Origin of the sequence: Methylobacterium sp. CCH7-A2 (assembly GCF_001557075.1) — a bacterium.
In the GTDB taxonomy this organism is placed as follows: Bacteria; Pseudomonadota; Alphaproteobacteria; order Rhizobiales; family Beijerinckiaceae; genus Allobosea; species Allobosea massiliensis.
Genome location: NZ_LSKN01000226.1, coordinates 1 through 55510 on the forward strand (window position 1 = coordinate 1; position 55510 = coordinate 55510).

The window sequence follows — 55510 nt, forward strand, 5'->3', positions numbered from 1 at the left end:
AGTTCGACCGCGTCTTCGACGTCAACGTCAAGTCGATCTACCTGATGGCGAAGGCGACCGTGCCGCATTTCCGCGAGCATGGCGGCGGCGTGATCCTCAACATCGGCTCGACCGCCGGCGTCCGGCCGCGGCCCGGCCTGACCTGGTACAATGGCTCCAAGGGCGCGGTGAACCTTCTGTCCAAGTCGATGGCGGTGGAACTGGCGCCGGACCGGATCCGCGTCAACGCGATCGCGCCCGTCGCGGGCGAGACGCCGCTGCTGGCGACCTTCATGGGCGAGGATACGCCGGAGAAGCGCGCGCAGTTCCGCGCCTCGATCCCTTGGGGCCGGCTCTCGACACCGCAGGACATGGCCAATGCCGCGCTCTATCTCTGCTCGGACGATGCCGAGATGGTGACGGGGACCGTGCTCGCCGTCGACGGCGGGCGCTGCATCTGAGAGCGCTGCCCATCCGCCATCGCGGCCGTCTGGCGTGGTGTTCGCGCATTCCCGTCATGGTCGGGCCTGTCCCGACCATCCACGTCTCTGGTTGTCGGGACCTGTGTTCAAGACGTGGATGCTCGGCACGAGGCCGAGCATGACGGCGCCTAAACCGGCTTGGTGTGAAGCGCGATCTCCTGGCGGCGCATGACCGTGCCGTCGAGCTCGAAGCCGCGCTGCTCGAAGGCGATGTGCGGGGCGCGGCCATCGCCTTCGATGCGGAACAGATGCCAGCTCGCCATCTCGCCATGGCCGCGCGGGCCGATCGAGGCGGAAGGCACGCCGACGATCGGCACGTCGCGGCCCACGCCCGGGCGCCAGGCCAGCGAGAAGCGATGGTTGTGACCGTGGATGACGAGGTCGGCGCCCTTGCGCGCCAGCATCGCCTCGACCGCTGCGGCATCGACCAGTTCGCGGGAGCGCCGCGCCCCGCCGACATAGGGCGGGTGGTGAATCAGCACGACGCGGATCGCGCCCTCGTCGCGGGCGCGATCGAGCAGGGCCTCGGTCTTCGCGATCTGGTCGCGGCCGACCTTGCCGGTCGCCATCAGGGGCAGGGTGGGCACGCCGGTGTTGAGCCCGATCAGCGCGACGGGGCCGCGGCGGCGATACCAGGGATAGCCGGTGTGGCCGTCGTCGCCCGTGACCCACTCGCCGAGATGGTAGGCCAGGGCCTTGAGCGAGGAGCGGGCATAGGCATCGTGGTTGCCGGGCACGAAGCTGACGGTGTCGCGCGGCCCGAGTTCATCGAGGAAGGCGACGGCCGTCTTGAACTCGTTGGGCAGGCCGATATGGGAGACGTCGCCGGTGCAGGCGACATGGTCCGGCTGCTGCGCGCGGATGTCCGCAACGATCAGCGCCAGGATGTCCATGTCATGGGCGTGCCGGCGCTTGCGGCGCCAGTTGACGTAACCGGTCGCGCGCTTGCCGAAGAGCTGATGCAGCGAAAAGCCCGCGAGCGGGCCGAGATGCGGATCGGACAGGTGCGCGAGCTTGAACACGCTCTGCGCTAGCCTTGCGGTCGAGCCATCGTCAAGCCACCCGTGCCGCACGCTTTCGCGTGCGGGAGTGGCGCGGATGAATCAGTTGGCGGCGCCGGTCAGTTCGGAGACGATGCGCGAATCGGTCAGCGTCAGGGCGGGCTGCCAGACGAAGGCGGGCTTGGCGCGGAAGCGGGCGATGATGAATGAGAGCAGCATGTCGGTATTCCCCAGCCATGAGGCTGCGATATCGGCCCGGTTTGCGGCGCGTTTGTGACGTTGGGGAACGAAGGGCGGGGGTCCGCCATGCGACATTTGCATATACAATTCGGTAACGATTGGAGGCCATGCGTGAGCGGAGCATCGCAGGAGCGTGACGAGCGGCCCGGCGATGGTCGCCTGACGCGGCTGCAGCGCCTGCGGATCCGCCTGCTGCATCTCTACTTCCGCCTCAAACGCGGCATGACGCTCGGCGTCAGGGCGGCGGTGCTGAACGACCGGGGCGAGGTGTTCCTGATCCGGCACACCTATACGCCCGGCTGGCACCTGCCCGGCGGTGGCGTCGAGGTCGGCGAGACGATGGTGGACGCGCTGGTGAAGGAACTGCGCGAGGAGGCCTGCATCAGCCTGACCGGGCCGGCGCCGCTGTTTGGAGTCTATCTCAATCGCAAGACGTCGCCTCGGGATCATGTCGCGCTCTATGTCGTACGGGAGTTCGCCGTCGACGGCATGAAGCTGCCGGACATGGAGATTGCAGAGGCCGGCTGGTTTCCGCTCGATGGGCTGCCGCAGGGGGTGACCCCCGCGACGCGGCGGAGGCTGGCGGAGATCGCGGGCGGCATCGCTCCCACAGCAGAGTGGTAAGAGCATACCGATGGGAGAAGGGATTTTTCTCGTCATTCTCCGGTTGGGCTTGCTCCTGGGGCTATTCAACAAGCCTTGGTGGTCGGTCGGCCTTGCAGTCGGTTTGGCGATCCTCGTGGGGAGTTTCGACCAAACGCTCCATTCACGCGCGTCTGAGCCCGCCTGGCTCGTCATGGGCCTATCGTTCTACTGCTTGCCTGGGCTGGCCGGCTGGCTTCTGGGGCGGCTTCTGATCGGGCTGGGCGGTTAGACCCGGTCGCAACGTCACGGGCGCCGCCCGGAAGAACAGAGGTGCCGATAGACGCCCACCCTCCGCTCTGCTACAGCGCCGCACCATGACGATCGGGCTTGCGACCTCCCTCCTGCGACGACCGGCGCGCTGAACGCGCTTCCGGCAGGGCCGTGCCATGCGCGGACCCCGCCCTCACCAGCTCAGCCTCTGCCGTCCGCAGGTTCGCCGCCGTCATGACTTCGCTTCCGCTGACCCTCCGCCATGAACTGCCCGTCGATGCCGCCGCGATCGAGCGGCTGCATGAACGCGCCTTCGGGCCGGGCCGTTTCGCCCGCACCGCCTTCCGCCTGCGCGAGGGCGTGCCGCCCGATCCGGCGCTGACCTTCGCCGCCCATGTCGGCACCTTCCTGGTCGGCTCCATCCGTGTGACGCCGGTGATGGCCGGCGGCCATGGCGCGCTGATGCTGGGGCCTCTCACCGTCGATCCGGCCTTCGAGGGGCGAGGCATCGGGGCGGCGCTGATGAACCGCTCGATCGAGGCCGCGCGCACCGAGGGGCACGACCTGATCCTGCTGGTGGGAGACGCGCCCTATTACGCCCGCTTCGGCTTCAGGGTCATTCCGCCGGGCCAGCTCGTGCTGCCCGGCCCGGCCGATCCGGCGCGGTTCCTGGCACTCGAACTGGTCGAGGGCGTGCTGGCGCAGCGGCGCGGCGCGGTGACGGCGATCAAGTCAGGCGCTTGAGGCTTGCCACATCGTCATTCTCGGGCTTGACCCGAGAATCTCACGACACGGAAACTCAGGTTTCCGAGATGGTCGGGTCAAGCCCGACCATGACGCGCCAGATTTTCAGGCCGCCGCGTCGGGCTTGCGATTGAAGCGCCGGCCGCTCTCGCCGAGCCAGCCCGCGACGAGGGCCCCGAACAGAAGCGCCAGCCCGATCAGACCGACGAACAGCGGCGAGATCTGCACGCCGCGCACGATGCCGGAATCGCTGATGCGCAGGCCGATCCAGTCCGATCCCGCGAACTGGCTGCCCGAGCGCACGGGCACGATGCGCGGCACCGTGACGTCCGAACTGGTCTCCTGGCCGATCCGGCGCGACGAGCCGCCGGTCGCTTCGGCGAGGGGGCGCAGCTGGCCCGGGTCGCTGACGACCTCCATCAGCTCGCGCGGATTCTCGGGGCCGACGCTGGCGAAGGCGGTGAGGTTGTCGCCGGCGATCCTGTGAAGGCCGAACTCGCCGGTCGGGATCCGGGCCGTGAACAGGCCGGGGCGGCCCGGTTCGAGCGGGACGGAGCGGGACTGTCCATCCGGGCCGGTAACGACGACGGGGGCCGGGTTGTCGCCCAGCGTCTGACGCTCGACCTCGATATAGCCGTTGCGCGAGACGGCGCGCAGCGCCTCCTCCTCGAGATCGGGTTCCTTCATCAGCCAATGGCCGAGCCGGCGCAGCAGGTCGAGATGCGGGCCGCCATCGCGGAAGCCGCGGGCCCAGAGCCAGGCATGATCCGACAGGAAGAGCGCGACGCGGCCCTTCTGCTCGCGCGCCAGCATCAGCAGCGGGCGTTCGCCAGGGCCGGTCATCACCGGAGAGCCGGTGCGGGCCCGGGCGCCGACCATGCGCAGCCACTCGCCCCATTGCGGCGGCTCGACCTCCGAGCCCGGAAGGTCGCGCGTCACGGGATGGCGCTTGCCGGGCTCGCTGACGCGGGCCCGATAGGCCTCGTCGATCACCGAGCCGTCCGGGATCGCGGGCAGGATCTGGCCGAGTGGCGTGCGCGCCAGCGACTGGGCGCCGGCATATTCCGGACCGGCCGCGATCAGCAGCGCGCCGCCCTCGCGGACATAGCGGACGATGTTGTCGAAATAGACCAGCGGCAGGATGGACTGGTTGGCGTAGCGGTCGAAAATGATCAGGTCGAATTCCTTGATCTTGACCTGAAACAGCTCGCGCGTCGGGAAGGCGATCAGCGACAGCTCGTTGATCGGTGTGCCGTCCTGCTTCTCCGGCGGGCGCAGGATGGTGAAATGGACGAGGTCGATATTGGCGTCGGCCTTGAGCAGGTTGCGCCAGGTGCGCTCGCCCGGATGCGGCTCGCCCGAGACCAGCAGCACGCGCAGCTTGTCGCGCACGCCCTCGATGGTGATGACGGCGCGGTTGTTGGCGAGCGTCAGCTCGTTGTCGAGCGGGGCCGCCTCGATTTCGATGACATTGGGGCCGCCGCGGTCGATGCGGACCGGCAGCGAGACCGTCTGGCCGACCGAGACCTCACGGCGGGCGATGATCTCGCCGTCGCGCCGAACGGTGAGGGCGGCGCGGCCGGGCCCCCCCTTCTCGAGCACGCGCAGCCTTACCGTCTGATCCTTGCCGACGATGCCGAAGCGCGGCGAATCCACCAGCACGATGCGGCGATCGATCTCGCGCTCGCGGCCCGTGGTCAGGACATGGAGCGGCGCGCGCAGGCCCAGCGCTTCCGCCGTCGGCGGCGTGTCATGGGCGAGGCCGTCGGTGACGACGATGGCGCCGGCCACACGCTCGGAGGGCACGTCGGCGAGGCTCGCCGCCAGCGCCTCGAACAGCCGCGTGCCGTCGCCCGAGCCCTGGGCGTCGCGGACCTCGACGATGCGGGACTCGACATTGCCGATGCCGCGCAACTGGCGCTCGATCTCGGCCTGGGCGGCCTGGGACTGGGCCGAGCGGTCGCTCAGGCGATTCGAGGCGGAGCGGTCCACGACGACGGAGACGACGTCCTTCACCGGCTCGCGGTCCTCGAAGACGAGCGACGGGTCGGCCAGTGTCACCGTCAGCACGACGAGCGCGAGCGCGCGCAGGATCGCGCTTCTGCCGGCGAGCACGATCGCCGCGCCCGCCGCCAGCGCGGCCAGCATGCTGAGGCCGATCAGCAGCGGCAGCGGGATGAGCGGCGCGAAGGAGAGGCTCCACATCAGATCAAGGTCCTGTCGCTACGCCCCCGCAGCTGTTGAACGGTTGGCGCACCCCTCACTGGCCCAACCTTTCGAGCAGGGCCGGGACATGGACCTGGTCGGCCTTGTAGTTGCCGGTGAGGGCGTACATCACGAGGTTGACGCCGGCCCGCAGCGCCATTTCGCGCTGGCGCGGATCCGAGCCCGAGAGCGGCACCAGCGGTTCGCCGCGGCGGTTAACGGCCCAGGCCGAGGCGAGGTCGTTGGAGGTGATGACGATGGGCGAGACGTTGTCGCCGGCCCGCGCCGGGCGGCGGCCGTCCGCGCCAGCGGGCGGCAGGATCTCGACCCAGGTCGTGCCGCTGTCATAGCGCCCGACAAAGCCGTCGAGGATGTAGAAGGTCTTGGTCAGGACGTGGTCACGCGGGATCGGCTCGAGCTCGGGAATGTCGAGCGTCTGCAGCATGCGCCGGAGCTGGTCGCCCTCGGGCGTCGTGCCGCCGCCCGGCCGCGCGCTCATGGCGTCGCGGGTGTCGAAGATCACCAGACCGCCGCCCTTCATGTAGGCTTCGAGCTTGCGCAGCGTCTCCGAGGACGGGATCGGCCGCCCAGCGACGATCGGCCAGTACAGGACGGGGAAGAAGGCGAGTTCGTCGCGGTCGGCATTGACGCCGACGGCCTCGCCCGGCTCGAGCGCGGTCCGCGCACCCAGCACGACATTGAGTCCGGCGAGCCCGGCTTTCGACATCTCGTCGACCGCGCGGTCGCCGGTGACGACATAGGCCAGGCGGGTCACCGCCCCGGCCGCGAAGAGCTCGCGCGGGATCGGCGGGCGCTGGTCCGGCGCAGGCGTCGCCGCAGGCGCCTGGGCCTGCGCCACTCCCGGGAGGAGCATGCCGGCGCTCAGCGCCAGGGCCAGGAGGATGGCGGCGGGGGCGGCGCGGCGGGCCTTGCGGGCGAAGTTCAGGCGGCCGCCGAGCCAGAGCGTCGCCAGCGTGTCGGCGATCAGCAGCAGCAGTGCCAGCACGAGCAGCTGCGGGCGGATGTCGAGCGCGACCGGCTTGTCGACCGGCAGGATCGGCGCACCGAGCGCGGCGAGGTCGATCGCGCGCAGCGTATCCGTCGGGTTCAGCGTGTTGACTGCGAGCGAGCCGTCGGCGGGGCCGTAGATGCCGGGCGGATGGGCGAGGGTGGCGCGGCCGGTGAAGCTGCGCGCCACCGGCTGCGCCGTGGCGGGCGGGCTGCGGAAGCCGCCGGTGCCGTCGAGCACGCGGGTCGGTGACAGCGTCTCCACGCGGGCATCCTCTCCCTGGGGCTCAGCCGGGCCGGTGCCAGACAGGCCGACGATCTTCCGGAGCATCTCGACGAAGAGCCCCGACAGCGGCAGGTTCGACCAGGTCGTGTCCGCCGTGACGTGCATCATCGCGATCATGCCGTCGCCGCGGCGCTCGCCGGTGACGACGGGCGTACCGTCCTCCAGCGCCGCCCAGGTCTTGCGCGAGAGATCGGCCTCGGGCTCGGCCAGGATCTGGCGGGTGACCCGGACATCGTCGCTGATCGGCACGCCGAAGAAGGGGCTCTCGCGGGTGAAGGCGGCGAGCTTGCGCGGCGTTTCCCAGGAGAGGCCGCCGCCGAGCGTGCGGCCGCCCCGCCGCAGGCGCACGGGCGTCAGCTCGTCCGAGGCCGCGGCGAGGCGCGCGCCGGCGAAGCGCAGCAGCACGCCGCCGCGCTGGATGAAGGCGTTGATCTTGCCGGCCGTATCGGGATCGAGCGCGCCGATATCGGCCAGCACCAGCACCGAGAGGTTCTGCGCCAGCAATTCGCCGACGGGGTCGGTCGAGCCCGGCCGCGGCTCGCGGATCTCGGCGAAGGGCTGGAGCGCACGCGAGACATAGTAGGTCGGCGAGAGCAGCGGCTGCGCCGTATCGGTGGTCGCGCCCGAGACGATGCCGACGCGGCGGCGCTTGGAGCGGTCGTCGAGCAGCGCGACCGCGCCGGCGCTGCGCTCGCCGACGATCTCGAGCCGGGAGACCGCGTTGCGGACCTCGATCGGCAAGGTCAGGCGGGCCGTGGTCTGCAGTGCGGACCCCTCGAAGACGAAAGGCGCATCGCCGAGCGGCAGGCCCTTGAGATCGAGCGCACGGACGAGGCCGCTGGCGGCGGCGCCGGTGGTCGGCCGCAGCACCTTCACGGCCAGCGCCCCGGCGAGATTCTCGGGCGCAGTCAGGGCGAGCTGGTCGATGGGTCCGGCATGGATCGAGAGCCGGCCATTGCCGGCCTCCTGCCTCAGCCGGGCCAGGAAGGCGCCGTCATCGGTGATGGAGAGGCCATCCGCCACCCAGACGATCTCGGCCTCCGGGGCGGTGCGCAGGAAGGCCTCGATCCGTGGCAGATGCGCGCCACGGTCCGGAGCATGCGGCTGCAAAGCAAAGGCGCGCAGCCGGTCCAGCGCCGCGCGCGGCTCGGACAGCGTGATCTCGGCGGGGTTTTCGGCGAGGCCGAGCAGGGCGACCGGTCGGCCCTCGCGGGCTGCGGCAGCGACGCGGGACTCCGCCACGAGCAGGCGTTCAGGCCAGTCGACGGCGGCACCGAAGCCGTTGTCGATCATGAGCAGCATCGGGCCGCGCAGGGGGGCCGAATCGCGCGGCGGGTTCCAGACGGGGCCGGCCACGGCGAGGATCGCGAGTGCCGCGACCAGCATGCGCAAAGCGAGCAGCCACCATGGCGTATGTGCCGGCATTTCGCGCTTGGCGACCAGGTCGGCCATGATCTTGAGCGGCGGAAAGTCGATCCGGCGCGGCCGCGGCGGCGTGACCCGCAGGATCAGCCAGAGCGCGGGCAGCAGCGCGAGCGCGGCCAGCGCGAGCGGGGCGGAGAAGGCGAGGGGGAGCGAGCTCAGCACCGGCTATCTCCCGCTTCCGCGTGAGGCCGCGACGAGGCTCGCGACCCGCAGCACGCCCTCGCTCGCCGGCCGGTCGGTGCGGTGGAGCGTCAGCGTCCAGCCCGCCTTGCGGCAGGCCTCGCGGATCGCATCGCGATGGGCCTCCAGCCGCTGGCGGTACTCGGCGCCCCAGGAGCCGGCATCGCCGACGCGCAGCGAGAGCCCGTCCTCGAGATCGAAGAGTTCGGCCTGCCCGGTGAAGGGGAAGGTTTCCTCGATCGGGTCGGCGATCAGCAGGACATGGCCGCGGGCGCCGGAAGAGGCGAGGGTGGCGATGCGGCGGGCGAGCGAATCGGCGGGCGAGAGCCCGTCCGTGATGATGATCGCATCGGCCAGACGCGGCAGCGGCGCGTCCGGGGGCAGATCGAGATCGGCGCCCTTCGCGTCGGCCAGGATTGCTTGGGCCAGCGTCTCGACGATGCGGCGCGAGGCCAGCGCCCGGGTTAGCCCGAGATGGCCGACGCGCTCGCCGCCATCGACCAGCGTCTCGGCCAGCGCAAATCCCGCGATCAGCGCGCGATCGACCTTCGAAGCCAGCGCCAGAGAGGAGGCGAAACCCATCGAGGCGGAACGATCGATCCAGAGCCAGATCGCGTGCGAAGCCTCCCATTCGCGTTCGCGGACGAAGAGGTGGCCATCACGGGCCGAGCGGCGCCAGTCGATGCGCGAGGAGGATTCGCCGGTGACGAGCGGGCGGTACTGCCAGAAGGTCTCGCCTGGACCCGCCCGGCGGCGTCCATGGATGCCGTGCAGGCTGGCGGAGACGCGCCGCGCCTCGAGGATCAGCCGGGGCAGGCGCGCCGCCAGATCGAGCGAGGCGGTGACGACCGGCCTCGCAGGCTGTCGTTCGGCCGATCCGAGAACGCGCGTGCGCAGCATCCCTCTCCGCCCTTATCCCAATCGCTCGACGAGCTTGCCGATGATGCCCTCGACCGTCTCGCCATCGGCGCGGGCGGCGAAGGTCAGCGCGACGCGGTGCTTGAGCACGGGGATGGCCAGGGCGGCGACGTCGTCGACGGAGGGCGCGAGCCGGCCTTCGACGAGCGCGCGGGCACGGCAGGCCAGCGTCAGCGATTGGCTGGCGCGGGGCCCGGGACCCCAGGCGAGCTTCTCGGTGATCGCATTGTCGCTGCCCTCACCGGGGCGGGCGGAGCGGACGAGATCGAGAATCGCATCGACGACCGCGTCGCCGACGGGCAGCCGGCGCACCAGCCGCTGCGTCGACATCAGCGTCTCCGCCGTCATCGCCTGCGCCGGCTTATGCTCGGAGGCGCCGGTGGTCTCGAGCAGGATGCGGCGCTCGGCCTCGCGATCGGGATAGGCGACGTCGATCTCGAGCAGGAAACGGTCGAGCTGCGCCTCGGGCAGGGGATAGGTGCCCTCCTGCTCGATCGGGTTCTGCGTCGCCAGCACATGGAAGGGGGCGGGGAGATCGTAGCGCTCGCCGCCGACGGTGACGTGATGCTCCTGCATCGCCTGCAGCAGCGCCGACTGGGTGCGGGGCGAGGCGCGGTTGATCTCGTCGGCCATCAGGAGCTGGGCGAAGACCGGGCCCTTGATGAAGCGGAAGTGGCGCTTGCCGTCGGCGCTCTCGTCGAGAACCTCGGAGCCGAGGATGTCGGATGGCATCAGGTCGGGCGTGAACTGGACGCGGCGTGCGCTCATGCCGAGCACGTTGCCCATCGCCTCGACGAGCTTGGTCTTGGCGAGGCCAGGCACGCCGACCAGCAGGCCGTGGCCACCGGCCAGAAGCGTGATCAGCGAAAGATCGACGACCTTCTGCTGGCCGAAGATGACCCGGCCGATCTCGGTGCGGGCGGCCCCGATGGCGCCCAGCGCGGCTTCCGCCGCCTCGACAATGCCGGTATCCAGGCTGATGGGGGGATTGGCTTCCAGGGCCTGGGCTTGCGCCACCATGTCGATCTCCTTCACCCTCGGCTCCGCACCATCCGCTGTCCCGCAACCTTGCAACGGCCGGAGCCGTTGAGTGTGGACGGGGCGTCATGCCGGCTCAAGGGCGGAATGACGCGGTGCACAGAACTCGGCTTCACGATTATGTGGAGTTCAAGGCAGGGATGACGATGCAACCACTATGCCGCAGGCGGCACGGCAAGAGCGCCCGATGAGCGACACGGGCGGCGCGATGGAGCGGTTGATGGCCGCGCTCCAGGCCGGAAACACGCGCGGAATTCCGCCCGTGGAGCGGTGGAATCCCGATTTCTGCGGCCATATCGACATGAAGATCGCTGCGGACGGGACCTGGTTCTATCGCGGCACGCCGATCGGCCGGCCGGCGCTCGTCAAGCTGTTTTCCTCGGTTCTGCGGAAGGACGGCGACGATTACGTTCTCGTGACTCCGGTCGAAAAGCTCGGGATCACGGTCGAGGATGCGCCCTTCCAGGCGGTCGAGATGGCGGTCGAGGGGGAGGGAGACAGTCGCAGCATCGGTTTCCGCACCCAGGTCGACGATCTCGTGCAGGTCGGGCCGGAGCATCCGATTCGCTTCGAGCGCGAGGCGAAGGGCGACGGGCTCAAACCCTATGTCCATGTCCGGCGCGGGCTCTGGGCGCGGCTGACGCGGGCGCTGACCTATGATCTGCTGGCGCTGGGCGAAGTGCACGAGATCGACGGCCTGGCCCAGTTCGGCGTGGCAGCGGGCGGGCTGTTCCATCCGGCTTGTCCGGCGAGCGAGATCGACGGTTTGTGATGCAGGCTCTGGATCTGACGGCCGATCAGTTCGCCGAGCTGGCGCAGCGCCGGCTGCGGCCCGAGCCGCCGCAACTGGGCGATCTGATCGCGCGGCCGCGCGGCGATCACGACGACCAGCCGCACCCGATCCGGCCGCCGGATGAAAAGGTCGCCATTCCGGCCGCCGTGCTGATCGGCGTCGTGCCCCGGCCGGAGGGGCCGACCGTGCTTTTGACGCAGCGCGCGGCGACCCTGCGCAGCCATTCGGCGCAGGTCGCCTTTCCAGGTGGGCGGGTGGATGCCGTGGACGGTTCGCCGGTGGTGACGGCGCTGCGCGAGGCGGAGGAGGAGATCGGCCTGCCGCGCGAGCGGGTGCGGACGCTGGGCTTCCTCGATGCCTATCTGACCGGGACCGGCTACCGGATCGTGCCGGTGGTCGCGCTGGTCGAGCCGCCCTTCTCGCTCACGCTGAACGCCCATGAGGTGGACGAGGCCTTCGAGACGCCCTTGTCCTTCCTGCTCGACCCGGCCAATCACCGGCGCGAGGGCCGCGAGTGGCAGGGGCTCTACCGCACCTACTATGCGATGCCGTTCGGGGATCGCTATATCTGGGGCGCCACCGCCGGAATGATCCGCAATCTCTACGAGCGGCTTTCGGGCTGAACAGGACTGGACGATCAAGGCCATGCTGCGCTCGATCATCGAAGAGGTGCTTCTCTTCGTCCTGCCCTTCTGCGTCTTCGCCGGCTACCTCATCGTCAAGCGGCGAAACCCGTTCGATGTCGAGCATTGGAGCCGACATCTCTTCTGGCTGTCGATCGTCGGGCTCGCGCTGGCGATCGCGCTCGTCGCCTATGGCGGCTGGACGGCGCCGCGCGCGACCGGCGCTTATGAGCCGCCGCATATGGAGAACGGGCAATTGGTGCCGGGCCGCTTCAAATGACCCTGCCGGAGGCGCGGATCGCCGCTTTCCTGGCACGGCCCGCGCTCTCCCGGCTGTTGGCCGTTCTCGACCGGAATGGGGAAGAGGCGCGCATCATCGGCGGCGCCGTGCGTGACCTGCTGCTGGGCGAGGCCGTCGGCGATGTCGATCTGGCCACGACGGCCCTGCCGGAGGAGACGATGCGGCGCGGCCGCGAGGCCGGCTTCAAGGTCGTGCCGACGGGGCTCGAGCACGGCACGATCACGCTGATCGTCGAAGGGGCACCCTTCGAGGTCACGACGCTGCGCGAGGATGTCGAGACCGACGGCCGGCACGCGACGGTCCGCTTCGGGCGCGATTTCGAGGCGGATGCGCGGCGGCGCGACTTCACGGTCAATGCGCTCTCGCTCGACCGGGCCGGGGTCGTCCACGATCCCTGCGGTGGGCTCGCCGATCTCGCCGCGCGGCGCATCCGCTTCATCGGAGACGCGGCGACGCGCATTCGCGAGGACTATCTTCGTATCCTGCGGTTCTTTCGCTTTCACGCCCGCTACGGGAGGGGTGCGCCCGATGCCGAAGGCGTCCGGGCCTGCATCGCGGGGCGGGATGGGCTGGCGGGGCTGTCGCGCGAGCGTGTGCGCGCCGAGCTGATGAAGCTTCTGGTGGCGCCGGGCGCGGCTCCAGCCCTGCGGGCCATGGCCGAGGCCGGGCTCCTGATGCCGATGATCGGCCGCGTGCCGCATCTGACGCGGTTCGAGGCCGTGGCCGAGGGCGGGGGCGAAGGCGTTTTCGCCGCCTTCCGGCTGGCGGCGCTCGCCGTCGGCGTGCGGGAGGATGCGCTGCATCTGCGCGAGGCGTTGCGTCTGTCGAACGAGGAGTTCGACCGGATCGAGCGGATCGCGCTGGCGCTGGAGGGGCTGTCGGGCCGGGCTACGGCCGGGACACTGGCGCAGCTGCGCCATCTCGCCCACCGGATCGGCCAGGACGCGGTTGCTGCCGGGCTCGTGCTGCTGGCGGGGCGGGGCGCGGAGGCTGCCGGGCGGGCTCAAGCGATGATCGCCGACCTGGCCCGCACGCCACCCTTTCTGCCGACGGGGCGGGACGTGATCGCGCTCGGCGTCCCGGCCGGGCCTCGGATCGGGCAGGTGCTGGCGGCGGCGCGATCCACCTGGATCGATGGCGGGGCCCCGTCCGACGAAGCCGCGCAATCGCGGTTTCTGGAAGAGGCCCTCCGATCCTCAGCCTCCGGACGAGGGGCGGATTGAAGCAGCCCTCGCTCAGGGCCAGCGCACCGTCGGCGGCATCGAGGACAGGATCGAGTCGACATTGCCTCCGGTGCGCAGGCCGAAGATCGTGCCGCGGTCGTAGAGCAGGTTGAACTCGACATAGCGGCCGCGGCGGATCTGCTGCTCCTCGCGCTCGGCCGCGCTCCAGGACTTGCCGATGTTGGCGCGCAGGATCGGCGGATAGGCGGCGAGGAAAGCCTCGCCCACGGCCTGCGTGAAGGAGAGGTCGCCGTCGGGATCGCCCGACCAGAGATAATCGTAGAAGATGCCGCCGATGCCGCGCGGCTCGTTACGATGCTTCAGGTGGAAGTACTCGTCGCACCAGGCCTTGAAGCGCGGGTAGTCGGCGATCGGCGCATGGCGCTCGCAGGGCCCGCGCATCGCGGCATGGAAGGCGATGGCGTCGGGATCGTCCTGGTTGCGACGCGCATTCAGCACCGGGGTGAGGTCTGCGCCGCCGCCGAACCAGGGCTTGGTGGTGACGACGAAACGCGTGTTCATGTGCACGGTCGGCGCGTGCGGGTTCCAGGGATGGGCGATCAGCGAGATGCCGGTGGCATGGAAGCGCGGGTCCTCCGCCGCCCCCGGGATCTGCCCGGCGAATTCGGGCTGGAAGGTGCCGTAGACGGTCGAGACATGGACGCCGACCTTCTCGAAGACGCGTCCGCTCATCATCGACATGACGCCGCCGCCTCCCGGCGCGCCGTCATGGTTGTTGCGCTGCCAGGGCGTGCGAACGAAGCGGCCGGGCGCGTTCGCCTCGGGTGGGAAGGGGCCGGTCGCCTCGGCCTCGATCGCCTCGAAGGCGGCGCAGATGCGGTCCCGCAGCGTTTCGAACCAGGCCTTGGCGCGCGGCTTCATCGCCTCGGCCTTCTCCAGCGCGGCGGGGTCGCTCGGCGCCGCGGTGGCGGCCTTGTGGTCGGTCATCCCCGTCTCCTCACCCTGTCTGGTCTTGTCGTTCGTGGTCGTCGGCCCGGAGCGGTGCCGGGAAGCCGCCGATCTGCCGCAAGGCTTCGCCCAGAACCAGCGCGCCTGCAATCGCGACGTTGAGCGAGCGCAGCCCCGCCAGCATGGGCACATGCACCACCGCATCGGCGGCGGCATAGACTTCCGGCGCCACGCCGGCCGATTCCCGGCCGAGCATGACGATGTCGCCGGGGGCGAAGGCGAAGTCGAGATGGCGGGTTTGCCCGTCGGTCTCCGCCAGGATCAAGCGGTGTCCAGAGCCGCGGCGCCAGCGCTCGAAGGCAGCGAAGGAGGCGTGGCGGGTCACGGTGGCGCGCTCAAGATAATCCATCCCCGAGCGGCGGAAATGCCGGTCGGAGACGTCGAAAGCCGCAGGCTCGACGATGTCGACGGCGACGCCGAGACAGGCGGCCATGCGGATTATCGTGCCGGTGTTCTGGGGAATGTCGGGGTGGTAGAGGGCGAGGCGCAGCGGCGCCCGACCCGTCGCAGAAGCTGTTTCTTCGGTCGCCGTCATCCTGCTGCTGTCATGGGGTGACGGCACGGGATGCGTCAAGGACGGCGCAGGCGGCAAGCATGCGCGAGCGAGGCTGGCAATTCGCTGAGGCGCACGCCATATCGGCTGCCTGCCCGGGCCGGCCGCGCCGCTGATCCCGCCCCGATTTTGTCGCCATGCCGGTCCAGAGGAGGGCGGACATGTTCACCCCGCTGTTCCGCTGGCTCGAGAGCCGGATCGACGTCTTCGCCCCCTTCGACGAACGCGAGACACCGCCTCGCGGTGTCTGGCCCTTCATGTGGCATCACATCAAGGATGCGAAGGGCTGGCTGTTCCTCGTCATGCTGACGGGCCTCGGCTTCAGCGGCATCGAGGCGGCGATGTATCTGATGGTCGGCTGGTTCGTCGACCTGCTGGCGACCCAGACGCCCGAGACGATCTTCCGCGACCATGGCTGGCTGCTGGCGGGGGCGGCGTTTCTCGTGGTCGTGGTGCGGCCGCTCATCTATTTCGCCAACCACGCCATCGTCGATCAGGTCGTGGTGCCGCAGGTCACCAACCAGATCCGCTGGCGCAACCATGTCTACACGCTCGGCCATGCGCTGGGCTATTTCCAAAACGATTTCGCCGGGCGCCTCTCCTCCCGCGTTATCCAGGCGGGGCAGTCGATCCGCGGCGCGACGATCGAGGTCATCGACGATCTCTGGTACGCGCTGATCTTCGCTTCCGTCGCGATCGGCTTCTTCGGGGCGACCTCGCTGTGGCTGGCGCTGCCGGTGCTGGTCTGGCTCGGGGCCTATGTAGCGCTGCTGATCTATTTCGTGCCGCGCGCCAAGAGTCGCTCCGAGGCCAACTCGCTCGGCCGCTCCTCGACGACGGGGCGGATCGTCGATGCCTATACCAACATCCTGACGGTGAAGCTGTTCGCCCGGGCCGATGCCGAGCGCTCGGCCGTGCGCGAGTCGCTGGCGCGCTGGAACACGGCGTTCCTCAACCTGTCCCGGCTGATCACCGGCGTCAGCGTCGTCCTGCAGACGATGAACAGCCTGCTGGTGGTGGTGACGGCCTGGCTCAGCCTCTGGCTCTGGAGCCAGGGCGCCATGACGCCGGGCGCGGTCGCGGCTTCGATCGGCCTCGTTCTGCGCCTCGTCCAGATGTCGAGCTGGCTGATCCATCTCGTGCGCGGGGTGTTCGAGAACATCGGCGCGGTGCAGGAGAGCATGGAGACGATCGCCAAGCCGCACGACCTGACGGATGCGCCCGACGCGACCGCTCTCGTGGTCGAGCGCGGCGCGGTCAGCTTCGAGGGCGTCCGTTTCAACTACGGCAAGAGCGGCGGGCTGTTCGAGGGGCTCGATCTGGAGATCCGACCGGGCGAGAAGATCGGCCTGGTCGGGCCATCGGGCGCCGGCAAGTCGACGCTGGTGAACCTGCTGCTGCGGCTCTACCCGCTCGAGGGCGGGCGCATCCTGATCGACGGGCAGGACATCGCCCATGTCACGCAGGACTCGCTGCGGGCCCAGATCGGGATGGTGACGCAGGACAATTCGTTGCTTCATCGCTCGATCGGCGACAACATCGCCTATGGGCGGATCGGCTCGACGCCGGACGAGATCGCGCAGGCGGCGCGCCAGGCCTCGGCTCATGAGTTTGTCCAGAGCCTCAGCGATCAGGACGGGCGCCGCGGCTTCGATTCGCGCGTCGGCGAGCGCGGCGTGAAGCTTTCGGGCGGTCAGCGCCAGCGCATCGCGATCGCCCGCGTCCTGCTCAAGGACGCGCCGATCCTGATCCTCGACGAGGCGACCTCGGCGCTGGACTCGGAGGTGGAGGCGGCGATCCAGGAGCAGCTCACCGCGCTGATGCAGGGCAAGACCGTTATCGCCATCGCCCATCGGCTGTCGACGATCGCCGCGCTCGACCGGCTGATCGTGCTCGACAAGGGCCGGATCGTCGATGTCGGAACCCATGCGGAGCTGGTCGGGCGGGCGGGCCTCTATGCGCGGCTGTGGTCGCGCCAGTCGGGTGGTTTCCTCGCTGCGGCGGACAACGAAACGCTGCCGGCCTGAACCCCTTGCCGACGGGCGCGGGCCATGCACCGGCGCATGGCCTCCAACAGTAGACTTCGTCCAATCTGCATGCCAAAGAGCGCGCAGTGACGCGCCGCCGCATTGCGGCCGTGACGACGCGCGCCTAAACACGGCGCCGGGTTGCAATTTCGAGTTCTTCCAAAACTCGACTGACGTTTTAGAGGATTGGATCGTGGCGAACGCGACCGATACGAAACCGACCGAAACCACCCGCCGCGATTTCCTGATGCTGGCCACCGGCGCGGCCGGTGCCGTCGGCCTCGGCGCCGTCGTCGTTCCGCTGGTCAGCCAGCTCGCGCCGGACGCGCAGACGGTCGCCGCCGGTGCGCCGATCGATCTCGATCTCGCCCCGATCGCGGAAGGCCAGGCGATCAAGCTGTTCTGGCGCGGCAAGCTCATCTTCGTGCGTCACCGCACCAAGAAGGAAATCGACGAGGCCCGCGCGGTCAATGTCGCCACGCTGCCCGATCCGCAGCCCGACCAGGCCCGCGTCAAGCAGGGCCACGAGCAGTTCCTCGTCGTCTACGGCAACTGCACCCATCTCGGTTGCGTGCCGCTGGGCAACGCGCCCGGCGATCCGAAGGGCGATTTCGACGGCTGGTTCTGCCCCTGCCACGGCTCGCACTACGATTCGTCGGGCCGCATCCGCAAGGGCCCGGCGCCGCTCAACCTGCCGATCCCGCCCTACGCGTTCAGCGCCGACACCAAGATCCGGATCGGCTGAGCGTTCCGCTCGCCCCGATCCCGCCTGTACGAGACAGCCCCGAGGCAATCCGCATGAGTGGTCATAGCTCCTACGTCCCGAAGACAGGTTTCGAGCGCTGGCTCGATGCGCGCCTGCCGATCATCCGCCTCGCGCATGATTCGGCGGTATCCTATCCGGTGCCGCGCAACCTGAACTATTTCTGGACCTTCGGCGGCATCCTGGTGTTCATGCTGGTGGCCCAGATCGTCACCGGCGTGATCCTGGTGATGCACTACACGCCCCATGCGACGATGGCGTTCAACTCCGTTGAGCACATCATGCGCGACGTGAACTACGGCTGGCTGCTGCGCTATCTGCATTCCAACGGCGCCTCGATGTTCTTCCTGGCGGTCTACATCCACATCTTCCGCGGTCTCTATTACGGCTCCTACAAGGCCCCGCGCGAGGTGCTCTGGATCCTGGGCGTCGTCATCCTGCTGCTGATGATGGCCACCGCCTTTATGGGCTACGTGCTGCCCTGGGGCCAGATGTCCTTCTGGGGCGCCACCGTCATCACCAACCTGTTCTCGGCGCTGCCGGTCATCGGCGAGACGATCGTGACCTTCCTGTGGGGTGGCTACTCGGTCGACAATCCGACGCTGAACCGCTTCTTCTCGCTGCACTACCTGCTGCCGTTCATGATCTTCGGCGTGGTCATCCTCCACGTCTGGGCGCTGCACCATGTCGGCCAGAACAACCCGACCGGCGTCGAGGTGAAGAACGTCGCCAAGGACACCGTGCCGTTCACGCCCTATGCGACGGTCAAGGACCTGTTCGCGATGGTGTGCTTCATCTTCGTGTTCTCCTATTTCGTGTTCTACACCCCGAACTTCCTCGGCCATGCCGATAACTACATCCCGGCCAACCCGGCCGTGACGCCTGCGCATATCGTCCCGGAGTGGTATTTCCTGCCCTTCTACGCGATCCTGCGCGCCGTTCCCGACAAGCTCGGCGGTGTCATCGCCATGGGTGCGGCCATCGTCGTTCTGGCCTTCCTGCCCTGGATCGACAGCTCCAAGGTCAAGTCGATGAGCTATCGCCCGATCGCCCGCCAGCTCTTCTGGGCCTTCGTCGTGGTCTGCATCGGCCTTGGCTGGCTCGGCGCCATGCCGGCGGAAGGCGGCTATGTCATCGCCTCGCAGATCTTCACGGTGCTTTATTTCGGCTACTTCGTGGCGCTGTTCGTCGTCGGCCTGTTCGAACGGCCGAAGGCGCTGCCGAATTCGATCGCCGATTCCGTGCTCGGCTCGCTCCAGGGCGGATCGGGTGCTCGCATGGGCAGCGCCGTCGCCGCCGAACCCAACGCCAAGGGCTGAGACGAATCATGAGCAAGATGTTGGTTCGTTCGGCCGCTGTCGGTCTCCTGCTCGCAGCGCTGCCGCTCACCGCCCAGGCCGCTGGCGAGCGTGTCGAGCCGCCGGCGCTGAGCTGGTCGTTCTCCGGGCCCTTCGGCAAGTTCGACCGCGCGCAGCTGCAGCGCGGCTACAAGATCTACAAGGAGGTCTGCGCGAACTGCCACAGCGCCTCGCTGCTGAAGTTCCGCAACCTGTCGCAGCCGGGCGGGCCGGAGTTCACGCCCGGCCAGGTCACGGCCCTGGCCGCCACCTACCAGATCAAGGACGGCCCCAACGAGGCCGGCGAGATGTTCGAGCGGCCCGGCCGCCCGGCCGACGCCTTCCCGTCGCCCTTCCCGAACGAGCAGGCGGCGCGCTCGGCCAATGGCGGCGCCTACCCGCCCGACATGTCGGTTCTGGCCAAGGCGCGGACCTATGAGCGTGGTTTCCCGCGCTTCGTCTTCGACATCTTCACCCAGTATCAGGAGCAGGGGCCGGACTACATCGCGGCGCTGCTGACGGGCTACAAGGATCCGCCGCCGGAGGGTGTCACCCTGCAGCCGGGCCAGTACTACAACACCTATATGCCCGGTCACCTGATCGCGATGCCGAACGTGCTGAACGATGGCCAGGTCGAGTTCCCGAAGGGGCCGGACGGTCAGCCGCAGGTCCCGGAGACGGCCAAGCAGTACGCCAAGGACGTCACGGCGTTCCTGATGTGGGCCGCGGAGCCGCATCTCGAGGCGCGCAAGCGTCTCGGCCTGCAGGTCATGCTGTTCCTGCTGATCTTCGGCGGGCTGCTCTACTACACGAAGAAGAAGATCTGGTCGCGCATGCCCGACGGCACGCCCGCCCACTGATCCAATCCGCTTCCGCAGAAGGCCCCGGCGACGGGGCCTTTTTCGTTGGTGCCGCCGCTTGAAGCGGCGGCGGCCGCGCGGCACAGTCCCGCTCGGCAGCAGGGATATCGAGATGAGCGAAGCGGTTCTGGGAATCATCGGCGGGTCGGGCATCTACGACCTGCCGGGGTTGAGCGATCTGCGCGAGGAGCGGATCGAGAGCCCCTGGGGCGAGCCGTCCGACGTGCTCCGCATCGGCCGGATGGGGCGAACCCGGATCGTGTTCTTGCCCCGCCATGGCCGCGGCCATGCGATCCCGCCGTCGGAGATCAACTACCGCGCCAATATCGACGTGATGAAACGGGCCGGGGTGACCGATCTCGTCTCGCTGTCGGCCTGCGGCTCTTACAAGGCCGAGCTCTATCCGGGGCTGTTCGTGCTGGTCGACCAGTTCGTCGATCGCACCAGCGGCAGGGCTTCCTCCTTTTTCGGGCGCGGCTGCGTCGCCCATGTCTCCGTCGCGCATCCCGTGGGGCCGGCGCTGCAGGGGCTGATCGCGGAGGCCGCGACGGCCGCGGGGCTGCCCTTCGTGCGCGGCGGCACGCTGGTGACGATGGAAGGGCCGCAATTCTCGACCTATGCGGAATCGATGACCTACAAGACGCTGGGCTACGACCTGATCGGCATGACGGCGATGCCGGAGGCCAAGCTCGCCCGCGAAGCCGAGATCACCTACGCCACGGTCGCGATGGTGACCGACTATGACTGCTGGCACGAGGAGCACGGGCCGGTCGATGTCGCCGCCGTGGTCAAGGTGCTGCATGACAACGCCGACAAGGCGAAGCGCCTGGTGGCGCGGCTGGCGGCGGACTTCCCCGCGGAGCGGGTGCCCTGTCCCGCCGGCTCGCACAACGCGCTCGACAATGCCCTTATCACTGCGCCCACGATGCGCGACCCCGCTCTGCTCGCCAAGCTCGACGCCGTGGCGGGGCGTGTCCTGAAAGCGGCCTGACGATCATGAAACTCGCCGACAGTATCCGCGCCATCCCGGATTATCCCAAGCCCGGTATCGTCTTTCGCGACATCACCACGCTGCTGGGGGATGCGCGCGCCTTTCGCCGCGCGGTCGACGAGCTGGTGCAGCCTTTCGCCGGGCTGAAGATCGCCAAGATCGCCGGCATCGAGGCGCGCGGCTTCATCCTGGGCGGGGCCGTCGCCCATCAGCTCTCGGCCGGTTTCGTGCCCGTGCGGAAGAAGGGCAAGCTGCCGCATGAGACGGTCAGCGTCACCTATGAGCTCGAATACGGCACCGACGAGATCGAGGTCCATAAGGATGCCGTCTCGCCCGGCGAGCGCGTCCTGCTGGTCGACGATCTGATCGCGACCGGGGGCACCGCGGAGGCTGCGGTGAACCTGCTCTCGCGTCTGGGGGCGGAAGTGGTCGCCGCCTGCTTCATCGTCGACCTGCCCGATCTCGGCGGCGCCGATCGCGTCCGCCGGCTCGGCGTGCCGGTTCGCACGCTCGTCGCTTTTGGTGGGCATTGACGCCCGCATGAGAATCAACGGCCAGCATTACCGCACGATCTGGCTCGCGCCGGATGGCTGGCGCGTCTGCGTCATCGACCAGACGCGTTTGCCCTTCCGCTTCGAGACGGTGACCCTGTCCTCTGCCGAGGCTGCGGCGGAAGCGATCCGGTCGATGATCGTGCGCGGCGCCCCACTGATCGGTGCGACAGCGGCGTATGGTGTGGCGCTGGCGATGCGGGCCGATCCGTCCGACACCGCGCTGGACGAGGCTCTGACCCTGCTCGGCGCAACGCGGCCGACGGCGGTCAATCTGCGCTGGGCGCTCGGCCGAATGGGCCGCGTCCTGAAGCCGCTCGACCCGGGCCGGCGTGCCGAGATGGCCTATTCCGAGGCGGCGCTGATCTGCGACGAGGACGTGGCCCTGTGCCGGTCGATCGGCGAGCATGGGCTGGGCGTGATCCGCTCGATCGCGGCGGAAAAGGCCGAAGGGGCCACCGTCAACATCCTGACCCATTGCAATGCCGGCTGGCTTGCTACCGTCGACTGGGGCACCGCGCTGGCGCCGATCTATCTCGCCCATGATGCCGGAATTCCCGTCCATGTCTGGGTCGACGAGACGCGGCCCCGCAACCAGGGCGCGGCGCTGACGGCTTATGAACTCGGCGCGCATGGCGTGCCGCATACGGTGATCGCCGACAATGCCGGCGGCCATCTGATGCAGCATGGCGAGGTGGACATGGTCATCGTCGGCACCGACCGGACGACCGCGACCGGCGACGTCGCCAACAAGATCGGCACCTATCTCAAGGCGCTGGCCGCGCATGACAACGGCGTGCCCTTCTATGTCGCGCTGCCCTCGCCAACGATCGACTGGAGCCTGTCGGACGGGCTGCGCGAGATCCCGATCGAGGAGCGGTCGGCGCGGGAGGTGACGCATCTCTCCGGGCTGGCGGAGGATGGCGAGGTGCGCTCGATCCGCGTGGTCGCGCCGGGCAGCAACGCCGCCAACCCGGCCTTCGACGTCACCCCCGCCCGGCTCGTGACCGGGCTGATCACCGAGCGCGGCGTCTGCGAGGCGAGCGCGGCAGGGCTGGCCGGGCTTTTTCCCGAGCGGGCGGGCCGGCCGCAAGCGTGAGCAGGACAGGATCATGACGAGAGACGAACTCGGCGCCGGCATCGTCGCCGTCGCACAGGCGATCGATGTTGCGGGCTTCTGCCCGTCGAAATCGGGCAATGTCTCGGCGCGGACGGAGGCTGGCTTCCTGATCACGCCGTCGGGCCTGCCCTATGCGCAGACGACGCCAGCGGATCTGATCGAACTCTCGCTCGACGGCGCCGTGCTCTCGGGCGCGCGCAAGCCGTCCTCGGAATGGCCCTTCCATGCCGCGATCTACCGCGCCCGGCCCGAGGCGCAGGCGATCGTGCACACGCATTCGCCGCGGGCCACGGCGCTGTCCTGCACGCGCCGGGGCATTCCCGCCTTCCACTACATGATCGCGCTCTGCGGCGGTGCCGACATCCGCTGCGCCGACTATGCGACCTTCGGCACGCCGGAGCTGGCGGAGAACGCGGTGCGGGCTCTGGAGGGGCGCAAGGCGGTGCTGCTCGCCAATCACGGCGTCATCGCGCTCGGCGCCTCGCTCGCGGGAGCGCACCAGATCGTGGCGGAGGTCGAGAATCTCGCGGGCCAGTATCTCGACATCCTCGCCGCAGGGCTCGATCCAGTCATTCTCGACGAGGCCGAGATGGCGCGGGTCAGCGCGAAGTTCGCGGGCTACGGCAAGGTCGGCTGAAGGCGAGGGTCACCCGCACTCGGGCATCTTACGGCTTGTTAAGGCCCGTGCCGCATGAAAGGGCATGATCCTATCGCCGTATCTGCATGCCTCCCTGGATATGCTCGGCATTGCTGCCTGCGAGTACGACGCGCGGCTGGAGGCCGTCGGCTGGAACAACACGTTCCTGCAATTCTTCCCGGAGGATGACGGCGAGATCTATGTCGGCGAGCCCTATGCGGACAATCTCGTTCGGTTCTATCGCTGCCGCCTCTCGCCGGAGGAGATGCCCGACGTCGAGCGCTACATCGCGGAGGGCGTCGCGCGCCACGAGAATCAGACGCAGCCCTTCGAGTTCATTCACAATGGCCGCCGGCTGCGCGCCTCGTCCCTTCGCGCTCCCGAGGGCGGGCGGGTCAGGTTGTGGCAACGGCTGGATGCCGAGCATCGCACCGAGGCCGTTCCCGAGCTCGTGCTGCCCGTGTTCGAGGCGCTTCCCTTCATTCCCGACGGGGCGACCATTCTCGATGCGGCAGACCGCATCGTCGCCGCCAACGATGCCTTCAGGCAGCTCTATGGCCTGCCCGCGGACCGGCCCGTGGTCGGATGCACGCTCGACGACATCATCGCCTGGTGCTGGCGTGGCGATTCACCGGCGGGGGCCTGGCGAGCCGCCATTCGCAATGGCCTGCGCTATGACGGCGCGCCCTTCGAGATCGAGCTGCCCGGCCAGCGCTGGCTGAGGGTGATCGCCCGTCATGGCACCGGCGGCATCGGCTTTTTCACTCACGCCGATATCACCGCCGCCAAGCGCCAGCACATCGAGCTCGTCGAGGCGAAGGCGGCTCTGCAGCGGGCCAACGACGAGCTGGCGAAGCTCGCAGGCACCGACGCGCTGACAGGCCTCGCCAACCGGCGCGCCTTCATGGCGTTCCTCGCTGCGGAGGCGCGGATCGCCAGACCGCTGTCGCTGCTGGCGATCGATGTCGATCACTTCAAGGCGATCAACGACCGCTTCGGCCATCTCGTCGGCGACGCCTGTCTCAAGATGATCGGGTCGATCGTGGCCAAGCAGGCGAGCGGCCCCCGGCGGCTGGTTTCCCGCATCGGCGGCGAGGAATTCGGCGTGGTTCTCGGCGGAGCTTCGTTGGCGGAGGCTCACCGGACGGGACTCGCAATTCGTGCGGCGCTGGCTCACGCGCCCTGGCGAAGCCTCCACCCCGCCCTGGACCGTGCGACGATCTCGATCGGGCTCTGCACCGCCAAGGGGCCGGTCGACGAGGACATGCTCTATGGCTGCGCCGACGAGCAGCTTTACGCGGCCAAGCGCAACGGTCGCGACCGGATCGAGTCGCGACCCTTGGCAGGCACACGCCGCACGGCTTGACTGGACAGCCGGCGGCCTTGGCGCCGCCGAACGGCTTCGGCCTCCGTCAGCCCTTCACCCACTCCGCATACCAGCGCTTGAAGAGTGCGAGCTGGGTGCGGGCGTAGTGCTTCTGGCCGTCGGTCAGGCTGTCCGAGGCGTTGAAGTGCAACTCGTATTCCGGGTTGCCCTCCAGCACCATCAGGTACTTGTAGAACAGCACGAGGTCCGGCCCCTCGTCGAAGCTCGAGAGCACGGCGAGCGCGCCGTCCAGTTCGAGCGCCCTGGCCCGCGCCGTGACATCGCCCTTCGCCGCTTGCTCGCAGAGCGAGACGAGGCGCAGCACCGGCTCCGGCAGCACGTTGCCGATGCCGGTGATCGCGCCGCTGGCGCCGCAGTTGACGAAGCCGTGGAAGACCTGCGTGTCGACGCCGACCATCAGCGTGATGTCCTCCGACTGGCCGGTGATGTTCTCGGCCGCGTAGGTCAGGCTCTTGGCGCCGCCGAACTCCTTGAAGCCGATCAGGTTGGGGTAGCTCTCGCGCAGCTTGAAGAAAAGATCGGCACGGGTCTCGAAGCCGTAATAGGGGCTGTTGTAGATCACCGCCGGCAGGCCGCCGGCAGCCTCAAGGATCGCGCCGAAATGCGCGGCCTGGGCCGAGGCGGAGGGGCCGCGCGAGAGCACGCGCGGGATCACCATCAGACCCTTGGCGCCGACGCGCTTGCCATGGGCGGCGAAGGCGGCGGCGCGCTGGGTGTTCTGGGCACCGGTGCCGACGATGACTGGCACGCCGGCCTCACACAGGCGGGCGACACCCTCCATGCGCTGCTCGTCGGTCAGGAGCGGCCAGTCGCCCATCGAGCCGCAATAGACCACCGCCGACATGCCGGCGGCGACCAACTCCTGGCCCTTGCGGACGAGGGCGTCGAAATCCGGGGTGCGATCCGCTTTGCAGGGCGTCATGAGGGCCGGGATCGTGCCGGAGAAGATGTTCGAAGCCATCTGCTTCTTCCTTCGCTTGTTCTTGTTGGGTGTCGGGTGGCGGATCGGTTCAGGCTTCGCAGGCGAAGGGGTCGTCGACGGTGTGGGCGGGCTGCGTGAACCAGCGCGCGCCGTCCTCGGTCATGTAGGCGATGTCCTCGAGGCGCACGCCGAACTCGCCGTAGATGCACATCATCGGCTCGATCGAGAAGCACATGCCGGGCTGCAGCGGCGTCTTGTTGCCCTTCACCATGTAGGCCTCCTCATGGATGTCGAGGCCGAGCCCATGGCCGGTGCGGTGCGGCAGGCCGGGGACCTTGTAGCCGGGGCCGTAACCCGCCGCCTCGATCACGCCGCGGGCGGCGACATCGACGTTCTCGCAGGGAGCGCCGGGCTGTGCGGCGGCGAAGCCGGCGAGCTGCGCCTTCTTTTCGAGGTTCCAGATCTCGCGCTGGCGCTGCGTCGGTTCGCCGAAGACATAGGTCCGGGTGATGTCGGAGCAATAGCCGCCGACTTTGGTTCCCATGTCGATGAGCACCATGTCGCCGTCCTGCAGCGTCTGCTCATGGGGCACGCCATGCGGATAGGCCGTCGCCTCGCCGAACTGGGCGGCGCCGAAGGAGGCGGTCATCCCGAGCTTGCGGTGGGCCTGGCCGAGGAACTCCTTGACCTGCGCGGTCGTCACACCGACCTGCAGGGCGCGGGCGGCGGCGCGGTGGACCTCCATGGTGATGTCCATGGCGCGCTGGATCAGGGCGATCTCGGCGGCCGATTTGAGCTGGCGGCAGGTTGCGGTGATCGCGCTTCCCTGCGTGAAGGTGAAGCGGTTGCCCGCCTTGCGCAGCCCGTCGACGATGAAGAACGGGGTCTGCGGGTCGAGCGCGACCTGGCCGCTCTCATAGCCCATGCTGCGGATGGTCTCGACCACCAGTTCGGTCGGGTCCTCATGCTCTTCCCAGCAGCGGACATCGTTACCGAACTTCATGTATTCGCGCGTCTTCGGCTCCTCGAAGGCGGGGCTGAGATAGGCGATCTCACCTTCGACCGGGATCACCGCGCCATGCAGCCGCTCGCTCGGGCCGAGCTGGATGCCGGTGAAATAGGCGAGGCTGGTCGAGGTATCGAGATAGAGCGCCTGGAGACCCTGCTCGCGCATCAGTGTCTGCGCCTTGGCGATGCGCTGCTTGAACTCGGCGACGGCAATCGGCTCGATGCCGTCCGCCATCGGTTTCAATTTGGCGAGCTCCGCCTCGAAGCTCGATCCGCCCACTCCAATCGTCATCGTCCGTCGTCCTCGTTCATCCGTCTCGAGCGCTGGCAGGGTGTGCTCAGGCCGCGGGAGCCTGAGCTGGGGTGGGGTCTGCCGGCTCCAGCAGATGCAGCAGATCCTCGCGGACGGCCATGACGTGCTGATGCGTCAGCCGCGCGGCCCCCTCCGCATCGCCCGCGCGACAGAGATCGAGCAGCGCGGCGTGCTCGCGCTTGGCGCGGGCGGTGGCGCCCTCCGACATGGAGAGCTGGACGCGGGTGTAGCGGTCGGTGTTGGCGAGAAGGACACGCACCAGTTCGAGCGTCTGGCCGCGGCCGGAAGCGCGGTAGAGGGAGAGATGATATTCTCGGTTGAGCTCGCCATAGGCCTCGAGGTCGCCCCGGCCGATGGCCGCCGCGTAATCGGCCAGGATCGTCTCGGCACGTTCGAAATCGGTGGCGGTCAGCCGGGGCACAGCGCGTCGGATCAGGTCCGGCTCCAGCATGGAGCGCAAATCGAAGAGCTCGGCGATGTCGGCGGCGGAGAGTTCCGTGACGACGGCGCCGCGATGGGGATGCAGCGTGACCAGCCCCTCCGCCGCGAGCTGATGAAAGGCTTCACGCAAGGGGATGCGGCTGATGCCGAATTCACGCGCCAAAGCGTCCTGGCGCAGTGCTTCGCCTGCGGCGACGGCTCCGGAGAGGATGCGGCGGCGCAACTCGGCCACCGTGGCGCCCGTGACGGTCTGGCGCAGCAGCGGTCTTTGCGAGCGGAGGGATTGGGGCGCGACCACGTGGCTATCCGGCTTGCTCGGGCCTGCCTGAAGACCCGGCGGCAGGAGGCCTCCAAACCGTCCGCTTGTCAATTGGATAAAATGTTCAATATCCAGTTCGATGAGGCGGCGGTCGCCAACGGGCGTTGGCTTACGACCCTGTCGTCAGCGGTTGGAGCTCCTTTTTGCGGAGGAAGGCACCGGCGCGGTCGGCGTTGTCCGGAGATGGTCGTGCCGTCTCCGGACAACGATCAATCCGTCGGCGGCTGTCTCAGCCGTCCTGCCAGCGCTGCTGGAGCGCCGTCGCCGACATCAGGTCGAAGGAGAGGTCGGAGATCTGCCAGTAGCGCGTGCTGTCCTGCTGGAAGGCCCAGAGGTGGTCGTAGATCTTCTTGAAGGCCGGGTTGGCGGCCGACATCTCGGCGTAGAGATCCTTGGTGTGCTTGTAGCTCGCCTTCAGGATGTCGTTGGGCAGCGGGCGCAGCTGCGCGCCGCCGGCGATCAGCCGCTTCAGGGCGGGCGGGTTGAGCGCGTCGTATTTCGCCTGCATGTCGTGGCCGGCTGCCATCGCGCAGGTCTTGAGCACCTTCTGATAGGTCGGAGGCAGGTTGTTCCACTTCTCCAGATTGATGAAGAAGCTTAGCTCTGCACAGCCGTCCCAGAAGCCGGGATAGTAGTAATAGGGCGCGACGCGGGCGAAGCCGAGCTTCTCGTCGTCGTAAGGACCGACGAACTCGACAGCGTCGAGCACGCCGCGTTCCAGCGCCGGATAGATGTCGCCAGCGCCGAGCTGCTGCGGCACCACGCCCATCTTCTGCAGGACGTTGCCGCCCAGACCGCCGATGCGCATCTTCAGGCCCTGGAGATCGGCCGCCGACTTGATCTCCTTGCGGAACCAGCCGCCCATCTGCGCGCCTGTGTTGCCGGCCGGCAGATTGTAGATGTTGAACTTGGCGTAGAACTCGTTGAGCAGCTCGAGCCCGCCGGCATGGAACAGCCAGGCCTGCATCTGGCGGCTGTTCGGGCCCCAGGGAATGACCGTGCCGAAGGCGAAGGCGGTGTCCTTGCCGATGTAGAAATAGGAGCCGGAGTGGCCCATCTCGACGGTGCCGTTGGTCACGGCGTCGGCGACCTGGAGAGCGGGCACGATCTCGCCGGCCGCGAAGACCTGTATCTTGAACTTGCCGTCGGTGACGCCGGCGACCGCCTCCGACAGATGGGTGCAGGCGCCGTAGAGCGTCTCGAGCGACTTCGGATAGCTCGACGCCAGGCGCCAGGTCACGGTCGGCGTGCTCTGGGCAATCGCCGGCGACGCGATTCCGGCCGCGGCGCCGAGGCCGGCGCCCTTCAAGAACAATCTGCGCTTCATGGGATGTCGTTTCCTGCCGGTGGTTTCTTATGGCGCCGTCTGCGGCGTGACGGCAGCTTGGCATGGCGCGAGCGCGGGCGACAACGAGCGCCGGCGCATGACGGCCCGGCGCTCCGGGACCCGTGGTTCAGAGGCCTGCGCTCTCCTCCATGAGCTTGACCATGACCGTCAACAGGCGGTTGGCGGGCGTCGAGATGCCAAGCCGCTCGCCGGTCCGCACCACATAGCCGTTGAGATGGTCGATCTCGGAACGCTTGCCGCGGGCGAGATCCTGCGCCGTCGAGGAAGATTGCGCCGGCATGGCCGGGGCGAGCGCCAGGACGGTGTCCATGATCTCGGGGCCGATGGCGATGCCGGCGGCCTGCGCGACCGCGCGGCATTCGGCGACGATGTCGGCCATGCTGTCGCGCACGCCCTCGACCGCGATCATCCGGCCATAAGGCAGTTGCGGAATGGCGGAGAGGGCGTTGTAGGCGCAGTTGACGGCGAGCTTGGTCCAGAGCGCGCCGATGACGTTCTCCGAGACCTCGGTGGGGATGCCGGCCTGTCCGAAGCTTGCGGCGATCGCGATGCTGGTCGCGCCGGGCCCGATGATCAGTTCGCCGCGCCCGTGATGACGGACATGGCCGGGGCCGGGCATCTCGACCGCGACATAGACCGCGGCCGGGATCACCGGGCGGCCGATCACATCCTGCAGGCGCTGCGCATTGTCGACGCCGTTCTGGAGGCTGAGGATCGTGGCATTGGCTGCGAGGTGGGGCGCGATGGCGCGGCCGGCCTCTTCGGTGTCGCCGGACTTCACGCAGAAAAGCACAATGTCGGCTTCGGCGACGCCCGAGGGCTCGGTCGTGGCCTTGACGGGCAGCGTCTCCGTCGTCCCCCGTGCCTCGAAGGCGAGGCCGTGCCGCTCGATCGCCTCGACATGCTGGGGCCGGGCGATCAGCGTCACGCCATGGCCGGCGCGCGCCAGCATGGCCCCGTAATAGCAGCCGACGCCGCCGGCTCCCATGATCGCGATGGTCATCGATTGGCTCCCTGTCTTGGCCAGAGATGGTCGCTGCCGAGCTCGGTCGGATCGGCGCAGCCGAGATGGATCAGCGTGTTGAGGAGTTCCGCCCGCAGGATCTCGATGATCGTCTTTGGGCCTTCAGACAGCCCGAGCGCTGCGACCGCAAACAGGAATGGCCGCCCGAGCAGGACGAAATCAGCACCCGAAGCCAGACTGCGGGCGATGTCGTCGCCGTTGCGCACGCCGCTGTCGAGAATCAGGGCAAGCCGGTCGCCGCAGGCCTCGCGGATGCGCGGCAGCACCTCGATCGAGGACGGGGCGGAATCGAGCTGGCGCCCGCCATGGTTGGAGACGACGATGCCATCGGCGCCGAGGCGCTCGGCCGTCAGCGCATCCTGCGGGTTGAGGATGCCCTTGATGACGAGATGATGCGGCCAGGCCTTGCGGATCGCTTCGATGCGCGCCCAGTCGAGCGCCGGGCAGGAGAGCTGTCGCGAGACGAACTCGGCATGGGCGAGGCCGCTCATCGACCCCTTGTCCGCGACGAAGTTCGCCATGCCGGGGCGCTCGCCGCGCGCGGCGCGCCAGAGCCAGCCGGGATGGCGCGCGACGTCCAGAATGGTGGCGAGCGAGGGTTTGAGGGGGATGGCGAGCCCGTTGGTCAGGTCGCGCACGCGCCGCGCCGGTACGGGAATGTCGATGGTGACGACGAGCGTCGTCACGCCGGCCGCGAGTGCCCGCCGCATCAGCCCGGCCGCGATGGTCTCGTCCGCGCCGGGATAGAGCTGAAACCAGAGATTGTCTTGGGCGATGCCGGCGATGGTCTCGATCGAGGTCGTGGCGGCGGTGGAGAGAACATAGGGGATGTTCTGCGCCCTGGCCGCGGCGGCCAGCGCGCGGTCGGTGCCGGGGCAGACGAGATCGGCGAAGCCCATCGGTGCGACGCCGAAGGGCGCGCCATAACGGCGGCCGAAGAGGGTGACCTCGGTATGGGCGGCGGCGCAGTCGCGCAGGGCCTGCGGCATCAGCGCGATCTCGCTGAAGCGCGCCCGGTTGCGTGTCACCGCCTGTTCGGCGCCGGCGCCGCCTTCGATGAAGTCATAGACCGCGCGGGGCAGGCGCTTGCGGGCGCGCGCCGCCATCTGGGCTGTGCTGAAGATGCGGGCTGCCGCCACGATGCGCTCCTCCCGGAGATGTGTCTGGCGGGCGGCTCTGCGGCCACCTCGCGCACCCTCCCTACAGGCTGTGCCGGGTCCGCAGAAGCGTCACGGCCGCGCGGGGCCTCGACGGCGAAAGCAGGGCGGCGGCTTCAGACCGGCTTGCGCTCGACGAAGACGCAGCCGTCGAAGCTGAAGACCTCTTCGCCGTTTTGGTTCACGCCCGTATTGCGGTGGAAGAAGAGGCCCCATTGCGGGCGCGAAGCGCTGGCGCGCTTGTCGGTGACCTCGGAATGGTAGCTGATGCGGTCTCCGGCGAAGACCGGCCGTGTCCAGCGCAGGTTCTTGAAGCCGGGCGAGGGCCCTAACCGCGGCGCGGGGCAGGGCCCGAAGGCGGCGAGTTGGCGGCGGCGATGGGTGACCATCGTGGCCATCCAGACGGAGGCCGTATGCCAGCCCGAGGCGGCGAGCCGGCCGAAGGATGATGCAGCCGCCGCCGCCTCGTCCATATGGAAGGGCTGCGGATCGAAGGCGCGCGCGAAGGCGATGATCTCGTCGGCCGTGAAGACGGTGCTGCCCAGCTCGAATCGGTCGCCGATCGCGATGTCTTCGAAGAAGCGCGCGGCCGGCGTCGGCTCGGCCGGCGGCTCGATCGGGGAGGGCGAGGCGGGCGGGACATAGAGAGGCGGGTGGCTCAGCCAGTCGCCCGCCGGCTGCAGGGGGGCGACGCCGCGGCGGCCGAACATGATCCAGTTGGCCTGCTCCAGCACCGGCTCGTCGCGCTGATTCAGCAGTTCGAGCTTGAAGCGGACGAGGCCCATCGCCGGACGCGAGCGCGACGGCTTGATCTCGGTGACGGTGCGGCGGCCATGCAGCACGTCGCCCGGCTGGACCGGGCGCAGCCACTTCACCTCCTCGATGCCGGGCGCGCCCATGCCAGAGGAGTTGAGCAGGAAGCTCTGCGCCATCAGCCGCATCAGCAGCGAGCAGCTGTGCCAGCCCGAGGCGATCAGCGTGCCGACGAAGCTCGCCTTCGCCTTCTCGGGATCGATGTGGAAGTCCTGCGCGTCGAAGCGCGAGGCGAAGGCGACGATATCCCGTTCCGAGACGGCGAGGCTGCCGGTCGGCACCGTCTCGCCGACGATGAAATCCTCGAAATACAGCACCGCCGCCGCCGGCTCAGTTGGCGAAGCGGAAATGCAGCACGTCGCCATCGGCGACGACGTATTCCTTGCCTTCGAGCCGGAACTTGCCGGCCTCGCGCGCGCCGCTCTCGCCCTTGTGGGCGATGTAGTCGTCATAGGCGATCGTCTCGGCGCGGATATAGCCCTTCTCGAAGTCGCTGTGGATCACGCCGGCGGCGGCGGGGCCCTTGGTGCCCTTCTCGATCGTCCAGGCGCGCGCCTCCTTCGGCCCGACCGTGAAATAGGTCACGAGGTGGAGGAGCGCGTAGCCGGCGCGGATGACGCGGTTGAGGCCCGGCTCCTCCAGGCCGACGGCCTGGAGATAGTCCTTCTGGTCGTCAGCCGGCAGCACCGCGATCTCGCTCTCGATCTTGGCGGAGACGACGACGGCGACCGCGTTTTCCTCGGCGGCGCGGGCCTTCACGGCCTCGGAAAAGGCATTGCCCTTGTCGGCGCTCGCCTCCTCGACATTGCAGACATAGAGCACGGGCTTGGAAGAGAGCAGGCCGAGCATCTCGAAGGCCTTGCGCTCCTCGGCGGCGACCTGGACGAGGCGGGCGGGCTTGCCGTCGCGCAGCAGCACGAGGCAGCGGTTCATCAACTCGGCGAGTTCCTTGGCGTCCTTGTCGCCGGTCTTGGCCTTCTTCTCCAGCGGCAGGACGCGCTTCTCGAGGCTTTCGAGATCGGCCAGCATCAACTCGGTCTCGATGATCTCGATGTCGTTGATCGGCGCGACCTTGCCCTCGACATGGGTGATGTCGCCATCCTCGAAGCAGCGCACGACATGGGCGATGGCGTCGCATTCGCGGATGTTGGCGAGGAACTGGTTGCCGAGGCCTTCGCCCTTCGAAGCGCCCCGGACGAGGCCGGCGATGTCGACGAAGGTCAGCCGCGTCGGGATGATCTCCTTGGAGCCCGCGATGGCGGCGAGCTTCTCCAGCCGGGGATCAGGCACCGCGACGTCGCCGACATTGGGCTCGATCGTGCAGAACGGGTAGTTCGCCGCCTGGGCGGCCGCCGTCTGCGTCAGCGCGTTGAAGAGGGTCGACTTGCCGACATTCGGCAGGCCGACGATACCGCATTTGAAACCCATGGTGGTCTTTCAGTCTCGGAGCATGAAGTCGCCGGGGAGGGCGATGAACGGATTGACGATGGTGATGCCGTTTACGACGTGACCGTGCCGCATGTCTTCACTGAGAAAGTGGGAACACCCCAAATTCTGCGCAGCGGCCAGTAGCACGCAATCGAACCATTGATAGTCTGCTTCCTCGCGGATCTGCCAGGCGTCCGTCAGCGTCTCGTAATCGATCGGCGTGTCGCCCCAGATCCTCAGGCCTTCGGCGTCGGCTCTCACGGTTTCCACAGCGAGATGCGGAAGCTTACGAAGCGCGACGTGACAGAATTCGTTGATGACCTGCAGGTTGATCACCGGCGGCGTCGCCTCGATCAGCGCGTTCAGCCAGATTTTCGCGCGCTCCTGCTTCTGCTTCGCGCCCGGATCCCGGCTGTAGATCAGCACGTTCGTGTCGAGAAAGAAGGAGCTCGTCATACAACTCGGTCCGGGAGGGGAGTTTGCCGTTTTCGTCCGACAGCGGCAGAGGCGGCCCGGCGAGGAACCTGTCCAGCGCTTCGCGCTGGCTGATCGTTCGGCCCACGCGCCGTTCGAGGAGTTCGGACACGAATTTGGACATGCTCTTGCCTTCCCGCGCCGCCGCCACGCGCAGGCGCGACAGCGTCTCGTCAGGAAGTGTCACCGTCAAATTCTTCATCTCATACCGACCTCGCTGCGGGGTTCAACATCGTGTTTCCGTGTTTTCGTGTCAACGATCCGCGCTGGGGTCGGTCACGCGAACGTGCGTGGCAAGCGTCATGGCTAGAGCGCACGACTTGCGCGGCGATGTCTCCCCAGCAACGGAAACCGGCCCATGCGCGTTTTCACCACCGCCTGCCTCATCCTCGGCCTGACCGTCGCCGCCGCCGCCCAGTCGCCGACGACGCGCATTCGCGGCGAGGTCGAGAGCGCCGATGGCAATACGCTGATGATCAAGACCGTCGACGGCGCCGCGGCGAAGGTCGCGCTGGCGCCCGGCTATTCGGTCGGCGGCGTGGTCAAGGCGACGACGGCCGACATCAAGAAGGGCGGCTTCGTCGGTGTCGGTGCGCGGCCGCAGCCGGACGGTTCGCTGCTGGCGGTGCAGGTCTTCATCTTTCCCGAGGCGATGCGCGGCACGGGCGAGGGACACCGACCCTGGGGCGTGCTGCCGGATTCGACCATGACGAACGCGACCGTCGCTGACACCGTCTCGCGCGTGGATGGCGCCGGCATCGTGCTGAGCTATCCGGGCGGCGAGCAGAGGGTGACCATCCCGGCCGATGCCAATATCATCATGGCCGCGCCGGCCGACGTCTCGGAGCTGAAGACCGGCGCGCAGGTAGCGATGACGGCGACCAGGCAGGCCGATGGCAGCTTCAGCGCCAGCCGCGTGACTCTCGCCAAGCCCGGCGCGCAATTGCCCTACTGAGCGGCTTCAGTCGCCGGACTTTTCGCCGAGGCGCTTCACCGCGCCGTGGCCGCGCGCCTCCATGAAGAGGTGCACCTTGTTCTGAAAGCCGGCGTCGTCGTGCTTCGCCAGCAGCTCGGCATTGTCGGCGCAGGCCGTGCAGAGATCCTCGACCCAGGGGCCTTCCGCCTTGCCGAAATCGTTCAGCACATAGGCGTGCACGAGTTCCTTCAGGCCTGGATGGCCGATGCCCATGCGGACCCGGCGGTACTCGTTGCCGATGACGGCCGTGGTCGAGCGCAGGCCGTTATGGCCGGCATTGCCGCCGCCGAGCTTCACCCGCAGCTTGGCGGGGGCGAGGTCGAGTTCGTCATGGAAGACGATGATGTCGGCCGGTGCGACCTTGAAGAAGCGTGCGGCCTCGCCAATCGCCCGGCCGGATTCGTTCATATAGGTCTGCGGCTTGAGCAGGACGATTTTCTCGGTCCCGATCGTCGCCTCGCAGGCCTCGGCCTGGAAGCGGCCGCGCCAGGGCGAGGCACGATGCGTGCGCGCGATGGCGTCCAGTGCCATGAAGCCGATATTGTGCCGGTTGCGGGCATAGCGCGCGCCGGGATTTCCGAGCCCTGCGAAGATCAGCATGACGATCGTCGTCCCTCACGGCAAAACGGCCGGGAAATCCCGGCCGTCCGCTTGGTTCTTCGTGGTGCGGCCGAAAGCCTGATCAGGCTTTCTTGATCAGGCTTTCTTGGCCTCGGCGGCCGGAGCTTCGGCCTCAGCAGCCTCGTCGGCCTCCTCGACCATCGGCGGAACGATGGTGACGATGGTGGCGTCCGAGCCGACCGTGAGCTTGGCGCCCTTCGGCAGCTTGATGACGCTGGCCTCGAGGGCATCGCCGATCTCGAGACCGGCCACCGAGACCTCGAAGGCCTCCGGGATGTGCTCCGGCTCGACCGTGATCTCGAGCGAATGCTCGACGATCTGCACGAGGCCGCCGTTCTTCACGCCCGGGCTGGCATCCTGGCCGACGACATGGATCGGAACCTCGACCGTCACCGTCTGCCCTGCGGCGACGCGCAGGAAGTCGACATGGATCGGGAAGTCCTTGACCGGGTCGAGCTGGTAGTCGCGCGGGATCACGCGCTGCTTCTTGCCGTTAACGCTGATCTCGAACAGCGTGGTCAGGAAGTGGCCGCCATAGATCAGGAGGCGGGTCTTGTTTGCGTCGAGCGCGATGGCTTCGGGAGCGGCGCCACCACCATAGATGACGGCGGGTGTCTGGCCTTGACGACGAACTGCACGGGCGGCCCCCTTGCCGACCTGTGCGCGCGCCGAAGCCTCGATTTGCTTCACGGCGGTCATGGTTTTGAATCCTTGCTTGAAAAGACAAGGCCGCCAGCAGGCGGCCTCCTTGCGGTTCGCGCCCGTGCCTCCAAGGGTGTCAGTCGGGCGCTGGCAGGCTCATAGGCGAAAAGCGCCGTGATCTCAAGCCCGTTCGGCGCAGGCCGGACGCTCAGGCGGCGGAGGCGGTGATGCCGCGCAAGGGGCGGGCGGCGCGCTCCGTCTTCGGGCCGAAGCGCTGCAGCAGTTCGCCGACGATGCCGGCGGGCAGGGCCTGAGCGTAGAGGAAGCCCTGGCCGAGGCGACAGCCGACGGATTGAAGCCATTCCGCTTGGGCCTGGGTCTCGATGCCCTCGGTGATGACCCTCATGCCGAGCCTCTTGGCGATGCCGATCATCGCCTCGACGATGACGCTGCTCTTGGTGCCGTTCTGGGCGGCGGCGACGAAGGAGCGGTCGATCTTGATGATGTCGACGGGAAAGTCGAGGAGGTGGGTCAGAGACGCGAAGCCTGTGCCGAAATCGTCGAGCGCGACACAGATCCCGCGCTCGCGCAGTGCCGCGATCGTTCGGGCGACGCCGTCCTTGCTTCGGCCCATGAAGACCTGCTCGGTGATCTCCACAACAAGATGATGCGGTGCCACGCCGGCGCGGTCCATGACCCGGACGATACGCTGGACCAGGTCGCCCTTCTGGAAGTCGGCCGTGGTCACGTTCATGCCGACATGCTGGAAGGAGATGCCGGCGCGCTGCCAGCCGGCCATGTCCGTCGCCACGGCCTGCAGCATCTGAGAGGTAACGCGGAGCGCGACCTTCGGATCGGTCATCGCGTCCTGGAACTCGCCTGCGGAGGCGATGCGGCCATCCGGGCGCAGCATCCGCGCCAAGGCCTCGAGCCCGACGATCTCGTCGGTGTCGAGGCGCAGCACCGGCTGGTAATAGGGGATGATCCGACCTTCGGTCAGGGCGAGATCGACATCGCGCTTGATCTGGAGGCGGCGCGTCATCGAGGTTCGCAACCCGTCCTTGAAACGGACATAGCCGCCGCGCCGCGTTTCCTTGGCGTGATAGAGCGCGAAGTCGGCATTCTGGCGAAGCGTTACGCTGTCCTCGCCGTCCTCGCCACCGAGCGCGGCGCCGATCGTGACGCTGGGCAGGATGCCATGGCCGTCATGATCGAGCGGGGCGGCCATCGCAGCGAGGATGGCGCAGGCCGTGGCCCGCATCTGCGCTGCGGTGGTTCCTCGTGGCAGGATCACCGCAAATTCGTCGCCGCCGATGCGATAGGCCACGGCCTCGCCGGTCACGGACTGGATCCGTCTTCCGACCGTGACGATGAGCGCGTCGCCCGCCGCATGACCCATCGTGTCGTTGGTGATCTTCAGATGGTCGATGTCGATCAGCATCAGCCCGAAATCGGGTGCCGCGGCCGCAGTCAGCCGATCGATCGCGTCGTTGAAACTGGCGCGGTTGGGCAGCCCCGTCAGCGTGTCGAAATAGGCGAGGCGATGGTTCCGGGAGCGGACCTCCTCATGCTCGATCGCGATCGCGCAGAGATGGACGCAGGTGGCGACGATGCGGTGCTCGACCTCGTCCGGACCGCGCGGCTCGTCATAGTAGAAGGCGAAGCTGCCGATCACGCGGCCGTCCCGCGCCGTGATCGGGCTCGACCAGCAGGCGCGCAGGCCGAGCGGCAGGACGAGCGACTCGAAGCCCTGCCAGAGCGGATCGGTCGCAATATCGGTCACGCAGACCGGTGCGCCGCGGAAGATGGCAGTGCCGCAGGAGCCGACACGGGGGCCGATCGGGATACCGGTCACGGCATGAGCGTAGCTTGCAGGGAGCGACGGGGCCGCGAGCGCGACCAGCCGCTGCTGCTCGTCCAGCGTGATCACCGAGCAGATGACGCCGCGCGCGATCGCCTCGGCGCGACGGCACAGATTCTCCATCACCGCGACGAGCGGCTCGCCGCGGGCGATCGTCTCCAGAATGTCGTTCTGCAGGGCTTGCAGGCGGCCGGCAGATCCGTCTTCGCGCATTGCGTGCCTCATCATGACGATAGGGCAGCTATGTCAGGGGCGCGTGAAACCGCCGTTTCGGGATTCGCTCAAATTGTCCGCAGTCGGCCACGCACCGTGGATTGCGGTGTGAAACGGCGCTTCAGGCGGCGACCAGCCCGAGCCGCTCGTCGCGACGGCGCAGCAGATGCATCAGGGGCAGCGCCAGCAGCACCATCCAGGCCTTGCCGATGATCTGGCCGCTGAGGAAATCGAGGCTGCCGAAGGCGAGCTGCAGAAAGACGATCGAGTCGACCACGAGCCCGATCACGCCGGAGGCGATGACCGCCGTGACGAAGCGGCGCTTCTGCAGCGGCGTGTAGACCGCGAAATCCGCCAGCTCGGACAGGAGGAAAGCAGCCACCGAGGCGACGACGATCGCGGACGGCGCAAGGAAGCCTGAGATCGCGGCGCCGACAGCGATGGCGCCGAGGCCGGCGGCCGTGCCGAGACGGCGCTGGACAAGGTCCCGCAGCACGAGGGCGAGCCCGATCATGAGTACACCGCTCGGGGCCTTGATGCCCGGCCAGACCGGGACGAGGCAGGGGCCGTTCGGCACGCAGACGGTGCCGGCATTGCCGATCAGCCAGTTCGCGGCAGGAATGGTCAGGGCGAAGAGGACGAGGGCGACGAGCCCTTCGATCCGGCGCTGCCGGTCAAGAGTCATGAGAAGGTCCGCTGTCGTCAGGAGCCATCAGATAGGCGGCATAGCCCTTCGCGCGCAGCTCGCAGGCGGGGCAGTGGCCGCAGCCATAGCCCCAGGGATGCCGGGTGGAGCGGTCGCCGAGATAGCAGCTATGGCTCTGTTCGACCACCAGATCGAGCAGGGGCTCGCCGCCGAGCGCACGGGCCAGCGCGAAGGTCTGCGCCTTGTCCCGCCACATCAGCGGCGTGTGCAGCACGAGCCGGCGGTCGAGCCCGAGACCGAGCGCGACCTGCATCGCCTTGATCGTGTCGTCGCGGCAGTCGGGATAGCCGGAATAGTCGGTCTCGCAGACGCCGAGCACGATGTGCTTGGCGCCACGGCGATAAGCCAGCGCCGCCGCGAAGGTCAGGAAGATCAGGTTGCGTCCGGGCACGAAGGTGGTCGGTAGGCCCGTCTCGGCGAAGGCGATTTCCGTGTCGCGGGTCAGCGCCGTCTCGGAGATCGCGCCGAGCGCGGCGAGATCGACCCTGTGGTCGGCGCCGAGGCGCTGCGCATAGAGGGGCGAGAGTGCGGGCAGCGCGTCCCGGATCGTCGCGCGACACTCCAGTTCGACACGGTGGCGCTGGCCGTAATCGAAGCCGACGGTTTCGACCGCATCGAACCGGGCGAGCGCCCAGGCGAGGGCGACGGTCGAGTCCTGCCCGCCCGAGAACAGGACAAGGGCGCGGGAGGTCATGACGCGCGCCGCCCCGGCTCAGTCGAACAGGCTGGAGACGCTGGTTTCCTGCGCCGTGCGCTCGATTGCCTCGCCCATCAACTGGGCGATCGAGATGACGCGGATGTTGCGCGCCACCTTCACCGCCTCGGTCGGCATGATGGAGTCGGTGATCACGAGCTCCTTCAGCTTCGAATTGGCGATGCGGGCGACGGCGCCACCCGACAGCACGCCATGGGTGATGTAGGCATAGACCTCGCGCGCGCCCTGCTCCAGCAGGGCCTCGGCCGCGTTCACCAGCGTGCCGCCGGAATCGACGATGTCGTCGAGCAGGATGCAGGAGCGCCCCTCGACGGACCCGATGATGTTCATCACCTCGGACTCGCCCGGCCGGTCGCGGCGCTTGTCGACGATGGCGAGCGGGGCGTCGATGCGCTTGGCCAGCGCACGGGCGCGCACCACGCCGCCGACATCGGGCGAGACGACCATGGCGTTCTTATAGTCGAGCCGGTCCTTGATGTCGCGCGACATCAGCGGCGCGCCGAAGAGGTTGTCGGTCGGGATGTCGAAGAAGCCCTGGATCTGCCCTGCGTGCAGATCGAGCGTCAGCACGCGGTCGACCCCGGCATGCGTAATCAGGTTGGCGACGAGCTTGGCGGAGATCGGCGTGCGGCCGGAGGCGCGCCGGTCCTGCCGCGCATAGCCGAAATAGGGGATCACCGCCGTGATGCGGCGCGCCGAGGAGCGGCGCAGCGCATCCGTGATGATCAGCAACTCCATCAGATGGTCGTTGGTCGGGAAGGAGGTGGACTGGATGACGAAGACGTCCTGCCCCCGCACGTTCTCCTGGATCTCGACGAAGACCTCCATGTCGGCAAAGCGCCGGACGGACGCCTTCGCGAGCGGAATGCCGAGATGGGCGCAGATCGCTTCAGCAAGCGGCCGGTTGGAATTGCCGGCGACGACTTTGAAGGAAGAGGGCATGCCGTGGCGCACCGTTGGGAACTGGGCTGGACGGCCGGCGGGCGAGCCGGCGCTGATCGCAGGGCTCTTAACAGCGGTGTGACGGCGAGTCGACCGCTGCACTGCGAAAGCGCTGTGCAATGGTTGCCAAATCGGCAGGGCCGAAGCACGATTCGTCGCGGATCAGGTGCCGTTCCTCAGAGCCTGCGGCCGCCATTCGCCGTAGAGGCGGTTCGGGCCGCCGGCTTGGGCTCCGCGCCAGCCGCCTTGGCCTTATCGGCCGGAAGAACGGCTTCCACCGCGGGAGTCGTCACCAGAAAGCTCGCAATCGCGTCCATCGATTCGGCCGCGGCCTTGGCGACGACCGTCTGGTCGATGGCCGACCAGGGATCGGACCCGCCGCCGCGCCGCCCCAGGCTCTCGCCCTGGACGCGCTGGGCGCGCTTTTTGGTCTCGTCATAGACGTCCCAGACGAAGGCGAGCGCGGTCTGCCCGTCCTCCGTCGGCTGGGCGGTGAGATAGCCGCGAACGCGGAAGCGGGCGGGCTTGTCCCCGGGGACGATCTCCATGCGCCGCTCGGCCGCGGCCTCGCCGAGCAGCCCGGCAAAGCGGGTCGTCACGGCATCGGGGGCACCGGAAATGCTCTGAACCGAGACAGGGACACCCGGCGCATCCACGCGGGGGCGCGCGGCCGTGGTGGTCTCCTGGCAACCGCCCAGCGCGAGCGCCAGGGCCACCCCGACAACCGGAGTGCTCAAACGAACGATCATCGACGCCTCCCGCTTGTTCTGGATCGCTGACGGGTTGGTGTTTCGCAGTCCCTGCGCCGTGTTTCTAGGCCGTTGTCTTCCGCAGGTCCAGACGAGCCGGTTGCGGCGCCTGCGCCGTGCGTCGCGTCCCATTTGCGGGAGGCGGCGTCCTCCCCCATATAACGCCATGCCGGCCCCGACGGGCCTTTGTCCGGAGAGCCCCATGGTCACCACCAGCAGCCGCATTCTCGACGACATCGCCCGCCTCGCCACCGACGCCGCCGGCGCCGCGCAGGGCGTGCGCCGCGAGGTCGAGACCGTGGTGAAGACTCAGATCGAGCGCCTCCTGCGCGATCTCGACGTCGTCACCCGCGAGGAGTTCGAGGCGGTGCGCGAAATGGCGCTGCTCGCCCGCGAGGAGAACGACCGGCTTGCGGCGCGCCTCGCCGCGCTCGAAGCGGCGGCCCAGCCCAAGTCCTGAGCGGACCCGCTGCAGCGGGCGGCGTCCACAGCCATGTGCTGTGGACAGGGGCGGGTAGGGATTGAGCCGTCCCCCGAATCCGCCGAGCGTCGGCCGGTGTTGGGCGTGTCACACGCCCTGCGCTAACGTCGGTGAAGAAATTGATTCGTCGGTCCAACCGCTTAGGTCGGGCCGGGCGGAGCGTGGCATCCGGTTTCCGGCCGGCGCCGCGCCTGTGGGTTGCGTCCTTCAGCTTTCCTGTCGCCGTGTTCCCGTTCTCGAACGCGCCGGCCCGCCTGCGGCGGTCGGCAGTTGGACCCAAGGACATGATGGATCTCGAACTGGACGCAGAACTGGATCGGCCCTCCAACCCGCTCGACCTGATCGAGCGTCTCGCCGCCCTCAACAACTGGAGCTTCGACCGCGACAGCGACGACGAACTGTCGGTCGCCGTTTCCGGAGCCTGGTCAGACTACCATCTCGCCATCACCTGGCTGGAGGAGGTCGAGGCGATCCACGTCGCCTGCGCCTTCGACCTCAAGGTCCCCGAGCGCCGGCGCGGCGAGGTGCTGCAGCTCGTCAGCCTCGTCAACGAGCAGCTCTGGGTCGGGCATTTCGACCTTTGGAGCTCCGAGAACGTGGTGATGTACCGCCACGCGCTGCTGCTGTCGGGCGGGGCCGAGCCCACCGACGAGCAGGCCGCGGCGCTGATCAAGGCGGCGATCGACGCCTGCGAGCGCTATTTCCAGGCTTTCCAGTTCGTGGTCTGGGCCGGAAAGACGGCGAAGGAGGGGCTCGAGGGCTCGCTGCTCGAGACGGTCGGCGAAGCCTGACGCCTGGGCTTCGTCATGGTCGGGCTTGACCCGACCCTCTCCCGCCGGAGACTGCTGGCCATGAGATTCTCGGGACGAGCCCGAGAGTGATGTCTGTCGCCGAAAACTGCGAGAACCCGCCATGACCAGTCCGCTCCCCCAGACGCTCGTCCTCATCGGCGCCGGCAAGATGGGTGGCGCGATGTTGGAGGGCTGGCTGAGGATCGGGATGAATCCCGCCGGCATCAGCCTGATCGACCCGAAGCCGTCCGACGAGATGGTCGCCCTCGCCACCGAGAAGGGCATGGCGCTCAACCCCGATCCGGCCTCGCTGACCTCGGTCGAGGTCCTGGTTCTGGCGACGAAGCCGCAGATGCTCGACACCGCGGCGCCCGCCGTCCAGGCCTTCATTCGGCCGCAGACGCTGCTCATCTCGATCCTCGCCGGCAAGACGCTATCGGACCTGTCGGCGCGGCTACCCAACGCGACCGCGATGATCCGGGCGATGCCGAACCTGCCGGCCTCGGTCCAGCGTGGAGCCACCGGCGCCGCGGCGGGGCAGGGAGTCACCGGCGCGCAGCGCGCCATGGCCGACGCCCTGCTGCGCAGCATCGGCACGGTCGAATGGCTGGACGACGAGGGGCTGATCGACGCCGTCACCGCTGTCTCGGGCTCAGGGCCGGCCTATGTCTTCCATCTGGTCGAGTGCCTCGCCGCGGCCGGCAAGCAGGCGGGCCTGCCCGCCGACATTGCCGAGCGCTTGGCGCGGGCGACGATCGAGGGGGCAGGCGAACTGCTGCACCAGTCGCCGCTGTCGCCGGCGACGCTGCGCCAGAACGTGACCTCGCCGGCCGGGACGACTGCGGCCGGGCTTTCGGTGCTGATGGGCCCGCTGGAGCCGCTGATCGTCGAGACGGTGGCTGCCGCCAAACGTCGCGCCGGAGAGCTTTCGGGCTGATCGGCCTTTCGGGCGCCGCGATCGCATCCTAGGTTGGTCGCAGGACCGCCGAAGGAGAACCGCCATGGCTTCCGATCCCCTCTCCGCCGACTCCGTCACCGAGGCTTCCGCCGCTGCGCCCGCCGATCCGCGCCGGCAGGCCGTCGAGGCGCTGATGCGCCTGGCCGCGACCCGCCCCTGGGATGAGATCGAACTGGGCGATATCGCTGCCGAGGCGGGGCTGACGCTGGCCAAGCTGCGTGGCCTGTTTCCCTCCAAGCTCGCGATGCTCGGCGGCCTGGCCCGGATCGTCGACGACGCGGTGCTGGCCGATGTTTCGGACGACCTCGCCGGGGAGCCGGTGCGAGAGCGGCTGTTTGACCTGGTGATGCGACGGCTCGATGCGCTGGCGCCCTACAAGGCCGGGCTGCGGCGGATCGCACCGGTCATCCGGCGCGACCCGCTGACCATGGCCGCGCTGAATCGCGGGGCCGTCAACTCCTGGCGCTACATGCTGGCCTCGGCCGGCATCCCGACCGAGGATGGGCTGGGGCCGGTGCGGGTGCAGGGGGCGGTGCTGCTGATGGCTCGCGTCACTGAGGTCTGGCTCCAGGACGACGAGCCGGAGCTGTCGCGGACGATGGCGCGGCTCGACCGCGAGCTGAAGACGGCGGCCCGGATCATGGCGCGGGTCGAGGACGTCCACCGGCTGACGGCGCCGCTGCGCGGCCTCGCCCGGGCGCTCTGCTCGGGGCGCCGCCCGACCGTCCGGCGGCGCGAGCGCTCGGACGAGAGCCTGCGGCGCGAGGGCGAGGATTTCGCCCCTGCGATCTGACGCAGGTTTAAGGAATGCGGTTTCCGCTTCCTTAGCGTTAAGCGGGCATTAGCCATTTTTTGCGACCCTTGCGAATCTCGTTTCGCAGGGGTTTGCGCATGTCGCTGACGAAGAAGCTCGCCACCTTGTCGATCAGCCGCTCCTTCGCGTTGATCGCAGGTCTCGCCGTGGTCATAGCTGTCGGAAGCGTCGGTTACACGCTGACCGAAGCCCGCAACGAGATGATCGAGCTGAAGCGGCAGGAGGTTCAGAACGCCACCGACATCGCGCGCACGACGGTGGAGTTCTATCGCGACAAAGCCAAGAAGGGCGAGATCCCGGTCGCCGATGCCCAGAAGCTCGCCATCGATGCGGTGGCGGGCGCGCGCTTCGACGACGGCAACTACTTCTTCGTCTACACCTTCGACGGCGTCAGCGTCACGCATCCCCGCGCCGACATGATCGGCAAGAACCTGATGGGTCTCAAGGATCCCGCCGGCAAGCCGATCGTCCAGGAACTGCTGTCGATCGCCAAGGCCGGTGGCAAGGGCGGCTATCTCGACTTCCTTTGGGTCAAGCCCGGCGACAAGGAGCCCACCAGGAAGATCGCCTATGTCAGCGGCATCGCCGACTGGAACTGGGCGGTCGGCACCGGCCTGCATGTGCACGATGTCGATGCCAAGTTCCTCGGCCTGATGGGCGATGTCGCCAAGGTGCTGGTGCCGCTCGGCCTGCTCATGCTCGGGCTCGTGATTGTCCTGAGCCGCCGGGCCTCGACGATGCTGACCTCGCTCTCGGGCACGATGAACGCCCTCGCAGCTGGCAATCTCCAGACGACCATTTCCCATCAGGAGCGGCCCGACGAGGTCGGCCAGATGGCGCGTGCGCTGGTGGTCTTCCGCGACGCCGCCGTCGCAAAGGACGCGATGCAGGCCGACAAGGCGCGGGCCGAACAGGAGGCGGCGGCCCATCGCGATGCGGCCGACGGTCAGCGCCGCCGCAGCGAGGCCGAGAGGGCCGAGCTTTCCCGGACGCAGGAAACCGTCGTGGCGGCGCTCGCGACGGGCCTCGAGCATCTGGCGGAGGGCGACCTGACCTACCGCATCAACGCGAACTTCGGCTCCGACTACGCCAAGCTGCGGGACGATTTCAATGCCGCGATCGGCAAGCTGCAGGAGACGATGCGGCAGATCGCGACGAACACCGAGAGCATGAAGGCGGGCTCGATCGAGATCAGCCAGGCGGCCGACGACCTCGCCGGGCGCACCGAGCAGCAGGCGGCTTCCGTCGAGGAGACGGCGACGGCGCTGGACGAGCTGACCGCAACCGTGCGGCAGACGGCTGAGAGCGCGCGCCAGGCCAATCAGGCGACGACCCAGGTCAAGGCGGAAGCCGAGCAGTCGACCGCGATCGTGCGCGATGCGGTCGTGGCGATGGGCGGCATCGAGAAGTCGGCCGAGGAGATCTCGCAGATCGTCGGCGTGATCGACGAGATCGCCTTCCAGACCAATCTTCTGGCGCTGAACGCGAGCGTCGAGGCGGCCCGCGCGGGCGACGCCGGCAAGGGCTTCGCAGTCGTCGCCTCCGAGGTGCGGGCGCTCGCCCAGCGCTCCGCCTCGGCGGCCAAGGAGATCAAGGAGCTGATCGCGGCCTCCAACAGCGAGGTCGAGAAGGGTGTGACCTTGGTCGGCCAGACCGGCAGCGCCCTGCAGCGCATGGCCGACGAGATCAGCCGTGCCACCGGCCTCGTTTCCGAGATCGCCAGCGCCGCCCAGGAACAGGCGTCGGGCCTGCAGGAGGTCAACACGGCCGTGGCCGAGATGGACCAGTCGACCCAGCAGAACGCCGCCATGGCCGAGCAGTCGACCGCCGCCGCGCATTCGCTCTCGCAGGAGGCCGACCGCCTGGCCGCGCTGGTCGCGCGCTTCCAGCTCGGCGGCGATGTCGCGGGCTTGAAGGCAATGGCGCGCACGATGCAGGCCGCCGTCGCGCCCGCGCCGCGCAAGGCCGCGCCTCCGGCCGCACGGCCCGTGGCCGCTGCCGGCGGCAGCGCCGCGCGGAAGCCGGACATGAGCGCGCATGACAAGGGGTGGGCCGAGTTTTGAGCGGCCCCTCGGACAGCGCCGCGCCGGCCGCCACCATCGGCTTCGACGATTTCCTCAAGGTCGACATCCGCGTCGGCACGATCGTCGAAGCCTCGCCCTATCCGGAGGCACGAAAGCCCGCGATCAAGCTGGTGATCGATTTCGGCGGCACGATCGGGCTGAAGAAGTCCTCGGCGCAGATCACGAAGCACTACACCTGCGAGGATCTGCCGGGCCGGCAGGTGCTGGCGGTGGTGAACTTCCCGCCGCGCCAGATCGGCAAGTTCATGTCCGAGGTGCTGACGCTCGGCGTGCCCGACGAGCAGGGCGAGGTCGTGCTGATCGGGCCGGGGCACGAGGTGCCGAAGGGCGGGCGGCTGTATTGAGGGCCGCGGGTGACGCGCTGGACAATCGGTCCGCGGTCACCCATATGCGCCGCGCCAAGGTGAGCGGAGGCGCAGGGATTGCAGATCGAGGAGACCCCGGCGGGCGTGCCGGATGAGCCGGTGCGCCGGGACGAACTCGCCTATCGCCTTAAGCAGCAGAGACTCCTTGCTGAATTCGGCCGGATGGCGCTGCGCGAATCCGATTTGCCGGCGCTGCTGCAACGTGCCACCGAACTCTGCGCGGACGGGCTCGACGCGCCGTTCTGCAAGGCGCTCGAATTCCTGCATGATCGTCGCGTGCTGCTGATGAGGGCGGGTGTCGGCTGGCGGCCCGAGGAGATCGGGCAGGCGACGCTGGGCGCCGACCTCGAATCGCCGGCGGGCTTCGCCTTCCAGACCGGTCAGCCCGTCCTCTCCAACCACCTGACCGAAGAGACGCGCTTCCGCACGCCGACGCTGCTGGCGGCCTATGGTATCAGGCGGGCCGTCAATGTGCTGATCGATCTCGGTGGCAAGAATGACGGGCCCTTCGGCGTGCTGGAGGTCGACAGCCCCGATCCGGGCGATTTCGACGAGGATGACGTCACCTTCCTCTATGGCTGCGCCCGCATCCTCGGCGCGGCGATCGAGCGCAACCGCTCGGACACGAAGCTGCAGAAGGCGGTCGAGCGCCAGGCCATGCTGATGCGGGAGATGAGCCACCGCATCAAGAACAGCCTCGGCGTGGTCAGCGGCCTCCTGCGCATCAATGCCAGCAACGTTGCCGACCCGGCCGCCAAGGCGCTGCTGCAGGACGCAGAAAACCGGGTTCTGACCATCGCCCATGTCCACAACCATCTCTGGCAGGGCGAGCGCATCGGCGAGGTCAATATCGGCGAGTTCCTGCGCGAGCTGTGCAAGTCGCTCGGCGGCTCGGTCGAGGGCGTGACGATCGGCTGCGAGGCCGATGACGTGGTCATCGACGCGGATTTCGCGATTCCCGTTGGGTTGATGGTCAACGAGCTCGTCACCAATGCGGTGAAATACGCCTTCGACCCCGGCGGTCCCGGCGCTGTTGCAGTGCGCCTCACGGCCCGCGAGCAGGAGCTCAGCCTCAGTGTCGAGGATGACGGCCGCGGTCTGCCGCCGGAGTTCGATCTCAACGCGTCGCGCAAGAGCTTCGGCATCCGGGTCATCACCAGCCTTGCCCGCCAGCTGCAGGGAGAGCTGCAGGCCGAAAACCTGCCGCGCGGTTGCCGCTTCTCGCTGGTCTTCCCACGGCACAAGCCGGAGCAGGACAGCTCAGACGGGTAGTCGTACCGTCGCCCGCAACCCGCCGAGCGGCGAATCCGCCAACATGATGTCGCCGCCATGGGCGCGGGCGATGTCGCGGGCGATGGCGAGGCCCAGGCCCGTGCCGCCCGAATCGACGTTGCGGGCCTCGTCGAGGCGGAAGAAGGGGCGGAAGACCTCCTCGCGCTGGTCGGCCGGGATGCCGGGGCCGTCGTCGTCGATCATCACGATCAGGTAGCGCGCGTCATGGGTGGCGCGGATGGCGATGCGGTCGCCATAGCGCGCAGCGTTGGAGACCAGGTTCGTCATCAGGCGGCGGAAGGCGTCGGGCCTGACCACGACCAGCGGGTCGCCGACCACGGTCAGCTCGGTCTGGTGGCCTTGGCGCTCGGCGTCCGATTTCAGCTCCTCGAGCAGGCCGCGGATGTCGGTCTCGACCGCGGTCTCGCCGGCATCGCCGCGGGCGAAGGCGAGATAGTCCTCGAGCATGCGGGCCATTTCGTCGACATCCTTCTCCAGCGCCTCGATCTCGGAGGAGCGCTCGAGCAAAGCGAGCGAGAGCTTGAAGCGGGTCAGGATGGTGCGCAGATCGTGGCTGACGCCGTTGAGCATGGTCGTGCGCTCGCCGACCGCGCGCTCGACGCGCCGCTTCATCTCGATGAAGGCGTTGCCGGCGCGACGGACCTCGCGGGCGCCGCGCGGGCGGAACTCGGCGTCGCGGCCCTTGCCGAAGGCCTCCGCCGCATCGGCGAGCTTGAGGATCGGCCGGATCTGATTGCGCAGGAACAGAACCGCGATCGTCAGCAGGATCAGCGAGGTGCCGAGCATCCAGAGCAGGAAGATGTGGCTGTTGCTGGCGTAAGCGGAGTTTCGCCGCGTCAGGATGCGCATCACGTCCTTGTCGAGCTTGATGCGGATTTCGATCAGGCTGGAGCGGCCGACCGTGTCGAGCCAGAAGGGCCGGGCGACCTGCTGCGCGAGCTCGGCCGAGAGCGCGCTGTCGAGCAGCGAGAAAAAAGGGCGGGGCCCCGGCGGCGGCAGGTCGGAATCTGGGATGATGTCGATGTCCATGCCCAGCCGCTCGGCCGCGATGCGCGAGAGCACGCTGGTGTCGGCGTCCTGCGGATAGCTCTCATAGACGTCTATCATCGCGGCGATGTCGGCCGAGACAGCCGAGGACAGGCGCTGCGTCACGGTCTGCCAGTGCCGCTCCATGAAGACATAGGCAATGACCGACTGCAGCAGCACGACGGGCGCGATGACGATGACCAGCGCGCGCGGGTAAAGCCCTTTGGGCATGTAGCGAGCGATGGCGTGCAGCGGGCGGCCGGCGACCTTGAGCCAGGGCTTCAGCCGGTCGTTGGCGCGCTTGCGCCAGCACGCGCCGAGGGCGGAGGCGCGTGTCAGGCCCGATCCCATCGTCTGCGCCAAGCCCCTGCGACGCGTGCCGGGCGGGACCGGCGTCACGTCCGGTCGGTCACGAGGCGATAGCCGACGCCGCGCACGGTCTGGAGATAGAGCGGATCGGCCGGATCGCGCTCGATCTTGCGGCGCAGCCGGTTCATCTGGACGTCGACGGTGCGGTCATTGGCGGCGGTACCCTGGGCCGCCAGCTCCTCGCGGGGCACGACCTCGCCGGCGCGTTCGGCCAGCGCAGTCAGGATCTCGCGCTCGCGCTCGGTCAGGCGGATCGGTTCCTCGCCCTTGCGCAGCTCGCCGCGCGACAGCCCGTAGAGGAAGGGGCCGAAGCGGACGAAATCGGGCCGCGGGCCGGACTGGGCGGTTTCCACCACGATGGTGCGCTTGAGGATGTTGCCGAGGCGCAGCAGCAGTTCCCGCGGCTCGAAGGGCTTGGCGAGATAGTCGTCAACCCCGATCTCGAGCCCGTTGATGCGGTCCTTGCCGTCGGCGCGGGCGGTCAGCATCAGGATCGGCACGGCCGAGTCGATCCGGAAACGGCGGGCGAAGTCGAAGCCGTTCTCGCCGGGCATCATGATGTCGAGGACGATGGCGTCGAAGACCAGCCGCGCCAGGCGCTGGTCGGCGTCGGCGGCGTTGGCCGCGGTGGTGACGCGATAGCCATTGTCGCCGAGGAAGCGCGCCAGCAGGTCGCGCAGGCGGCGATCGTCGTCGACCACCAGGATGTGGGGCGCCTCGTCGGGGAGGGGCTTTCGCGCCGGCTGTGCGGCCATGTCTCGTCCGCCTCGATCGTCTTCTTCGCCTGGGTCCGCATACCGCCGCGGCGGCGTCCCGGGCTCCTGCCGTGGCCCTCACCGCGGCGCGGCGAGGAAGCCCTGCACCTTGTGGCGTTCGGCGGGATCGATCAACCCCGAGAGGTAGAGCGCGACGGTCTCGGCCGCCTCGGGGGCGAGATCGGCGAGCGCCGCCTGGATGCGCTGGGCCTGCAGCCTGACGAGCCGCAACGCCAGATCCTGCCCCGCGGCCGTGGCATGGAGATGACGCTGGCGCTTGTCCTGCACGCCGGTGCGCTGCTCGACGAAGCCGGTCTCGACCAGCTCCTTCAGGACGCGGTTGAGGCTCTGCTTGGTGATCTTCAGGATGTCGAGCAGTTCGGCGATGGTCAGTCCCGGCCGGCGCAGGACAAAATGCAGCACACGGTGATGCGCCCGGCCGAAGCCGTATTCGGCGAGGATCAGGTCAGGGCCGCCGACGAAGTCGCGATAGGCGAAGAAGAGCAACTCGATCAGGTCATAGGGGACCGCCGCATCCGGCGCGGGAGCGGCAGCGGCCATGGACCGGGCCTGCGTCTGCGGCATCGAATCCGTCCTGCGAATTACGTCAGTGATGTTGACATATCTCAGACGGAAGATTACCGGTCAAGCGCGCCTGACGACGGATTATGTCGCGAGACGATGTTGCAGCGCAGTATCATTCCGGTCCGCGCCTCTGCCCGCCATGGTGACGGGGTCTGAGGCGCCAAGGGATCAACCGGACCGGACGTGCCAAGAGGAGCACCCCATGTCAGTCATTCCTTTCGACCAGCGCGACGGCGTCATCTGGTTCGACGGCAAGCTCGTGCCGTGGAAGGACGCGAAGATCCACGTACTGACCCATGGGCTGCATTACGGTTCCTGCGTGTTCGAGGGCGAGCGCGCCTATGACGGCGTGATCTACAAAGGCACCGAACATTCCCAGCGCTTCCACAAGTCGGCCGAGATCATGGATTTCACGATTCCCTGGTCGGTCGCCGAGCTCGACGCCGCCAAGGAGCTCTGCCTCAAGGAGAACGGGCTGAAGGACGCCTATATCCGCCCGGTCGCCTGGCGTGGCTCGGAGATGATGGCGGTGTCCGGCATCAACAACACGATCCATACCGCCATCGCGGTCTGGGAGTGGCCGAGCATGTTCGACATGGCGCAGAAGCTGAAGGGCGTGCGCCTCGACGTCGCCGCCTATCGCCGGCCGGACCCGGCCTGCGCGCCGGTCCATGCCAAGGCGGCGGGGCTCTACATGATCTGCTCGCTCTCCAAGCACAAGGCGGAGCGCGCCGGCTATGCCGATGCGATGATGCTGGACTGGGAAGGCCATGTCGCCGAATGCACCGGCGCCAACATCTTCTTCGTCAAGGATGGCGTGATCTACACACCGCTGGCCGACCGCTTCCTGAACGGCATCACGCGCCAGTCGGTGATCGATCTCTGCCGCCAGCGCGGCTTCGAGGTGGTCGAGCGGCGTATCCGTCCGGAGGAGCTCGAGGGCTTCAGCGAGTGCTTCATCACCGGCTCGGCGGCCGAGGTGACGCTCGTCTCCGAGATCGGGCCCTACTCCTTCCTCACCGGCAATATGGGCAAGGTGATCATGGAGGATTACTCCGACGCCGTGCGGCCGAAGTCGAAGGCGGCGTGACCACAGGCCGTCATGCGCGGGCTCGCCCCGTGCATGACGGCGGTTAGTTGGCGGCGCGCTCCTGGCTCCGGAACAGCGTGATCCAATCATCGCCAGGAAGCAGACGGCACTCGCTCATCTCGCTCCACTGGAGGACGGCGAAGCGCTGGCCGTTCCAGCCATAGGAGCCGGAGCTGCCGCAGTCGCCGAGCCCGCGGGCCTTGGCGTAGAAGGTGATCTGGCCGGTTTTCGGGTCGAAATCGGCATTGACCAGCTCGCTGGCCGTCTTGCTCGTGTCCCCTTCGAAGGGGGCCGGTTTCGCCTTGGCGACGTCGCGCCCGGTCACGAGCCAGAACTGGCTCGAGACATTGTAGGCGCCGCGCGAACAGGCGATCGCGACGAGCCTGAGCGTGCCGTCCAGGGCCCAGGCTCCGTCTGCATCGCTCAAGCCGTCCGGCGTGTCCTCGCAGGAATCGGGCTCCCGGCGGTTGGTCTCGGTCCGCATCGCCTTGATCAGCGCTGCGGCCTCCGCCTTGGAGAGGGGCTTGCCCGCGGCCGGGCGGCTGGCGATCATCGGCACGGGAGGCGCGGTCGGCGCCGTGCCGTTCGTGCCCTTGCGGATCAGGGCGGACGGCGTGTTGAGCCGGCCCTGCCGCTCGTCGATCCAGAGCATGGCGGCGACCGAGCCGGCGAGCGACACCTTGAATGTGGACGACTCGATCGACGCCGTCAGCGTCGTCGCCTTGCGCGCCGCGGCGATCAGGGCCTCCGCCGTTGCCGCCGGAATCGCGATCTCGGCCACCTCGCCATCGACGCTGCTGGCCTGCAGGGGCTGCCCCGCATTCGGAAAGGGCTGGCCGTCCAGCGCGAGTGCGATGGTGAAGTTCTTCTTCAGCTTCTGGGCACGCAGCTTCAGCGCCAGGGTCGGGACGCCATCGGGGCCGGCCGGACGGTCGAGCCGCAGGAAGGCGATCTCGTCGTCGGTCTCGGCGGGCAGCGACAGCGCCGTGCAGGATTTCGTGTTGTCGCAGCCCGCGACCCAGTCGCGGAAGGTCTTGATCGGTCCGATCTGTGCCTGCGCCGGCATCGCCAGGCTGAGCGTCAGCGCAAGCGCGGCGAGCTTTGTTCTACTCCCATCGCCGAGCCGCATCGTCGTCCTCCCCCTTCGCCTCGACCCAGCCGCCGATGCGGCCATCGATCAAGTGCTCACGCTTCCAGAACGGGGCGCGGGTCTTGAGATAGTCCATCATGAAATCGGCGGCTTCAAAAGCGGCGCGGCGATGGGCGGAGGTCGCGATCACCAGCACGATCTGCTCGCCCGGCGCCACGCGGCCATAGCGGTGGATCGCGAGAAGACCGAGCAGCGGCCAGCGCGCGGCGGCGCGCTCGGCAACGCGGGCGATCTCGGCTTCCGCCATGCCGGGATAATGCTCGAGCTCGAGCGCGGCGAGCGTGCCGCCCTCGTCGCGGCAGAGGCCGGTGAAGCTGACCACGGCGCCGATGTCACGCCGGCCGGCGGAGAGCGTCGCGATCTCGGCTGCGAGGTCGAAATCCTCCCGCTGGATGCGGACGATCGGGGTCATGGGAGGTCAGCCGCCCGTCATCGGCGGGAAGAAGGCGATTTCGCGGGCGCCGTCCAGGCTCGCGCCCGGCTTGACATGGGTCTGGTTGATGGCGGCGCGCACCAGCGTCTCGTCGGCGAAGGCGGCGGCATAGCCCTCGTCGCGGGCCTTCAGCCAGCGCACCAGGTCGAGCACGGTGCCGACATCCTCCGGCAGGACGATCTGCTCCTCGGCCTGGCCGACGCGCTCGCGCACCCAGGCGAAATAGACGAGCCGGACCGTCCGCGCCTGCGCGGTGGAGGCCGTTGTGGCGGAAGACTGCGTCATGAGCCGCGCGCGTCCTCGTCGACCATGTGCCGGATGCCGGCGTTGAAATAGTCCCAGCCGGTGTAGATCGTCAGCGCCGCCGCGATCCAGAGCATGACGATGCCGATCTGCGTGTTGTAGGGCAGGACGCTGTCACCTGCCGGGCCGGCGACGAGAAAGCCGAGTGCCAGCAGCTGCGCCGTCGTCTTCCATTTCGCGACCTTGCTGACGGGCACGCTGACCTTGAGGTCGGCGAGGAACTCGCGCAGGCCCGAGACCAGGATTTCACGGCAGAGGATGACGATCGCCGCCCAGATCGCCCAGCCCTTGATCGTCTCGGTGTGGACGAGCATCAGCAGGAGCGCGCAGACGAGCAGCTTGTCGGCGATCGGATCGAGCATGCGGCCGATGGCGGATTGCTGGCTCCAGGCCCGCGCGATCCAGCCGTCGAGATAGTCGGTGACGGCGGCGGCGACATAGACCGCAAGCGCGATCCAGCGCACCCAGTCGTCCTTCGGCCAGAACAACAGCCCGACCAGCGCCGGAATCGCCAGGATCCGGCCGTAGGTGAGCAGGTTCGGCAGGGACCAGGGCCCGCGCCGCCTGATGGCGTCTGGAAGAATCGTCACGGAAATCACCAAAGCAGCCGCCCCGTGACAGCGTCAACACGCAATGCGGCGACAATGCCGTTCGTTGTCAGCCATCGTGAAAATAATCATGCACCGCCTTGGCCGTGGCGGCGTTGACGCCGGGAGCGCGCATCAGATCGTCGAGCTTGGCACGCTTGATCGCCTTCACCGTTCCGAAATGCAGCAGCAGGGCGCGCTTGCGCGTCGGGCCGATACCGGGGATCTCGTCGAGCGGGTTCTTCATCGTATCCTTCTTGCGCCGCGCCCGGTGCGTGCCGATGGCGAAGCGGTGCGCCTCGTCGCGCAGACGCTGGATGAAGTAGAGCGCCGGATCGCGCGGGGGCAGCTTGAAGGGCTCACGGCCTGCCATGTGGAAGGTTTCGCGCATGGCGTTGCGATCCTCGCCCTTGGCGATGGCGACGAGGGGAATGTCGGCGGCTCCGAGCTCAGCCATGATCCGACGCGCCGCCTCGAACTGGCCTTTGCCGCCGTCGACGATGACGAGGTCGGGGCGTGAGGGAAAGCTGTCGTCGTCGGGTTCGGGGGGTGCCGCGGATCGATCGATCCCACCCGAGCCCTCATCCTGAGGAATGCCGTCAGGCGCGTCTCGAAGGATGCTGGTCGAGGCTCCGTCGTCCGCTGGAGCGTCCTTCGAGACGCCCGCTGGTTCGGCCTCCTCAGGATGAGGGGTGGAGGACAGAGAAATCCCCGCTTCCTTCGCCAGCCGCGCGAAGCGCCGCTGCAGCACCTCGCGCATCATGCCGAAATCGTCGCCGGCGATGGTGTCGGACGAGATGTTGAAGGTGCGGTAATGGCTCTTCATGAAGCCGTCCCGGCCGGCGACGACCATGCCGCCGACGGCGTTCGTGCCCATGATGTGGGAGTTGTCGTAGACCTCGACGCGGCGCGGCGGCCTGGCGAGTCCGAAGGCGGCGCCGAGCGCCGCGAGTAGCGAAGTCTGGCCGGCATTGTCGGCGAGCTTGCGTGAGAGCGCCTCGCGGGCGTTCTTGCGCGCCATCTCGACGAGGTCGACGCGCTCGCCGCGTTTGGGATTGGCGATCTCGACCTTGCGGCCGGCGCGTGCGGAGAGTGCCTGGCCGATCAGCTCGATCTCCGCCAGCTCGTGCGAGAGCAGCACAAGGCGCGGCGGCGGCTTGTCGTCGTAGAACTGGGCCACGACCGAGGCCAGCACCTCCTCAGGCGTCAGGCTGCGGTCGGCACGCGGGAAGATCGCGCGGTTGCCCCAGTTCTGCTT

The 55510-nt window shown here is 68.4% G+C and carries 56 protein-coding genes and 1 pseudogene (1 of these 57 cut by a window edge); 25 read left to right on the plus strand and 32 right to left on the minus strand.

From position 1 onward, the window contains the following. Positions 1-440 (plus strand): glucose 1-dehydrogenase (locus tag AX750_RS16475; protein ID WP_156451319.1); only part of this gene is annotated, 440 nt, incomplete at its 5' end. A gap of 149 nt (positions 441-589) precedes the next feature. On the opposite strand, the gene AX750_RS16480 is transcribed toward AX750_RS16475, so the two are convergent. Next, complete coding sequence (locus AX750_RS16480; protein ID WP_066724557.1) at positions 590-1483, minus strand: metallophosphoesterase; 894 nt, start codon at positions 1481-1483, stop codon at positions 590-592. A gap of 441 nt (positions 1484-1924) precedes the next feature. On the opposite strand from AX750_RS16480, the gene AX750_RS16485 reads away from it, so the two are divergent. Both AX750_RS16485 and AX750_RS16495 read left to right on the plus strand, forming a co-directional pair. Further along, the gene (locus tag AX750_RS16485; protein ID WP_245282420.1) at positions 1925-2326 is read left to right on the plus strand and encodes an NUDIX domain-containing protein; all 402 of its coding nucleotides are present in this window, start codon (positions 1925-1927) and stop codon (positions 2324-2326) included. Positions 2327-2791: 465 nt separating this feature from the next. Next, positions 2792-3301 carry an N-acetyltransferase gene (locus AX750_RS16495; protein WP_066724563.1) on the plus strand — a complete coding sequence of 170 codons (510 nt, stop codon included), beginning with the start codon at positions 2792-2794 and terminating at the stop codon, positions 3299-3301. A 105-nt stretch (positions 3302-3406) separates the two neighbouring features. On the opposite strand, the gene AX750_RS16500 is transcribed toward AX750_RS16495, so the two are convergent. The 4 genes from AX750_RS16500 to AX750_RS16515 are packed head-to-tail and all read right to left on the minus strand — an operon-like array spanning position 3407 to position 10343. Further along, positions 3407-5506: a hypothetical protein gene (locus AX750_RS16500; protein ID WP_066724567.1), complete on the minus strand. Its 2100-nt coding sequence runs from the start codon at positions 5504-5506 to the stop codon at positions 3407-3409. Between the two features lie 55 nt (positions 5507-5561). Next, positions 5562-8384, minus strand: coding sequence for a DUF4159 domain-containing protein (locus tag AX750_RS16505; protein WP_066724830.1), 2823 nt, complete (start codon positions 8382-8384; stop codon positions 5562-5564). 6 nt (positions 8385-8390) lie between these two features. Next, positions 8391-9305, minus strand: coding sequence for a DUF58 domain-containing protein (locus tag AX750_RS16510; RefSeq protein ID WP_066724569.1), 915 nt, complete (start codon positions 9303-9305; stop codon positions 8391-8393). Between the two features lie 12 nt (positions 9306-9317). Beyond that, positions 9318-10343, minus strand: a complete 1026-nt coding sequence (locus AX750_RS16515) for a MoxR family ATPase (protein ID WP_066724833.1) — start codon at positions 10341-10343, stop codon at positions 9318-9320. A gap of 205 nt (positions 10344-10548) precedes the next feature. Here AX750_RS16515 and AX750_RS16520 point away from each other — a divergent pair, with 205 nt between their 5' ends. From AX750_RS16520 to AX750_RS16535, 4 genes are read left to right on the plus strand one after another with little or no spacing between them, the layout of a single operon-like run. After that, positions 10549-11133: a DUF1285 domain-containing protein gene (locus tag AX750_RS16520; protein WP_245282417.1), complete on the plus strand. Its 585-nt coding sequence runs from the start codon at positions 10549-10551 to the stop codon at positions 11131-11133. After that, a complete protein-coding gene (locus tag AX750_RS16525) occupies positions 11133-11777 on the plus strand; it encodes a CoA pyrophosphatase (RefSeq protein ID WP_066724575.1) in 645 nt (214 codons plus the stop codon). The genes AX750_RS16520 and AX750_RS16525 overlap by 1 nt, the downstream gene beginning before the upstream one ends. Positions 11778-11799: 22 nt before the next feature. Continuing rightward, positions 11800-12057, plus strand: coding sequence for a DUF6111 family protein (locus tag AX750_RS16530; RefSeq protein ID WP_066724578.1), 258 nt, complete (start codon positions 11800-11802; stop codon positions 12055-12057). Continuing rightward, entirely contained in the window at positions 12054-13301 is a 1248-nt protein-coding gene (locus tag AX750_RS16535) for a CCA tRNA nucleotidyltransferase (protein ID WP_066724580.1), read from the plus strand. The genes AX750_RS16530 and AX750_RS16535 overlap by 4 nt, the downstream gene beginning before the upstream one ends. Positions 13302-13313: 12 nt before the next feature. Here AX750_RS16535 and hemF read toward each other — a convergent pair whose 3' ends face one another. Both hemF and AX750_RS16545 read right to left on the minus strand, forming a co-directional pair. Further along, a complete protein-coding gene (gene hemF / locus AX750_RS16540) occupies positions 13314-14249 on the minus strand; it encodes an oxygen-dependent coproporphyrinogen oxidase (RefSeq protein WP_066724582.1) in 936 nt (311 codons plus the stop codon). Between the two features lie 10 nt (positions 14250-14259). Beyond that, entirely contained in the window at positions 14260-14805 is a 546-nt protein-coding gene (locus AX750_RS16545; RefSeq protein WP_066724584.1) for a tRNA (cytidine(34)-2'-O)-methyltransferase, read from the minus strand. 179 nt (positions 14806-14984) lie between these two features. On the opposite strand from AX750_RS16545, the gene AX750_RS16550 reads away from it, so the two are divergent. The 9 genes from AX750_RS16550 to AX750_RS16590 all read left to right on the plus strand — a co-directional run bounded on the left by AX750_RS16550 (position 14985) and on the right by AX750_RS16590 (position 24475). Next, entirely contained in the window at positions 14985-16850 is a 1866-nt protein-coding gene (locus AX750_RS16550; protein WP_066724586.1) for an ABC transporter ATP-binding protein, read from the plus strand. A gap of 193 nt (positions 16851-17043) precedes the next feature. Then, positions 17044-17595: a ubiquinol-cytochrome c reductase iron-sulfur subunit gene (gene petA / locus AX750_RS26945; protein WP_280939911.1), complete on the plus strand. Its 552-nt coding sequence runs from the start codon at positions 17044-17046 to the stop codon at positions 17593-17595. Between the two features lie 53 nt (positions 17596-17648). After that, positions 17649-18932 carry a cytochrome b/b6 gene (locus AX750_RS16560; protein WP_066724589.1) on the plus strand — a complete coding sequence of 428 codons (1284 nt, stop codon included), beginning with the start codon at positions 17649-17651 and terminating at the stop codon, positions 18930-18932. Positions 18933-18940: 8 nt separating this feature from the next. Then, a complete protein-coding gene (locus tag AX750_RS16565; RefSeq protein ID WP_066724592.1) occupies positions 18941-19810 on the plus strand; it encodes a cytochrome c1 in 870 nt (289 codons plus the stop codon). Positions 19811-19922: 112 nt separating this feature from the next. Continuing rightward, entirely contained in the window at positions 19923-20801 is an 879-nt protein-coding gene (locus AX750_RS16570) for an S-methyl-5'-thioadenosine phosphorylase (protein ID WP_066724594.1), read from the plus strand. A 5-nt stretch (positions 20802-20806) separates the two neighbouring features. Then, on the plus strand, positions 20807-21334 hold the full coding sequence (locus AX750_RS16575) for an adenine phosphoribosyltransferase (protein ID WP_066724597.1): 528 nt from the start codon (positions 20807-20809) through the stop codon (positions 21332-21334). A gap of 7 nt (positions 21335-21341) precedes the next feature. Beyond that, positions 21342-22451: an S-methyl-5-thioribose-1-phosphate isomerase gene (gene mtnA / locus AX750_RS16580; protein WP_066724600.1), complete on the plus strand. Its 1110-nt coding sequence runs from the start codon at positions 21342-21344 to the stop codon at positions 22449-22451. A gap of 13 nt (positions 22452-22464) precedes the next feature. Continuing rightward, positions 22465-23109, plus strand: a complete 645-nt coding sequence (locus AX750_RS16585) for a class II aldolase/adducin family protein (protein ID WP_066724602.1) — start codon at positions 22465-22467, stop codon at positions 23107-23109. A gap of 64 nt (positions 23110-23173) precedes the next feature. Further along, entirely contained in the window at positions 23174-24475 is a 1302-nt protein-coding gene (locus tag AX750_RS16590; RefSeq protein ID WP_066724605.1) for a sensor domain-containing diguanylate cyclase, read from the plus strand. A gap of 46 nt (positions 24476-24521) precedes the next feature. Here AX750_RS16590 and AX750_RS16595 read toward each other — a convergent pair whose 3' ends face one another. The 10 genes and pseudogenes from AX750_RS16595 to AX750_RS27070 all read right to left on the minus strand — a co-directional run. Next, entirely contained in the window at positions 24522-25457 is a 936-nt protein-coding gene (locus AX750_RS16595; RefSeq protein WP_066724609.1) for a dihydrodipicolinate synthase family protein, read from the minus strand. Positions 25458-25506: 49 nt separating this feature from the next. Next, positions 25507-26718 (minus strand): Xaa-Pro peptidase family protein, encoded by a 1212-nt coding sequence (locus AX750_RS16600; protein WP_066724612.1) that lies wholly within the window; start codon positions 26716-26718, stop codon positions 25507-25509. 46 nt (positions 26719-26764) lie between these two features. Further along, positions 26765-27478, minus strand: a complete 714-nt coding sequence (locus AX750_RS16605; RefSeq protein ID WP_082734975.1) for a GntR family transcriptional regulator — start codon at positions 27476-27478, stop codon at positions 26765-26767. A 250-nt stretch (positions 27479-27728) separates the two neighbouring features. Continuing rightward, entirely contained in the window at positions 27729-28826 is a 1098-nt protein-coding gene (locus AX750_RS16610) for an ABC transporter substrate-binding protein (RefSeq protein WP_066724615.1), read from the minus strand. 127 nt (positions 28827-28953) lie between these two features. Further along, positions 28954-29850 (minus strand): 2-dehydropantoate 2-reductase, encoded by an 897-nt coding sequence (locus tag AX750_RS16615; protein ID WP_066724617.1) that lies wholly within the window; start codon positions 29848-29850, stop codon positions 28954-28956. Beyond that, entirely contained in the window at positions 29847-31010 is a 1164-nt protein-coding gene (locus AX750_RS16620; RefSeq protein WP_066724619.1) for an alpha-hydroxy acid oxidase, read from the minus strand. Before AX750_RS16620 ends, AX750_RS16615 begins: the two co-directional genes overlap by 4 nt. 134 nt (positions 31011-31144) lie before the next feature. Beyond that, entirely contained in the window at positions 31145-32158 is a 1014-nt protein-coding gene (locus tag AX750_RS16625) for a MaoC family dehydratase (RefSeq protein WP_245282418.1), read from the minus strand. 13 nt (positions 32159-32171) lie between these two features. Then, on the minus strand, positions 32172-33269 hold the full coding sequence (ychF, locus tag AX750_RS16630; protein WP_066724623.1) for a redox-regulated ATPase YchF: 1098 nt from the start codon (positions 33267-33269) through the stop codon (positions 32172-32174). A 9-nt stretch (positions 33270-33278) separates the two neighbouring features. Then, positions 33279-33725 carry a PIN domain-containing protein gene (locus AX750_RS16635; RefSeq protein WP_066724626.1) on the minus strand — a complete coding sequence of 149 codons (447 nt, stop codon included), beginning with the start codon at positions 33723-33725 and terminating at the stop codon, positions 33279-33281. A 112-nt stretch (positions 33726-33837) separates the two neighbouring features. Then, positions 33838-33945: pseudogene (locus AX750_RS27070) on the minus strand (ribbon-helix-helix protein, CopG family); the annotation flags it as partial. Between the two features lie 156 nt (positions 33946-34101). Here AX750_RS27070 and AX750_RS16640 point away from each other — a divergent pair. Next, positions 34102-34698, plus strand: coding sequence for a DUF5666 domain-containing protein (locus AX750_RS16640; protein ID WP_066724629.1), 597 nt, complete (start codon positions 34102-34104; stop codon positions 34696-34698). A 6-nt stretch (positions 34699-34704) separates the two neighbouring features. On the opposite strand, the gene pth is transcribed toward AX750_RS16640, so the two are convergent. The 7 genes from pth to AX750_RS16675 all read right to left on the minus strand — a co-directional run bounded on the left by pth (position 34705) and on the right by AX750_RS16675 (position 41168). Beyond that, positions 34705-35319 (minus strand): aminoacyl-tRNA hydrolase, encoded by a 615-nt coding sequence (pth, locus tag AX750_RS16645; protein WP_066724631.1) that lies wholly within the window; start codon positions 35317-35319, stop codon positions 34705-34707. A 96-nt stretch (positions 35320-35415) separates the two neighbouring features. Next, positions 35416-36039 (minus strand): 50S ribosomal protein L25/general stress protein Ctc, encoded by a 624-nt coding sequence (locus tag AX750_RS16650; protein WP_066724634.1) that lies wholly within the window; start codon positions 36037-36039, stop codon positions 35416-35418. A 151-nt stretch (positions 36040-36190) separates the two neighbouring features. Next, on the minus strand, positions 36191-38056 hold the full coding sequence (locus AX750_RS16655; RefSeq protein ID WP_066724637.1) for an EAL domain-containing protein: 1866 nt from the start codon (positions 38054-38056) through the stop codon (positions 36191-36193). Between the two features lie 121 nt (positions 38057-38177). Next, positions 38178-38741 (minus strand): VUT family protein, encoded by a 564-nt coding sequence (locus tag AX750_RS16660; RefSeq protein ID WP_066724640.1) that lies wholly within the window; start codon positions 38739-38741, stop codon positions 38178-38180. Continuing rightward, the gene (gene queC, locus AX750_RS16665) at positions 38731-39456 is read right to left on the minus strand and encodes a 7-cyano-7-deazaguanine synthase QueC (protein WP_066724642.1); all 726 of its coding nucleotides are present in this window, start codon (positions 39454-39456) and stop codon (positions 38731-38733) included. The genes AX750_RS16660 and queC overlap by 11 nt, the downstream gene beginning before the upstream one ends. A gap of 18 nt (positions 39457-39474) precedes the next feature. After that, a complete protein-coding gene (locus AX750_RS16670) occupies positions 39475-40419 on the minus strand; it encodes a ribose-phosphate pyrophosphokinase (RefSeq protein ID WP_066724645.1) in 945 nt (314 codons plus the stop codon). 176 nt (positions 40420-40595) lie between these two features. After that, on the minus strand, positions 40596-41168 hold the full coding sequence (locus AX750_RS16675) for a hypothetical protein (protein WP_066724648.1): 573 nt from the start codon (positions 41166-41168) through the stop codon (positions 40596-40598). 202 nt (positions 41169-41370) lie between these two features. On the opposite strand from AX750_RS16675, the gene AX750_RS16680 reads away from it, so the two are divergent. The 7 genes from AX750_RS16680 to AX750_RS16710 all read left to right on the plus strand — a co-directional run bounded on the left by AX750_RS16680 (position 41371) and on the right by AX750_RS16710 (position 47933). After that, complete coding sequence (locus AX750_RS16680) at positions 41371-41628, plus strand: accessory factor UbiK family protein (protein ID WP_066724652.1); 258 nt, start codon at positions 41371-41373, stop codon at positions 41626-41628. Between the two features lie 305 nt (positions 41629-41933). Next, the gene (locus AX750_RS16685; RefSeq protein ID WP_066724655.1) at positions 41934-42440 is read left to right on the plus strand and encodes a YbjN domain-containing protein; all 507 of its coding nucleotides are present in this window, start codon (positions 41934-41936) and stop codon (positions 42438-42440) included. A 121-nt stretch (positions 42441-42561) separates the two neighbouring features. Then, entirely contained in the window at positions 42562-43377 is an 816-nt protein-coding gene (proC, locus tag AX750_RS16690; protein ID WP_066724659.1) for a pyrroline-5-carboxylate reductase, read from the plus strand. A 64-nt stretch (positions 43378-43441) separates the two neighbouring features. After that, positions 43442-44191, plus strand: coding sequence for a TetR family transcriptional regulator (locus AX750_RS16695; protein WP_066724663.1), 750 nt, complete (start codon positions 43442-43444; stop codon positions 44189-44191). 98 nt (positions 44192-44289) lie between these two features. After that, positions 44290-46275: a methyl-accepting chemotaxis protein gene (locus AX750_RS16700; protein WP_066724666.1), complete on the plus strand. Its 1986-nt coding sequence runs from the start codon at positions 44290-44292 to the stop codon at positions 46273-46275. Then, complete coding sequence (locus tag AX750_RS16705; RefSeq protein WP_066724669.1) at positions 46272-46640, plus strand: tRNA-binding protein; 369 nt, start codon at positions 46272-46274, stop codon at positions 46638-46640. Before AX750_RS16700 ends, AX750_RS16705 begins: the two co-directional genes overlap by 4 nt. A 78-nt stretch (positions 46641-46718) precedes the next feature. Beyond that, positions 46719-47933: a histidine kinase dimerization/phosphoacceptor domain -containing protein gene (locus tag AX750_RS16710; RefSeq protein ID WP_066724671.1), complete on the plus strand. Its 1215-nt coding sequence runs from the start codon at positions 46719-46721 to the stop codon at positions 47931-47933. Here the strand turns inward: AX750_RS16710 and AX750_RS16715 are convergent. The 3 genes from AX750_RS16715 to AX750_RS16725 all read right to left on the minus strand — a co-directional run bounded on the left by AX750_RS16715 (position 47922) and on the right by AX750_RS16725 (position 50665). After that, positions 47922-49331, minus strand: a complete 1410-nt coding sequence (locus AX750_RS16715; RefSeq protein ID WP_066724673.1) for an ATP-binding protein — start codon at positions 49329-49331, stop codon at positions 47922-47924. The genes AX750_RS16710 and AX750_RS16715 overlap by 12 nt on opposite strands. A 44-nt stretch (positions 49332-49375) precedes the next feature. Next, positions 49376-50104: a response regulator transcription factor gene (locus AX750_RS16720; RefSeq protein ID WP_066724675.1), complete on the minus strand. Its 729-nt coding sequence runs from the start codon at positions 50102-50104 to the stop codon at positions 49376-49378. A 78-nt stretch (positions 50105-50182) separates the two neighbouring features. Beyond that, positions 50183-50665 (minus strand): MarR family transcriptional regulator, encoded by a 483-nt coding sequence (locus AX750_RS16725; protein ID WP_245282421.1) that lies wholly within the window; start codon positions 50663-50665, stop codon positions 50183-50185. Between the two features lie 226 nt (positions 50666-50891). On the opposite strand from AX750_RS16725, the gene AX750_RS16730 reads away from it, so the two are divergent. Beyond that, positions 50892-51779 (plus strand): branched-chain amino acid aminotransferase, encoded by an 888-nt coding sequence (locus AX750_RS16730; protein WP_066724679.1) that lies wholly within the window; start codon positions 50892-50894, stop codon positions 51777-51779. Between the two features lie 43 nt (positions 51780-51822). On the opposite strand, the gene AX750_RS16735 is transcribed toward AX750_RS16730, so the two are convergent. The 5 genes from AX750_RS16735 to uvrC form a co-directional block, all read right to left on the minus strand. Further along, positions 51823-52908, minus strand: coding sequence for a DUF1176 domain-containing protein (locus tag AX750_RS16735; protein WP_066724682.1), 1086 nt, complete (start codon positions 52906-52908; stop codon positions 51823-51825). Further along, the gene (locus AX750_RS16740) at positions 52886-53341 is read right to left on the minus strand and encodes a molybdenum cofactor biosynthesis protein MoaE (RefSeq protein ID WP_066724685.1); all 456 of its coding nucleotides are present in this window, start codon (positions 53339-53341) and stop codon (positions 52886-52888) included. Before AX750_RS16740 ends, AX750_RS16735 begins: the two co-directional genes overlap by 23 nt. Positions 53342-53347: 6 nt before the next feature. Continuing rightward, the gene (gene moaD, locus AX750_RS16745; protein WP_066724689.1) at positions 53348-53647 is read right to left on the minus strand and encodes a molybdopterin converting factor subunit 1; all 300 of its coding nucleotides are present in this window, start codon (positions 53645-53647) and stop codon (positions 53348-53350) included. Further along, positions 53644-54255, minus strand: a complete 612-nt coding sequence (gene pgsA / locus AX750_RS16750; RefSeq protein WP_066724839.1) for a CDP-diacylglycerol--glycerol-3-phosphate 3-phosphatidyltransferase — start codon at positions 54253-54255, stop codon at positions 53644-53646. Before pgsA ends, moaD begins: the two co-directional genes overlap by 4 nt. Positions 54256-54322: 67 nt before the next feature. Further along, positions 54323-55510 carry the 3' portion of an excinuclease ABC subunit UvrC gene (uvrC, locus tag AX750_RS16755; RefSeq protein ID WP_066724692.1) on the minus strand. It continues 954 nt past the right edge of the window, so 1188 of the gene's 2142 nt are visible here — the last part of the coding sequence; the start codon falls outside the window, past its right edge; its stop codon occupies positions 54323-54325.

Excerpts from the sequence above, each read along its gene's own strand:
- AX750_RS16485 (WP_245282420.1), top strand. The coding sequence starts at position 1,925 with ATGACGCTCGGCGTCAGGGCGGCGGTGCTGAACGACCGGGGCGAGGTG.
- AX750_RS16495 (WP_066724563.1), top strand. The coding sequence starts at position 2,792 with ATGACTTCGCTTCCGCTGACCCTCCGCCATGAACTGCCCGTCGATGCC.
- AX750_RS16500 (WP_066724567.1), bottom strand. The coding sequence starts at position 5,506 with ATGTGGAGCCTCTCCTTCGCGCCGCTCATCCCGCTGCCGCTGCTGATC.
- AX750_RS16510 (WP_066724569.1), bottom strand. The coding sequence starts at position 9,305 with ATGCTGCGCACGCGCGTTCTCGGATCGGCCGAACGACAGCCTGCGAGG.
- AX750_RS16515 (WP_066724833.1), bottom strand. The coding sequence starts at position 10,343 with ATGGTGGCGCAAGCCCAGGCCCTGGAAGCCAATCCCCCCATCAGCCTG.
- AX750_RS16520 (WP_245282417.1), top strand. The coding sequence starts at position 10,549 with ATGAGCGACACGGGCGGCGCGATGGAGCGGTTGATGGCCGCGCTCCAG.
- AX750_RS16525 (WP_066724575.1), top strand. The coding sequence starts at position 11,133 with ATGCAGGCTCTGGATCTGACGGCCGATCAGTTCGCCGAGCTGGCGCAG.
- AX750_RS16530 (WP_066724578.1), top strand. The coding sequence starts at position 11,800 with ATGCTGCGCTCGATCATCGAAGAGGTGCTTCTCTTCGTCCTGCCCTTC.
- AX750_RS16535 (WP_066724580.1), top strand. The coding sequence starts at position 12,054 with ATGACCCTGCCGGAGGCGCGGATCGCCGCTTTCCTGGCACGGCCCGCG.
- hemF (WP_066724582.1), bottom strand. The coding sequence starts at position 14,249 with ATGACCGACCACAAGGCCGCCACCGCGGCGCCGAGCGACCCCGCCGCG.
- AX750_RS16545 (WP_066724584.1), bottom strand. The coding sequence starts at position 14,805 with ATGACGGCGACCGAAGAAACAGCTTCTGCGACGGGTCGGGCGCCGCTG.
- AX750_RS16550 (WP_066724586.1), top strand. The coding sequence starts at position 14,985 with ATGTTCACCCCGCTGTTCCGCTGGCTCGAGAGCCGGATCGACGTCTTC.
- AX750_RS16560 (WP_066724589.1), top strand. The coding sequence starts at position 17,649 with ATGAGTGGTCATAGCTCCTACGTCCCGAAGACAGGTTTCGAGCGCTGG.
- AX750_RS16565 (WP_066724592.1), top strand. The coding sequence starts at position 18,941 with ATGAGCAAGATGTTGGTTCGTTCGGCCGCTGTCGGTCTCCTGCTCGCA.
- AX750_RS16570 (WP_066724594.1), top strand. The coding sequence starts at position 19,923 with ATGAGCGAAGCGGTTCTGGGAATCATCGGCGGGTCGGGCATCTACGAC.
- AX750_RS16575 (WP_066724597.1), top strand. The coding sequence starts at position 20,807 with ATGAAACTCGCCGACAGTATCCGCGCCATCCCGGATTATCCCAAGCCC.
- mtnA (WP_066724600.1), top strand. The coding sequence starts at position 21,342 with ATGAGAATCAACGGCCAGCATTACCGCACGATCTGGCTCGCGCCGGAT.
- AX750_RS16585 (WP_066724602.1), top strand. The coding sequence starts at position 22,465 with ATGACGAGAGACGAACTCGGCGCCGGCATCGTCGCCGTCGCACAGGCG.
- AX750_RS16590 (WP_066724605.1), top strand. The coding sequence starts at position 23,174 with ATGATCCTATCGCCGTATCTGCATGCCTCCCTGGATATGCTCGGCATT.
- AX750_RS16595 (WP_066724609.1), bottom strand. The coding sequence starts at position 25,457 with ATGGCTTCGAACATCTTCTCCGGCACGATCCCGGCCCTCATGACGCCC.
- AX750_RS16600 (WP_066724612.1), bottom strand. The coding sequence starts at position 26,718 with ATGACGATTGGAGTGGGCGGATCGAGCTTCGAGGCGGAGCTCGCCAAA.
- AX750_RS16610 (WP_066724615.1), bottom strand. The coding sequence starts at position 28,826 with ATGAAGCGCAGATTGTTCTTGAAGGGCGCCGGCCTCGGCGCCGCGGCC.
- AX750_RS16615 (WP_066724617.1), bottom strand. The coding sequence starts at position 29,850 with ATGACCATCGCGATCATGGGAGCCGGCGGCGTCGGCTGCTATTACGGG.
- ychF (WP_066724623.1), bottom strand. The coding sequence starts at position 33,269 with ATGGGTTTCAAATGCGGTATCGTCGGCCTGCCGAATGTCGGCAAGTCG.
- AX750_RS16635 (WP_066724626.1), bottom strand. The coding sequence starts at position 33,725 with ATGACGAGCTCCTTCTTTCTCGACACGAACGTGCTGATCTACAGCCGG.
- AX750_RS16640 (WP_066724629.1), top strand. The coding sequence starts at position 34,102 with ATGCGCGTTTTCACCACCGCCTGCCTCATCCTCGGCCTGACCGTCGCC.
- pth (WP_066724631.1), bottom strand. The coding sequence starts at position 35,319 with ATGCTGATCTTCGCAGGGCTCGGAAATCCCGGCGCGCGCTATGCCCGC.
- AX750_RS16650 (WP_066724634.1), bottom strand. The coding sequence starts at position 36,039 with ATGACCGCCGTGAAGCAAATCGAGGCTTCGGCGCGCGCACAGGTCGGC.
- AX750_RS16655 (WP_066724637.1), bottom strand. The coding sequence starts at position 38,056 with ATGCGCGAAGACGGATCTGCCGGCCGCCTGCAAGCCCTGCAGAACGAC.
- AX750_RS16660 (WP_066724640.1), bottom strand. The coding sequence starts at position 38,741 with ATGACTCTTGACCGGCAGCGCCGGATCGAAGGGCTCGTCGCCCTCGTC.
- queC (WP_066724642.1), bottom strand. The coding sequence starts at position 39,456 with ATGACCTCCCGCGCCCTTGTCCTGTTCTCGGGCGGGCAGGACTCGACC.
- AX750_RS16670 (WP_066724645.1), bottom strand. The coding sequence starts at position 40,419 with ATGCCCTCTTCCTTCAAAGTCGTCGCCGGCAATTCCAACCGGCCGCTT.
- AX750_RS16675 (WP_066724648.1), bottom strand. The coding sequence starts at position 41,168 with ATGATCGTTCGTTTGAGCACTCCGGTTGTCGGGGTGGCCCTGGCGCTC.
- AX750_RS16680 (WP_066724652.1), top strand. The coding sequence starts at position 41,371 with ATGGTCACCACCAGCAGCCGCATTCTCGACGACATCGCCCGCCTCGCC.
- AX750_RS16685 (WP_066724655.1), top strand. The coding sequence starts at position 41,934 with ATGATGGATCTCGAACTGGACGCAGAACTGGATCGGCCCTCCAACCCG.
- proC (WP_066724659.1), top strand. The coding sequence starts at position 42,562 with ATGACCAGTCCGCTCCCCCAGACGCTCGTCCTCATCGGCGCCGGCAAG.
- AX750_RS16695 (WP_066724663.1), top strand. The coding sequence starts at position 43,442 with ATGGCTTCCGATCCCCTCTCCGCCGACTCCGTCACCGAGGCTTCCGCC.
- AX750_RS16700 (WP_066724666.1), top strand. The coding sequence starts at position 44,290 with ATGTCGCTGACGAAGAAGCTCGCCACCTTGTCGATCAGCCGCTCCTTC.
- AX750_RS16715 (WP_066724673.1), bottom strand. The coding sequence starts at position 49,331 with ATGGGATCGGGCCTGACACGCGCCTCCGCCCTCGGCGCGTGCTGGCGC.
- AX750_RS16720 (WP_066724675.1), bottom strand. The coding sequence starts at position 50,104 with ATGGCCGCACAGCCGGCGCGAAAGCCCCTCCCCGACGAGGCGCCCCAC.
- AX750_RS16725 (WP_245282421.1), bottom strand. The coding sequence starts at position 50,665 with ATGGCCGCTGCCGCTCCCGCGCCGGATGCGGCGGTCCCCTATGACCTG.
- AX750_RS16730 (WP_066724679.1), top strand. The coding sequence starts at position 50,892 with ATGTCAGTCATTCCTTTCGACCAGCGCGACGGCGTCATCTGGTTCGAC.
- AX750_RS16735 (WP_066724682.1), bottom strand. The coding sequence starts at position 52,908 with ATGCGGCTCGGCGATGGGAGTAGAACAAAGCTCGCCGCGCTTGCGCTG.
- AX750_RS16740 (WP_066724685.1), bottom strand. The coding sequence starts at position 53,341 with ATGACCCCGATCGTCCGCATCCAGCGGGAGGATTTCGACCTCGCAGCC.
- moaD (WP_066724689.1), bottom strand. The coding sequence starts at position 53,647 with ATGACGCAGTCTTCCGCCACAACGGCCTCCACCGCGCAGGCGCGGACG.